At 47.8% G+C, this 57671-nt stretch carries 48 protein-coding genes and 1 CRISPR repeat array (1 of these 49 running past the window's edge); of the genes, 24 read left to right on the top strand and 24 right to left on the bottom strand.

Translation table 11 applies throughout. The features are described 5' to 3' along the window. Window positions 1–122: 122 nt before the first annotated feature. The 3 genes from ACQ4M5_RS30695 to ACQ4M5_RS30705 all read right to left on the bottom strand — a co-directional run bounded on the left by ACQ4M5_RS30695 (window position 123) and on the right by ACQ4M5_RS30705 (window position 2249). The gene (locus tag ACQ4M5_RS30695) at window positions 123–329 is read right to left on the bottom strand and encodes a hypothetical protein (RefSeq protein WP_430679606.1); all 207 of its coding nucleotides are present in this window, start codon (window positions 327–329) and stop codon (window positions 123–125) included. A gap of 61 nt (window positions 330–390) precedes the next feature. Then, window positions 391–1494 (bottom strand): hybrid sensor histidine kinase/response regulator, encoded by a 1104-nt coding sequence (locus ACQ4M5_RS30700; RefSeq protein WP_430679607.1) that lies wholly within the window; start codon window positions 1492–1494, stop codon window positions 391–393. A 350-nt stretch (window positions 1495–1844) separates the two neighbouring features. Next, window positions 1845–2249: a hypothetical protein gene (locus ACQ4M5_RS30705; RefSeq protein WP_430679608.1), complete on the bottom strand. Its 405-nt coding sequence runs from the start codon at window positions 2247–2249 to the stop codon at window positions 1845–1847. 520 nt (window positions 2250–2769) lie between these two features. Between ACQ4M5_RS30705 and ACQ4M5_RS30710 the strand changes: the two genes are divergently transcribed. Further along, complete coding sequence (locus tag ACQ4M5_RS30710; RefSeq protein ID WP_430679609.1) at window positions 2770–3420, top strand: response regulator; 651 nt, start codon at window positions 2770–2772, stop codon at window positions 3418–3420. Window positions 3421–3429: 9 nt separating this feature from the next. Here the strand turns inward: ACQ4M5_RS30710 and ACQ4M5_RS30715 are convergent, their stop codons facing one another. Continuing rightward, window positions 3430–5268, bottom strand: a complete 1839-nt coding sequence (locus tag ACQ4M5_RS30715; RefSeq protein WP_430679610.1) for a hypothetical protein — start codon at window positions 5266–5268, stop codon at window positions 3430–3432. 432 nt (window positions 5269–5700) lie between these two features. Here ACQ4M5_RS30715 and ACQ4M5_RS30720 point away from each other — a divergent pair, with 432 nt between their 5' ends. From ACQ4M5_RS30720 to ACQ4M5_RS30730, 3 genes are read left to right on the top strand one after another with little or no spacing between them, the layout of a single operon-like run. After that, complete coding sequence (locus tag ACQ4M5_RS30720) at window positions 5701–6132, top strand: GFA family protein (RefSeq protein ID WP_430679611.1); 432 nt, start codon at window positions 5701–5703, stop codon at window positions 6130–6132. Window positions 6133–6183: 51 nt separating this feature from the next. Further along, window positions 6184–6348: a hypothetical protein gene (locus ACQ4M5_RS30725; protein WP_430679612.1), complete on the top strand. Its 165-nt coding sequence runs from the start codon at window positions 6184–6186 to the stop codon at window positions 6346–6348. A 21-nt stretch (window positions 6349–6369) separates the two neighbouring features. Next, window positions 6370–7044, top strand: a complete 675-nt coding sequence (locus ACQ4M5_RS30730; RefSeq protein WP_430679613.1) for a type I restriction endonuclease subunit R — start codon at window positions 6370–6372, stop codon at window positions 7042–7044. Window position 7045: 1 nt separating this feature from the next. Here ACQ4M5_RS30730 and ACQ4M5_RS30735 read toward each other — a convergent pair whose 3' ends face one another. Genes ACQ4M5_RS30735 through ACQ4M5_RS30750 form a run of 4 tightly spaced genes read right to left on the bottom strand, consistent with a single transcriptional unit; the run spans window position 7046 to window position 11300 of the window. Then, a complete protein-coding gene (locus ACQ4M5_RS30735; RefSeq protein WP_430679614.1) occupies window positions 7046–8533 on the bottom strand; it encodes a helix-turn-helix domain-containing protein in 1488 nt (495 codons plus the stop codon). Window positions 8534–8555: 22 nt separating this feature from the next. Next, a complete protein-coding gene (locus ACQ4M5_RS30740) occupies window positions 8556–9005 on the bottom strand; it encodes a hypothetical protein (RefSeq protein WP_430679615.1) in 450 nt (149 codons plus the stop codon). A gap of 3 nt (window positions 9006–9008) precedes the next feature. Continuing rightward, entirely contained in the window at window positions 9009–10559 is a 1551-nt protein-coding gene (locus ACQ4M5_RS30745; RefSeq protein WP_430679616.1) for a hypothetical protein, read from the bottom strand. Window positions 10560–10562: 3 nt separating this feature from the next. Continuing rightward, complete coding sequence (locus ACQ4M5_RS30750; protein ID WP_430679617.1) at window positions 10563–11300, bottom strand: hypothetical protein; 738 nt, start codon at window positions 11298–11300, stop codon at window positions 10563–10565. Window positions 11301–11377: 77 nt separating this feature from the next. On the opposite strand from ACQ4M5_RS30750, the gene ACQ4M5_RS30755 reads away from it, so the two are divergent. The 7 genes from ACQ4M5_RS30755 to ACQ4M5_RS30785 are packed head-to-tail and all read left to right on the top strand — an operon-like array spanning window position 11378 to window position 21876. Then, window positions 11378–12046, top strand: coding sequence for a hypothetical protein (locus tag ACQ4M5_RS30755; RefSeq protein ID WP_430679618.1), 669 nt, complete (start codon window positions 11378–11380; stop codon window positions 12044–12046). Window positions 12047–12050: 4 nt separating this feature from the next. After that, window positions 12051–12383, top strand: a complete 333-nt coding sequence (locus ACQ4M5_RS30760; protein WP_430679619.1) for a hypothetical protein — start codon at window positions 12051–12053, stop codon at window positions 12381–12383. Then, window positions 12380–15166: a hypothetical protein gene (locus ACQ4M5_RS30765; RefSeq protein WP_430679620.1), complete on the top strand. Its 2787-nt coding sequence runs from the start codon at window positions 12380–12382 to the stop codon at window positions 15164–15166. The genes ACQ4M5_RS30760 and ACQ4M5_RS30765 overlap by 4 nt, the downstream gene beginning before the upstream one ends. A gap of 11 nt (window positions 15167–15177) precedes the next feature. After that, a complete protein-coding gene (locus ACQ4M5_RS30770) occupies window positions 15178–16044 on the top strand; it encodes a hypothetical protein (protein WP_430679621.1) in 867 nt (288 codons plus the stop codon). A 10-nt stretch (window positions 16045–16054) separates the two neighbouring features. After that, entirely contained in the window at window positions 16055–17164 is a 1110-nt protein-coding gene (locus ACQ4M5_RS30775) for a hypothetical protein (RefSeq protein WP_430679622.1), read from the top strand. A gap of 8 nt (window positions 17165–17172) precedes the next feature. After that, window positions 17173–18705: a hypothetical protein gene (locus ACQ4M5_RS30780; protein ID WP_430679623.1), complete on the top strand. Its 1533-nt coding sequence runs from the start codon at window positions 17173–17175 to the stop codon at window positions 18703–18705. 3 nt (window positions 18706–18708) lie between these two features. Next, complete coding sequence (locus ACQ4M5_RS30785; RefSeq protein WP_430679624.1) at window positions 18709–21876, top strand: hypothetical protein; 3168 nt, start codon at window positions 18709–18711, stop codon at window positions 21874–21876. A gap of 20 nt (window positions 21877–21896) precedes the next feature. Here ACQ4M5_RS30785 and ACQ4M5_RS30790 read toward each other — a convergent pair whose 3' ends face one another. The 12 genes from ACQ4M5_RS30790 to ACQ4M5_RS30845 form a co-directional block, all read right to left on the bottom strand. Beyond that, window positions 21897–22301 (bottom strand): type II toxin-antitoxin system VapC family toxin, encoded by a 405-nt coding sequence (locus ACQ4M5_RS30790; protein WP_430679625.1) that lies wholly within the window; start codon window positions 22299–22301, stop codon window positions 21897–21899. A 5-nt stretch (window positions 22302–22306) separates the two neighbouring features. After that, a complete protein-coding gene (locus tag ACQ4M5_RS30795) occupies window positions 22307–22540 on the bottom strand; it encodes a hypothetical protein (protein WP_430679626.1) in 234 nt (77 codons plus the stop codon). A gap of 23 nt (window positions 22541–22563) precedes the next feature. After that, window positions 22564–26604 carry an NACHT domain-containing protein gene (locus ACQ4M5_RS30800; protein ID WP_430679627.1) on the bottom strand — a complete coding sequence of 1347 codons (4041 nt, stop codon included), beginning with the start codon at window positions 26602–26604 and terminating at the stop codon, window positions 22564–22566. Window positions 26605–26694: 90 nt separating this feature from the next. Then, a complete protein-coding gene (locus tag ACQ4M5_RS30805; protein ID WP_430679628.1) occupies window positions 26695–27282 on the bottom strand; it encodes a siphovirus Gp157 family protein in 588 nt (195 codons plus the stop codon). 2 nt (window positions 27283–27284) lie between these two features. Next, window positions 27285–27473: a hypothetical protein gene (locus ACQ4M5_RS30810; RefSeq protein WP_430679629.1), complete on the bottom strand. Its 189-nt coding sequence runs from the start codon at window positions 27471–27473 to the stop codon at window positions 27285–27287. A gap of 51 nt (window positions 27474–27524) precedes the next feature. Further along, window positions 27525–29606 carry an ATP-dependent DNA helicase RecG gene (gene recG, locus ACQ4M5_RS30815; RefSeq protein WP_430679630.1) on the bottom strand — a complete coding sequence of 694 codons (2082 nt, stop codon included), beginning with the start codon at window positions 29604–29606 and terminating at the stop codon, window positions 27525–27527. 174 nt (window positions 29607–29780) lie between these two features. Next, the gene (locus tag ACQ4M5_RS30820) at window positions 29781–30206 is read right to left on the bottom strand and encodes an HNH endonuclease (RefSeq protein WP_430679631.1); all 426 of its coding nucleotides are present in this window, start codon (window positions 30204–30206) and stop codon (window positions 29781–29783) included. Continuing rightward, window positions 30206–30601 carry a hypothetical protein gene (locus tag ACQ4M5_RS30825; protein ID WP_430679632.1) on the bottom strand — a complete coding sequence of 132 codons (396 nt, stop codon included), beginning with the start codon at window positions 30599–30601 and terminating at the stop codon, window positions 30206–30208. Before ACQ4M5_RS30825 ends, ACQ4M5_RS30820 begins: the two co-directional genes overlap by 1 nt. 215 nt (window positions 30602–30816) lie before the next feature. Beyond that, window positions 30817–31341, bottom strand: a complete 525-nt coding sequence (locus ACQ4M5_RS30830; RefSeq protein WP_430679633.1) for a relaxase/mobilization nuclease domain-containing protein — start codon at window positions 31339–31341, stop codon at window positions 30817–30819. A 4-nt stretch (window positions 31342–31345) separates the two neighbouring features. Continuing rightward, window positions 31346–31663, bottom strand: a complete 318-nt coding sequence (locus ACQ4M5_RS30835; protein ID WP_430679634.1) for a plasmid mobilization protein — start codon at window positions 31661–31663, stop codon at window positions 31346–31348. Window positions 31664–32227: 564 nt separating this feature from the next. Then, a protein-coding gene (locus tag ACQ4M5_RS30840; RefSeq protein WP_430674732.1) for an IS5 family transposase occupies window positions 32228–33054 on the bottom strand; the annotation gives its coding sequence in 2 pieces (ribosomal slippage) (window positions 32228–32667 and window positions 32667–33054; 828 coding nt in all). A gap of 82 nt (window positions 33055–33136) precedes the next feature. Further along, a complete protein-coding gene (locus ACQ4M5_RS30845; RefSeq protein WP_430679635.1) occupies window positions 33137–33481 on the bottom strand; it encodes a hypothetical protein in 345 nt (114 codons plus the stop codon). A 605-nt stretch (window positions 33482–34086) separates the two neighbouring features. Here ACQ4M5_RS30845 and ACQ4M5_RS30850 point away from each other — a divergent pair. From ACQ4M5_RS30850 to ACQ4M5_RS30870, 5 genes are all read left to right on the top strand, one after another. Continuing rightward, window positions 34087–34332, top strand: a complete 246-nt coding sequence (locus ACQ4M5_RS30850) for a helix-turn-helix domain-containing protein (RefSeq protein ID WP_430679636.1) — start codon at window positions 34087–34089, stop codon at window positions 34330–34332. Between the two features lie 118 nt (window positions 34333–34450). Beyond that, window positions 34451–34939: a hypothetical protein gene (locus ACQ4M5_RS30855; RefSeq protein WP_430679637.1), complete on the top strand. Its 489-nt coding sequence runs from the start codon at window positions 34451–34453 to the stop codon at window positions 34937–34939. Further along, window positions 34926–36020, top strand: coding sequence for a ParM/StbA family protein (locus ACQ4M5_RS30860; protein ID WP_430679638.1), 1095 nt, complete (start codon window positions 34926–34928; stop codon window positions 36018–36020). Before ACQ4M5_RS30855 ends, ACQ4M5_RS30860 begins: the two co-directional genes overlap by 14 nt. A gap of 14 nt (window positions 36021–36034) precedes the next feature. Beyond that, complete coding sequence (locus ACQ4M5_RS30865; protein WP_430679639.1) at window positions 36035–36886, top strand: hypothetical protein; 852 nt, start codon at window positions 36035–36037, stop codon at window positions 36884–36886. Window positions 36887–36899: 13 nt separating this feature from the next. Then, complete coding sequence (locus ACQ4M5_RS30870; RefSeq protein WP_430679640.1) at window positions 36900–37685, top strand: DUF6753 family protein; 786 nt, start codon at window positions 36900–36902, stop codon at window positions 37683–37685. 46 nt (window positions 37686–37731) lie between these two features. On the opposite strand, the gene cas6 is transcribed toward ACQ4M5_RS30870, so the two are convergent. Then, entirely contained in the window at window positions 37732–38889 is a 1158-nt protein-coding gene (gene cas6 / locus ACQ4M5_RS30875) for a CRISPR system precrRNA processing endoribonuclease RAMP protein Cas6 (protein ID WP_430679641.1), read from the bottom strand. 216 nt (window positions 38890–39105) lie between these two features. Here cas6 and ACQ4M5_RS30880 point away from each other — a divergent pair, with 216 nt between their 5' ends. Together ACQ4M5_RS30880 and ACQ4M5_RS30885 are read left to right on the top strand one after the other, a co-directional pair. Continuing rightward, complete coding sequence (locus tag ACQ4M5_RS30880; protein WP_430679642.1) at window positions 39106–39381, top strand: hypothetical protein; 276 nt, start codon at window positions 39106–39108, stop codon at window positions 39379–39381. Further along, window positions 39378–39746 (top strand): clan AA aspartic protease, encoded by a 369-nt coding sequence (locus ACQ4M5_RS30885; protein ID WP_430679643.1) that lies wholly within the window; start codon window positions 39378–39380, stop codon window positions 39744–39746. The genes ACQ4M5_RS30880 and ACQ4M5_RS30885 overlap by 4 nt, the downstream gene beginning before the upstream one ends. A gap of 161 nt (window positions 39747–39907) precedes the next feature. Here ACQ4M5_RS30885 and ACQ4M5_RS30890 read toward each other — a convergent pair whose 3' ends face one another. From ACQ4M5_RS30890 to cas1, 3 genes are all read right to left on the bottom strand, one after another. Beyond that, window positions 39908–41188 (bottom strand): ISNCY family transposase, encoded by a 1281-nt coding sequence (locus ACQ4M5_RS30890; RefSeq protein ID WP_430679675.1) that lies wholly within the window; start codon window positions 41186–41188, stop codon window positions 39908–39910. A 177-nt stretch (window positions 41189–41365) separates the two neighbouring features. Continuing rightward, a CRISPR array of direct repeats spans window positions 41366–46008; the repeat unit is 35 nt; unit sequence GTTTCAGTCCCCTTGCGGGGAAGAGGTTTTGAAAG. 329 nt (window positions 46009–46337) lie between these two features. Beyond that, a complete protein-coding gene (gene cas2 / locus ACQ4M5_RS30895) occupies window positions 46338–46613 on the bottom strand; it encodes a CRISPR-associated endonuclease Cas2 (protein WP_430679644.1) in 276 nt (91 codons plus the stop codon). 2 nt (window positions 46614–46615) lie between these two features. Beyond that, window positions 46616–48787, bottom strand: a complete 2172-nt coding sequence (cas1, locus tag ACQ4M5_RS30900; RefSeq protein ID WP_430679645.1) for a CRISPR-associated endonuclease Cas1 — start codon at window positions 48785–48787, stop codon at window positions 46616–46618. Window positions 48788–49030: 243 nt separating this feature from the next. Here cas1 and ACQ4M5_RS30905 point away from each other — a divergent pair, with 243 nt between their 5' ends. The 6 genes in view from ACQ4M5_RS30905 to ACQ4M5_RS30930 are tightly spaced (at most 32 nt apart) and all read left to right on the top strand, a layout consistent with a single transcriptional unit that may run on beyond the window. After that, window positions 49031–49783 (top strand): hypothetical protein, encoded by a 753-nt coding sequence (locus tag ACQ4M5_RS30905; RefSeq protein ID WP_430679646.1) that lies wholly within the window; start codon window positions 49031–49033, stop codon window positions 49781–49783. A gap of 32 nt (window positions 49784–49815) precedes the next feature. Next, on the top strand, window positions 49816–51603 hold the full coding sequence (locus ACQ4M5_RS30910) for a hypothetical protein (RefSeq protein ID WP_430679647.1): 1788 nt from the start codon (window positions 49816–49818) through the stop codon (window positions 51601–51603). Further along, window positions 51604–54045 (top strand): RAMP superfamily CRISPR-associated protein, encoded by a 2442-nt coding sequence (locus tag ACQ4M5_RS30915; protein WP_430679648.1) that lies wholly within the window; start codon window positions 51604–51606, stop codon window positions 54043–54045. Beyond that, window positions 54035–55576 (top strand): RAMP superfamily CRISPR-associated protein, encoded by a 1542-nt coding sequence (locus ACQ4M5_RS30920; protein WP_430679649.1) that lies wholly within the window; start codon window positions 54035–54037, stop codon window positions 55574–55576. Before ACQ4M5_RS30915 ends, ACQ4M5_RS30920 begins: the two co-directional genes overlap by 11 nt. Further along, window positions 55563–56162: a type III-D CRISPR-associated protein Csx19 gene (gene csx19, locus ACQ4M5_RS30925; RefSeq protein WP_430679650.1), complete on the top strand. Its 600-nt coding sequence runs from the start codon at window positions 55563–55565 to the stop codon at window positions 56160–56162. The genes ACQ4M5_RS30920 and csx19 overlap by 14 nt, the downstream gene beginning before the upstream one ends. Next, window positions 56152–57671, top strand: partial view of a TIGR03986 family type III CRISPR-associated RAMP protein gene (locus ACQ4M5_RS30930; protein ID WP_430679651.1) — the 5' portion only. 646 nt of this gene lie beyond the right edge of the window; 1520 of the gene's 2166 nt are visible here — the first part of the coding sequence; its start codon is at window positions 56152–56154; its stop codon lies off the right edge, out of view. Before csx19 ends, ACQ4M5_RS30930 begins: the two co-directional genes overlap by 11 nt.

Raw genomic sequence — 57671 nt, forward strand, 5'->3', positions numbered from 1 at the left:
CCCGTCGCAGTCCACCAGCAGCTTGCGCTTCCGCCAGTAAGCGAGAGCGCTTAAATTGTCGGATTCAATTCTCCAAAGTCACCACATTCTCATCTTGAGACTGCAAAAAGTTTTCTACATCACTAAGCTTCGGGACCGAAAATTTCGATGATGCGACCTTGAGGCAATCCTCCACCCAAGATATCGTCGAGCTTCGGAATCCCCAGATCTAACGTCTTGATGTCCAATCGTTGAGTGTCGCCAAGGCGCATGAGTGTGCCATAGCCATATTGTCGATCGATGTTCTGAATCAGCTTTTGAACGGATGGATCGGTTGTGGAATGCGTCATAACTGCTGGAAGGTGAGTGATCAGCCCTGTCTAAGCGGTAGCTGACCTTCCAGCAAATAACTTACCTGATTGCCGGAATTTGGATGGTAAAGGTGGTTCCTTCAGAAAGGGTCGATTGCACCTCGATTCTGCCTTGGTGTGCGGTCGCGATCTGCTGACATAGATAGAGTCCTAACCCATTCCCCGATCGAGAACTCTGACCGGGTGTAAATCGCTGAAATAACTGTTCCTGCTGTGTTTCAGAGATGCCAATACCCGTATCGATTACTTCGATGATTGCCCAGTCAATCTGATCGATCAAAGCTCGTCGGAGCCGAACTTCCACAAAGCCTGTATCTGTGAATCGAATTGCATTACTGACTAGATTCGTGAGCAAGCGATGTAGCTCTAAGCGATCGCCCCTTGCTTCAACGAGTCCAGCATTGACGAATCGCAGTTCAATCCCTTTCTGAGTCGCAAGCGATCGCAATTCTGCTAACACCTCTCGACTTAGTTCCACCAAATCTACTGGGAAAAATGCGAGTGCTTTATCTTGGGTGTCATATTGATAAGTCTCTAGAGCAGTCTCGACAATGTTGAGCATTGTTTGGTTATTGCTGATCAACTGTGATAACGGCGGTTGCAATTCCAGCAGTGTGTTGCCAAAATCTCCAGCTTGGATTTGTTCCAGCGTTTGATTGGCAGCTATGATCGGTGTCCTCAAATCATGCGTGACTCCCACCATCATTAAAGCTTGTTCTTGCGAGGTTTGGATTTGGGCATCCCACATTTGCTTGAGAGCAAGCAAACTTTCAACTCGTGCCACTAATTCATCAAGCGAGTTTGATTTTTCAACAATGTCGATCGCGCCTGCTTCAAATACCTCCATCAATGAGTAGTCGTAAGCTGTGATCAGAACGATCGGAATGAAGGGCAAAGCTGTATTTCGGTGAATTTGTCGTGTGACCTCGTAGCCATCCATTTCAGGCATGACGACATCAAGCACAACTAGGTCGGGTGGCGCATGGGTGATGAAGGTGAGGGCTTCTTGCCCAGTCTGTGCGATCGCGACTTGATAGCCTTGCTGTTGCAACGCTTCTTGGAGCAATTGCAGACTGCTGGGAGCATCATCAACGAGAAGAATAGTTGGAACGGGAACAACTGAGGAAGCGGATCTTGAGTGCATAGATTCACAGATTATCTCGATCAGAATGACAAATCAGACTGCACCCTAACCCTGAATCGTGCTAATTTTGCAACTTCGGCTAATATCCCAATTGAGCGCAATCAATGTGTTCACCGAGGTCATCTATGTAAGAAAAAGAGATAGCCTTCAGGAATATTACTTAGTTTAGGTAGTGTAGCGAAATTGGCTGAATCTGTGAAGTCAACATTGAGTCATAAATTTCCTTAAAAGGTATAAAAACAGCTAATTTTGAGTAACAATGAGGGTCTGATTTTGCACAAGCAAGTGGTCACTTTTTAATGCGTCCATTCTGGTATTGATCAGAACGAATTCTAAACTTAGGGCAGAAATTATAGAACTGGGGAACTTCCAGTTGAGCCTTGCTGATAGGCTTGCAATCCGAGCAAGATGAGATGAATGACCATCTGATCTGGGTTTCGTTGGCTCGCGATCGCAAGTGAACGAATTTGCTCTGATGGAACCGCAGGATTGAACAAGATAAGATTGCGTTTCAATTCCTCAGCGAGGCTGTGTTGGCTTGCTATCGCTTGCGATCGTAGTTCTTGACCCAACTTAGAAGTCAACACAACTTGCAAAATTTCTGACACGAGTGGAGAGCGTTTCTTGTTGCCTTCAGTAGCGCACTGCTCATCGATCGCGGCAAGCAATTCAGCAGTTATGTAAAAGGTCGGACGACAGGCTTGGTCAGGGTCAGGAGGAGCGGTTGAAGCGGATTTGGATTTTATTGGGGGCATAAGACAACCATTGCGAAGGGGTGGTCGATTTTTATCCTATCGGTATCATTTCATCTGACGCAGTTATGACACTCCAGTTTCACAAAAAGACCATATTTGAGGAAATTACCTAAATCGTTTCCTTACTCAAGTTAAATTGAGATCGGTTCAGGGAGTGAGAGCAATTTCTGATCAAGATGTGCCAATTTGAAATTTGGAACAAGGCGAAGCCAGAAATCAAGACCCATTTTATAGAGTCCTACTTAATCAGTTTTTTACAAATTCTGTCGCAAGCTTCACACAAGCTTCAATCCGTTTCGTAATCTCTCGTAACGCAATCAGGGTTTCGGTCTGCTATACAGAAGGTTCATCGCTACGAAGAAATAAACCACTCAAGCGATCGAGACTAGATAATCCGAGTCTCATCTTCTAGCTTGAACCTCGAACGATTCAAACTTTGCGACTCAGCACAATGGCGAGAGAAGCAGGGTTGGAATGCGTGAAGCTGCGTTGCAAACCAAACGATGACAGGGTGATCAACATGAAGATGCGTGTTGCGATGATTGAGGATCACAGTCTACTTTGTACAGGAATTAAAAATGCGTTAGCCCACAAATCTGACATTCAGATTGTTGGAGAGGCGGCGACCGCGACTGATGGATTGATTTTATTGCAGGAGACTCAGCCCGATGTCGCGATCGTTGATGTCGGATTGCCTGATTTTACTGGCGTTGAACTAATTCAACGGTTCCGAGCTTCTAGGCACAATCGGGCAGAAACAAGGTTTTTGATTTTGACGGGCTACATTGATGAGGCAATGGTGTTCAAAGCACTCGCGGCAGGTGTTGATTCTTACTGCATCAAGACGATTAAGAACAGGCTACTTCTCGAAGCCCTAAAAACAACCTATGCAGGTGAGCCGTGGTTAGATCCTGCGATCGCACGAATTGTCTTGAAGCACACCCAGCAGTCGAACCTCAATGCAATGCTGGAAGATTCTCCCTTAACGGCGCAGGAAGTCGAGGTATTGGGATTGATTGTGCAGGGTCACACGAATAACTCGATCGCAGAAAAGCTCTTTCTTAGTTTGGGTACGGTCAAACATCATGTTCGCAGCATTTTGAGCAAGCTTCGAGCAAATGATCGAACTGAAGCCGCCGCGATTGCGATGAAAGCCAGAATCATCGAATAATTTGTTCCGTTAACTGGAATCTAGAAACCGCCCTTTCAAATCCGTGAGCAGGGTGTACAATGCAGCATGATCCAACTCGAACTCATTCAAGGGATCAAGATTGAGTTGATGAAGTAGATGCGCGATCGCTAATCGCAAATGATTTTCCCTGATCTCAGTCGAGCCATCAAACGCGATCGCCCACTGGCAGAAATCAAGGACATGAGGATGTACTTGTGCCCAGGTCATTGCTTCTGTCATGAGAATCGAATCACCAGAGTTCAGAAACTGCTGCATCCTTTCAATCTGCTGAGTTTGAGCGAGTTCATTTTTTTGCTTTTCCTGTTGTTGTTTGATAACTTCAGCCGCTTGCTGTCGTGCTGCTTGCTCCGCTTGTAAGCGCAGTCGCGTTGCTTGAAGTGAAGCATAGATTTGAGTCGGGTCGATCGTAGTAGATTCAGGAGCATTACGACCTGAATCTTCTGAATTGGACTCCCTTGAATTACTAGAATCGTTGCCCTGAGCAACATTACTGCCATCGCTGGGGAATAAGCTTGTTGGACAGTGCCCGTTAGATGCTCCTCCATTGCAATCTAACGGGCAGTTCGATTTGAAGCTAGAGGGGGTGTGGGGGAGATCGGTTAGATGAGCCGGATGCCATAAATCTCGATGACGATACAAAGTGCTGCCACCAATGCCGAATTGAAGCAATTGCTGAAATCGAGCAGTTGCTCCGGTTGCTAAAATTCCTTGTTCTAGTAGATCTGCGATCGCATCTCGAATCCGAATTCTGGCATCTTCCGACTGTTGCTGATTCCAGGTTGATGTGGTTTCGATGTTAGATTTCTTCGCTCGTTCGCCATAGTGAAAGTAGTGGCTGTTTTCGATACACCTTGCCCACTCTGCTGCACGATGTTCGATTTCATGCTGATGCCGACACCATTCGGAGTAACCAGGGAGCGATCGCGCCACTGCCACAATTTCATCAATCAAAGCTTGCCCTTCCAGTAGTTTGCCGCCGAATAGAACATGGTGGAAGATGTAGGTCCGCATCGCAATTCGACCCAGCAGACGGTTAGTTTGTCCGTAGTCTGTCCAGCCTGCTTCGATTTCAGCATTTAGGTCGCTCAGGAATTTATCAGCTTTGCCTGAGAACTGGAATGGCGGTCGCTTCTGTTGTTTGAGAATTCGGTTGAGAACGTTAGTATCCAAATTGTTGCGGGATTGAGCAAGTTTCCATTGTTCGATGAAGCGATCACGGCTACTCCAAATTGGTTGGAAGTCCTGATTCACGAGATACGATCCGATTTGCAACGGTAAGCGATGAGCATTGAATAGGCTTGGTTCAGCGCTGTAGGGCTTTGGATTGGGAAAGAGTTCGAGGTGTCCAGGATGCAGTTTGAAGCCAGCGTTTTCGAGCAGGGTAGTGACTGCGATCGCAATCTTCCAAGAATTCTGGATTTGCTGAAACGGAAAGTACAGATGCAAGCCACTGCTATAGCTCGATGTGCAACCGACGTAGCTGACCATTCCTAGCGGCTCCAGGGCAGCCACAATCGAAGAAATAGCGAATGAGTCTTGATTGGGATGGTACGGGCTAGGGGTGTCGATATCGAGCAGAAAATACTGGGTTTGGGAGCCGAAGCGCACACCGTACAGATTAGAGCCTTGTTGGAGGATACGATCGCTCAGTGGATAACGTGTTTCCGTTTGCCATTCGACTTTGGTGTTAGCTGCGGTATGTGCTGCCCAAATGAAGTCATAGCGATGCGGGAAGAGGCTCAGAAACTCGTTGCCCTCTTCCACAAATTGAAACGATCGCTGTGACGTTGCGTGAACGATAAGACCACCTCGACTGCATCGAATCACGTCATAGCCTAGCAGTGGTCACAAATTGGGCTTTGAACGAGGGTGCGATCAATCTGATCAAAAGAATCAGACTTGTGACCATTTTTTGAAACGCTGACAGAGAAAGGGATACAAGAATTTTTTTGTGACTTTATGATCGAGTGAGGAGTATTTTTGGATCGGGTGAGGGGTATTTTTGGATCGAGTGAGGGGTGTTTTTCAGGTTTCCAATATGCGCGATCTCTTTGATTAGCAATGGATTCAGCCCTTCAGAAAATTGTGACTCTATGATCGAGTGAGGGGTATTTTCGTCAAATCTTGTGACATCGGATTTGGCTGAAAAAACAGCAGCACAAGGATGAGCAGCGCTTTTACAGATGATTGTCCGTGAGCAGCGACGATCTAGGATGAGATCAATCAATTCAGTGCCAAATCTGGCAAGCGAGGATTGTGATGCACATCCCTTTCACAGGTGGTTGTCTTTGTGGAGCGATTCGCTACGAATGTTCAGCCGCGCCCCTATTTATGGGAAACTGCCACTGTCGAGATTGTCAACGCTCAACAGGTTCCGCCTTTGCAGCCGCAATGCTAGTTCCTCGAAGTGCAGTCACGATCACAGGCGAGGTCAAGTACTACGATGTGACGGGAGATAGCGGTGCGATTGTCGGTCGAGGATTTTGTCCAACCTGTGGATCTCGACTCTTCAGTCAGCCTCCCATTCCCGAATTGTTTGGAATTATGGCAGGCAGTTTAGATGAGCCGAGTGAGTTTCAACCAAGTATGAATTGCTACGCTGCGAGTGCCCAACCGTGGGATTATATGAATCCAGCATTACCTAAATTCGCAAAATTGCCGCCCTCTGCCTCTCCTGAGTCACTTGGCTGAATCAAATGCTGAGAAAATACGAACTGCACCCTAAACTGCACCCTAAAAATCATGCAGATTGTCAAAGTTGCCCAAACTGACTTCTATGAATGGCTCAATCTGGCAATGCAACTTGGGTCAGATAGTTTGCTTGAGAAGATGCACACAAGGTTGACTGCTATTCTCAACGCTCCTCATGACTGGCATTATGATGGAATTAACCGCCTTTCAATCTAAGCATTATCAGGGGACTTATCCATGACCCAAACCTATGCCATCAGCCAAGCCATTGAGAGTTTGAGCCAAGTTGAAGAAAAGTTCAATCTGGTGCAGAGCTTGGATGACGCTTTTTTTGTGGAGTGGTTTGAGAATCTCCCCATGCTGACGGACGCTGAGAAAGCAACACTGGATCATTACAAGCAACGATTTTTAGCCCATCGTCGCCGAGGAGAGTTATCTGAGGGAACGGTGGATCGTCTCCTGGTGTCGCCCTTGTTAGACCTTGCGGGACTTTACGAGCCTCGGTTTGTGATTGATTCAGAAGCCTCGGTAGAAGTGACGGCAGTGGACGATGATGAACTGTATCGGGGCAGGATCGATGTGCTGATCATCGAGCATCGATTTTGGGTGTTGGTGGTGGAAGAAAAAGCAACCCGGATTGATATGGAAACAGCGATTCCCCAAGCTCTAACCTATATGGCAGCTAGTCCGAATTTAGAGCGATCTGCTGGGGCAGATGCCGCTTCAAGACCGCTCTATGGAATGGTCACGAATGGCAACAACTTCGCCTTCTTGAAACTGCAACAGCGTCAGCAAAAGGAGTATGCGATTTCTGATACTTTCTCGCTGCGATCGCGTCAGAACAAGCTGTATGACATCTTGCAGGTGTTAAAGCAAATTCGGGATTGCTTGACGACTTTAACCTCGCTGTAAGCTAATCGGATTGACTCAGCTTGAGGAATTTTGATTGATCGATCGATTGAAGTCGTCGCTTTCCGTTTTCTACCATTTTGACCCAACTGACGCTGCGTTCAAGCTGGGCTGCGAGATCAGCCTGACTCCACCCTCTCGACAGTCGAAATTGCTTCATCTGTTCTCCGGACTCAATGATGGGCTTCACTGGCTTGGGGGCTGGTGCGATCGATGAACGAGGTTCTGGGCTGGATTGGGAAGATGGCGCGATCGACGAAAGTTTCTCAGCGATGATCGCAGGGGGTTGAATCCAGAGCCGCCCACCCAGTAACCGCTCAAATCCACCCCGAAATCGCTTCTGAACATCGATTAGCTGTTGACTGTCTGCCTCTTCTGTCCAAAATGCGATCGCCGCTTCTGGCTCGTCCGGAATTTGCGCGAGTAACTGTGACTCTGATGGCTCGACCCAGTAGTGTCGTGGATAGGTTTTCGCATCTGGCGTAATTTGCCAACTTTTAGAAAGGAGCGAGCGCACTGCACTCATCCACTTGCGGATCAATGCAGTGCGCTTTCTAGGATCAGATCGCGCTGCTTGCAACGCCTCCGCTCCAAAAGCAACTTTCATCAAAGTTTCAACTGTAACGGGACTGGCGCAATTCACTTTTGTCTTGAACAATAACCAAGCCATCAATCGAGCGGCTCCTTCCTGGTGATGCCAAGTTCCCATTAAATCCTGCAAAATCTGCTGAGAGAGAATGCCACACTCGTAATAGCCAGATTGATTCCGCCGCCGTTCCTCATTCAGAAAATACTCTGCCCAATGACCACAGCGAACTTTCAGCGTAAATCCAACCAGCGTTTCACTGCCCACTGAATTGCCGTGATCGTCGGTGAGGCAGTTTTGAAAATGCAAGATCGGTTCTGCAATCTCCCACAACCAAGTGCGACTGACGGAAAACATTGGCACTTTCCCTTGAGAGGGGTAGGAAATGTAGACCAATAAACGACACGGTTGCTTTGCCCATTCCAACATTTGCTCTAGTTTCTGCTGCTTGGTTAGTTTCTTATTGCGATCCAGCCCCAGATAGCGTTCCAGTTGCGTGTCGCTCAACGTGAAGGATTGCTCCCACGGACGCTCAAGTTGAGTGGCGTGGGCAGCGTAAATCAGGTGCATACAGGCTGCTCGAATATCGAATTGCTCGATTAGTGCCAATGCTGCTTCGCTTTCCAAGATCGCAGGGTGATCGGTATGGAGATCATCGGTCAACCAAAACGAGATGTAACCTTTGCCTTTGGAAACAACACTTTTGTAGTGGGGCAAGCCTTGCTCGTCTTGAAGCCAGCCCAAGCTTTCACCCTGCGTCAAGATGTTACAACTTTCCCAGATTAGGCGATTAGAAGCTAAACGATCGGTTGAGCCATCAGCAAACAAATCGGGACTGGTCGCTGGACGAGGAAAGACGGAGTACCGTCCGCGCTGCTTGGAATGTTTAGAAGAAGCTTGGGGCATCGGTTTGACTCACTCTATGTCGTTAGCGATGAATCCATCCCTGCGGTACTGTTCGAGAAGCTTCGACAATGCTGTATTCTGGCGTTCCAGTGGCGATCGCAATCTCAAACGAGTGAAGCTGCGATTTCCCCTGTGGATCGATCGTTTTGACCAGGAGATTAGTGTGCTTTGAAGACGTGACACCTGGAAACTTCAGCGGTTCAATTTGCCGCAGAAAGAGCGTCGAAGCTTGACCCGATGCAATTGGGGTATCCGGTGTGTAGACCAGCCTGGATGGGTCAGCGAGGACGACGCTCGTGATTTTTTGATTTGTGCGGCTAAAGTCGATCGCGGTGATTCGTCCTGCCCAGACTTTGATTGCGATCGCGCGGGATACTGGCGCAACTGTTCTGATTAGGCGAGGATGAGCTTGAGCAAGATTTGGAGCCAGCAGCACAATGCTGAGGGTGAACAATACTGAGAATGGCTTCATGGGTCATCGTTGGATTTCAAAGAAGGACGTGAAGACAATTGAAACTGGCTGATCCTTTGGAATCGCGAAAATTGGTGCTTGACGGGCTGTTAGAGTTTGCTCGGCTCGTTGTTTTAGTCGATCGACTGTCGTTCCCAGTACACCTCCGATCGCTGCCGCTAACAAATCCGGCTGACGAGTCGTGCGACGGGAGATTTGCGTACTGCCAAAACTATCGCTGCTGAATACGTTCTCTTCTTGAGGGCGATTGATCACCTCGCTAGCCTTGGCAACACCGCTCAATGTTGCAATCAAGAGATCCCGTCCCGCGCTGTTATCCGATTGCTGAGTCGCCTGCGCGATTAAAGGTGTGCCATCTTTGCCACGTACTGCTAAACTCCCTGCTGGCAATTGCTGCTGTTGGATCTGTCCGAAACGATTTTTGTAGACGATCGCGACCGGAGTTTGCTGAACTAGGTGGGTTTGAGGGTCAACTTTGACGATTTCAGTCGCGATTAATGTTCCTTTGGGTAGTGCGATTCGATTGTCGATCGCAGGAACGTCTTCTGTAATCTCAACTAGAGAACGCTCTCGATTGTTTGCGATCGCAATTGCGGGAACAACAACTTTCGCCGGAATTGTAGTTCCGATCGCAATTTGCATCGGCGGATTGGATAGCTCGGAAGGTGAAAATTCTGGTTGCCTCACTAAACTTGGAGATGCTACTTCAGAAGGGATTGATCTGGCTCTTGCGGCATCAGCTTGAACTGTATTCTCTGTGTTCACGGGGTTGACTACGACTTCTGGTCGTTCTGTTGCAACTTCGGTTGCTCCTTCCATGCCGACTTGAACCGTTGGAATTGTTGAATTAGAAGCGATCTCTGTCCGTTGGGGCGTAGCTGAATCTGTAATCTTCTCCGCTTGCTGCTGCCCTAGTTTTGCTAGCACATTCCACTGAGTATAGGGATCAGGTGTTTCAGGCGGTTTAACGGCTTGAGTTGGTGCGACCGAGCGAGTTACCACCGGAGTTGCAGCCGAAACAGAATAAACTCTGCGTGACGGTTCTGGTTCAGTGGCTGCGATACGTCGAATCGGAGTGGTTCGGGTTGGTTCAGTTGCTTTTTGGGTTAATGGTTTCGCAGGTGGCTTCTTGGGTTTCGCTTGTGACGTAGATTTCGTCTTCTCTAGAGAAGTCTGCTGGTCTTGAAACGCAAGTTGACTTTTTAGTCTTCCCTCCGCGTTTGGAACGAGACTGGGGGTTGGCGTAGCTGAAGTCACAGGTTCTGGGTCTGGATTGTTCTTGGGTGCGAAAATAAGGAACCAAATACCTAACGCACTGCCTCCTAATGCCCCCAGAGGCAAGGCAACACTGGCAAAGCGAATGATCGGATGCTCGTAACTGGGGCGAGTATCCCCACCTTCATTTTCCTGAATCAGTTTGTATTGATCATCAATCAGCTTCTCGGTTTCATTTGGGTTATAGCCGACCAATTGAGCCGCTTCTGTCGCATCAATCGAATCGGAGGCAGTTTCCGGTGCAGAAATGACTTGAATTTTATTCTGGGGAGAAGACATAGGCTAATTGGGGTTAAAAGGCTTGATATCGGTAATTTCGAGTCCAGCTTCTCGAATGCTGTAAACGACGCGCTCAGCTTCGGTTGCGGTTTTGCCAAGCGGCGATCGCGGAATGTCTACTGCTTCTAATGTGAACGTCCGATTGAAGGGAATTTCTTCGATTTTCCCGGACTGCTGAATGACGTTACGGCTGGCAATCATGTCTACTTCGTATTTGCCGAGAGCGATCGTTCTCGGTTCTGAGACATGGCGGATTAAGATTGTCGATCGCACATTGCCACTAAAAACACCCGCAGGTGTCAGTTCTGAAATGCTTCGCCTTGACTCCTCGCGAAAGCTTGAACCTTCAGGTCTGAGTTTGCCGCTCAGTAAGAAAGACGCTAGGTAAGCTGCTGTTGTTAATTTTTGGCTTCCCACCTTCTGCCCAGCATCTGGTTTATTCGTTCCAGGTAGCTTGCTTTCCCAACTCCAGGTCAGTGTTGACCATTGCCGCACTACATTCTTAATGGCTTCCGGCGTTCGATAAGTTCCTGCTTCTTCGCGCATTGCCACAACGCGCCCGTCCACCAATTGCACGAAGGTCGTCTTGCGCTCTGCCAGTGTATTGACTCGCCAACTCAGGAAGACAATCAGCAGCGTTTGAATTCCACCGAAGATGCTCAATACCGCAAAGCAAATCGGGAGTAAATTTTTGCTCTCGGATAGTAGGCTCGGCGGTTGGAAGCGTCGAATTTGCCTCATAGCCAGACACAGTAAGGTTCAGGCATATTGTGAGCGGTCGTATATGCGATTGTCCTCTGCAATTTGGGGACTGCCAGATGGGAGAGGCTAATACTAGAACTTTGGAAAAATGGCAGGGGCGACCGATTCAAAGCGTTGTGCAAGATAAGCCAACAGTATTGGTTGGTCTGTCTATGCGAATTCATGAAAGCATTCATTCTCATTCTTCTAAAGTCACTGTCAGTGTTTGCAGTCTGACTGTGCGAGACTATCCCTGGCTGACAACTTGGGTAGCAATGTTGGGTTACTTTCTCTGGAAAGCTCCCATTCTGATGGCGCTGTTCGCGATCGCACTGCTGCTAATCTATTCATTCCGTTGGATCTGTGATCGCTTGCCTTATCGCAAAGGTTGGCGACGGAAAACCTACTCTCGCAGTTTGCTGGTCGTGTTTGGCGCGATTGCACTCTCTGTCAGCATGATGCAACCTGCTCACGCGATCTTTCTATCGGGTATGGAAGAGTTCATCACACAACTTGCGTCTGAGAGTGCAGGCGGGGGAGAAGGAATTTCAGAGGAAGCGATCGCACTTGTATTTAACGTCATTCGGGCTGTATTTCTTCTCTTAGTTGCTGCTGCTGCTCTGTTTGCTTATAACCAGGCACAACAAGGTAATGACTGGCGACCGATTGCAACTCAAGTTGGATTAGCTTTTGGCATCGTTCTAGGACTGGACGTAATCACTGCCATCTTTGTCCCAGAAAGCTAACTGTATGAGAGATCCAGACAAGACGTTTATCAAGGTCAACAAAGCGCTGGGCAAAATTCCGAGTATTGGACCTGTTCCAGCAAATCAAATCCTGCCTTGGATTAGCATTCTGATTGCTTCCTGGGTTCTGACAATGGAACTGTTCAATCTTGGCTTAGCTGCCTTTTTCGCTGCCTCAATTTGGATGATTGCAACTTGGTGGCTTTTGACTGGAAAACGCGCTTATCAGTTTCTTGATCGCTTCAAATCTCCACCTGGTACAGATTGGATTACAGGCTATGCCCGCTATAGCTCTCTACTCGCTCGCAGCCGAAAACGCAATAAAGCAGGGAAATGAAACAGAAGCTTAAACTCACCGCAACTTCATCCCAGGACACTCAGCACCGTAAGTTCTACCCCTTTGAGAATTGCTTAGATCTGTGCTGCATGGTGCGACTGTTGAAAGATAATCGCGACATCGGTGCTTATCTCCTCAATCGTGGAGATTTGTGGCAATTGGTGTTCGGATTCAGACTTCAAGGCTTGCACCCTGAACTCACACGAGAAGAAGTCATGGCGATCGCATCGCAACTCGAAGAGGCGATGAAAGAATGCGCGATCGGAGAATCGCTCCGGTTTTACTTCAGTTGCTTTGCCGATGATGTTCAGCGCCAGCAGTCTTTAGAACAATTGATTAGCAGAACGACCGTGCCTCTGGCGATCGTGCTAGGACGCTCCGAGCAAAAGCGAATTCAACAACTCACGCATGAAGGAACGCGACGGCAGTGGACTTCACTAATTTTCTGCACGTATACGATCAATGCTACGGGTCAAGCCCGATGGAGTGATTGGATTAGTAAGCTCTCGCAGCGCCTAACAAATTTTCTAGATGCGATGCGAGGTGGGAAGCACGAACAATCACAACAGTTCTTGCACAGGCTGATAGATGATGGACATGATGCTTTCTTGAACTGGGAAAGGTTACTGAACACCAAAGCTGGACTCGAAATTACGCCGCTCAATGCTGAGTATTTATGGAATTGGCTTTGGCAGCAATTCAATCGCATGACTGCGCCGCCTATTCCTCAATTGTTAGTTTGGCAACCTGCCATTGTTGGAACAGAATTTGTCGAAATTGCTCACTCAGAGCGGCATTCCACCACGATTCTGATTCAAGGCTCTCAGGGACAATCTGCCTGTCCCGAACATCGTCAAAACCGCGAATGTGTTTGGGTCAATCGCCGCGTCGGTGGACTGCTCGTGATGCAAGATGCTGTGGAAGGGTGGCTCAACACTCGGACGCAACTCGCAGCGATATGGAAAGCAATGTCTCAGCCTTATGTCCGTGATACCGAAGTTTGGGTTGAGATTGTGCCTGCATCTCGATTCCTGATCAATGACAACTTAGCTAGAACTGCGCGTCAATCCAGAACTGCATCGACTCGCGCACTGACACAAGGACAAGGGCGAGATATTGGGGCAGAAGTCAAAGCTGAAGAGAGTTTTGAGGCGCAACGCAAGCTGTATCAGGGTGCGATCGCGCTTCACGTCGCGGTTGTATTCAACGTCTGGCGCAATACAACCGAGGAACTTGATCAAGCGTGTGAACTATTGGCGCATAGTTTTGGGTCAGCGAATGTAGTGCGATCGCGCCATGTTTGCTGGCAAGTCTGGCTACAAACCCTGCCCATTACCCTCCAACGGCTCCTAGAGTTTAACGGGATTCTCGATACCGAGGATCGCCGATTAACACTCGATAACGAAACCGTAGCCGGGGTGCTGCCACTGACTGTGCCACGAGATTTAGATTTGCATGGTGTTGAGTTCATCACAGCAGGCGGCAAGCCGATTTATGTGGATCTGTTTGAGGATCAAACCGTTCATGCTTTGCTAACCGGACAAAGCGGTTCAGGAAAATCGGTTTTGTTATCCCAATTCATATTTCGAGCCTTGCTCTGCAACATCCCGATCGTCGGCATGGATATGCCAACTGCGGCAGGAGAATCGACATTTAAGACCTTGGTAGAAGCGTTAGGATCTGAGCGTGGGGCGTATATCGACATCCGCAGCGCTCACGACAACTTATTGCAACCTCCAGACCTACGAGCGTTTCGAGGTGACGAATTTGATTCTCGGCTCAAATCTTGGCGAGAGTTTGTCAGGCAAGCGCTCAATACGATCGTCATGGGTAAACTGCATCATCCGCATCTCGCTCAACGAGTGGATGATTTGCTGCTGCAAACTCTAGATGTGTTTCTGGAAGACGCTGACATCGTTGAGCGATACAATCAAGCATTCCACTATGGCTGGCAATCTTCGGAATGGCAGCAAATGCCAACGCTGCATGATTTTGTGCGATTTGTGTCGAAAGAACGGCTCAACCTCAATTCCTTTGAAGCGATCGATGCTCAAGCCATTAATCAAATTCGCGCTCGACTTCAGGCGATTCTCGTTTCTCCATTGGGCGACGCGATCGGGCGACCGAGCAACGTTTCTCCAGAGCCGTTGATGAAGTTCTTCGCGCTAACCGGACTGAGTAATGATTTTGATTCTCTCGTGTTGTCGATCGTCGCGCACGGCGCTTGTATTCGGAATGCGCTCGCTCATCCTAAAAGTCTCTTTGTGGGAGATGAGCTATCGACGCTATTGAAAAAAGACGGGTTTGCGAATGTCTTGGGCGAACTTTGTGCGACGGCTCGAAAAGACGGAATTTCAATTTTGCTGTCATCACAAGATCCCGATACGATCGCAACCTGTTCTGCTGGAGCGATGATTCTACAAAACTTGACCTATCGCATTACTGGGCGACTGGTTCAGACTGCTTGCACTTCATTCCAGCAGCATTTAGGCTATCCCCTCGAAACGATTGTTCGTAATGCTTCCGAAGCCTACTTGCCCCGTCGTTCGAGTTTGTATTCTTGCTGGTTAATCGAGCGGAGTGGGCGATTTTGGGATAGTCGCTACTACCCAGCAGAAATGCTACTGGCAACGGTAGCAAGTGGAGAAGACGAACGGGCAGCCCGCGATCGCGCCCTCACTCAATTTCCTAGCACAGAAAGCGGCAAAATTCGAGGTTTAGCAGCTTTCACCCCTATCTATGTTGTTGCTCTGAAGGAAGGAAACGGTTTTACTCAAATTTGAAGGAGATCAAAATGCGTTCATTCAATCGAAAAGTACTCATCACAGTTCTGATTGCAGCAGCATTTAGCATGATTCAAATTCAACGTGCGAGCGCTCAATTAACCGATGCGAGTGGACTACCCATCAGTACTGATGGCTTTGCAGGTCCGCTTCAGAATCGTTTCAAGATTAGTAGTGAGATTCCGAATCGTTGGTTGAGCATTGCCAAGCTGTTTGGCATTGAGCAAGGGACGATCAACCAATTGCTAGATTCTGCGATCGCATCCTTGGGCATTCCCGATTTAGCTCAACTCACTGCCAATATTACCCAAGGCAATCAAGACCAAGCGCCACCGACACAACTCGCCGCTGCTCTGGAAAATCGAAGCAATGAACCGAGCTTCAGCATCAGAAGTGATTTGTCTCGCACATTAGAATGGGATGCGAGTCGAGGCACAGCTTACGGCTCAACGCTGAGTGAACAGGCTCAAATCCGGGGACAGCAGAAACGGGATGGGGTGAGCCAAGCCGTTCAATCTAATCGTTTTCTCGCAGATGAATCCCAAAATTTGGATGTGACTCAGCAGATTCTTCAAAATGTCTCGGCTCAGTTGGGACAGCAAACTGAGGTTGATGCGGCTTTGTTTGATGAGGCTGAACAATCGCGGATTGATCGCGCCCATGATTTGCTATTGCAGTCACAAATTGCAGAGTCTACATTAGGGCGGAATGTGAGCGATCGCAGAACGGAGAAAGCCACGGCGCGATCTGCTACGCGAGGAATGGCATGGCTTAATCTTCCAGGTGGCAAATCTCTAACTGCCGAAACAACCTCGCAGCGTCGTTCTCGTGCAGAATCGAATCCGCCTTCTGCATTGAGTTCTACTTTAGAGCGGTAGGAGTCGGGATGTGATTCTAACGATTGTTCTATTTGCACAACTTCCGGGTAATAACCAAGCTGGAACTGCCGAAAATACAATCATCAATACGCTGGAACTGAGTCGTGCCACTTCTGTTGCTTGGGATCAGGCGTGGCAAACGATTTTTAGAACCAGTGCGGCATCTGGAGAAGTTGGGTTGTGGCTGGCATTAGTCCGATTTGCTTTGACCTTGGGTGCGGTGTCGATTCTCTTTTTAGCACTAAAAGAAGGCAAAGAGATTCTCGCTCGTCAATCTTGGTCAGATCTGGTCACGATGTTTGTGTATCCGCTAGTTGTCATGTTTTTCTTATCTGGAAACGGTCAGCTACTGGCAAACACCGTTCTTCTGATGCGTCAAGTAGCGACCGTGCAGATTCGGGAGGTGCTAGAAATTCAAGTAGGCGGATTGTCATTTAATCAAGCGATTTCTAATGTAGCGCTGTCACAGGCGGGTCGAACTCAAATTGAAGCCATTTACTTGGAATGTCGCGATAAGACGGGAGATGCGCTGATTGCTTGTTGGAATGATCCTGCGAAGCGAGAGGCGGTAGAGCGAATTGTGAGTGTAGCGGAACAAGCAAATCAAGGCACATTGAATTCACTCCAGAGATTTGCTCAAGCCATCTTGAACGGAGGCGAGGGCATCAACGTGGCTGAGTTTATTACGGTTCCCTTGCTCAAGCTCGTTGAAACACTCCTTTGGGCACTGACTTGGGCGTTTCTGAATGCGCTGGAAGCTGCATTGCTACTCACGGCTCTATTTGCTCCGATCGCAATGGCATTGAGTGTCCTTCCACTCGGCAGCAAACCGATCTGGGCATGGGGCATTGGCTTTATGTCCTTGTTTGGGATGCAACTCGGTTGGAATCTGCTGGTTGGGCTAGTCGCATCGATTTTAGTGATTGCGGAGGCGCAAGCGATCTCAGATCTTGCTTTCCCAGTTTTCATTGCCATTTTTGCCCCTGTCTTGGTCACGTTCGTTTCCGGTGGTGGAGGGATTGCGCTCTACAACGCCTTGAATAGTTCAGGAGGTGCAGTGTTTAACGGACTCTCTAATCTCACGGGTGCAGTGACATCCCTCGTCATTCGACGGATGTAGGAGGACTCATGGTTGCTACCACACGAAAAAGCCGAACTCGCAACGCCTATGCTCATCTCACCGATCCAGCGCGATTGAAACACGTTTACAATACGCTGGCAAAGGCGATTTCTGCCGCTCCGGTCGGTGAGTTGTCGTCGTGGGAAGACGTGAAGGCTCATGTTGAGCAGTTTTCGCAGGCGACCGGAAAAGCCCCGATTGGCATGGAACTGTGTGAGCGAGATGGCGAAGTGTGCGGTTTCCGGTTCTACTTGCAGCAATATCCCGATGAGCGCACCAGTGGCTCTTATCTTGTGAAAAATCTCAAAGCTGCTGGAATTGATTTACCTGTTGAGGATCACTATTTCACGCCCTCTTCCCTCTCTGCTGTGCTGGGTTTAGAGCAATCCGATACGTTAGATGAGGACATTGGTTTAGAGGACGATGAGCTATCAGGGATCGATGAGACTTTAAGTTCAGTGGGATTGATTGATGAAGCCATTACTCCCCAACGGACTCAAACTGGCAATCAATCTCGTTCTCAGCAAGGTTCCGCGGTTCAGCCGAGAATGCGATCGCCTGATTCTGTCACTGCAAATGTGTTAGATACGGCTAATTATGCAAGTCAAGAATTAGCAAGAAGTAATGGTGCTGGCATTGATGGCATCAATTTAACTGGAGGAACGAGTCAGTTTGCCACAAGTGCAGCAGCGGTCGCCTTCGCTTTGATGAAAACGTTGGAGAATCCAGACGGGCGATATCGATCGCGCCTCAAGCGGCTTGCCAATTTCGCAACTCAACAGGCGAATCGGCTAGATCAGCTATTCGATCGTGCCGAGGATTTAGAAGTCACGACTGAACCTGCCGAAGTACCCGAAAACCCACCTGAAATTGCTGAACCATTCACAGAAGCAACGAATGTTCTCGCTTGTCAGACCAACAAGCTCTCTAAAAACCTCGATTCGTCCCTCGAAGCATTACAACCGCTAAAGCTCAATCGACAAGCTAAGATCGACCAGCAACTGAATCAGATTGAAGAATACTTGCAACAGCTTTCACAACGCTTAGATCAACTCGAAGCCATGATGACACGGTTAGAGCAGCAGGTTACAGAGCAATCTGAAGTGATAGCGGCATTCCAAAAGGAACAAAATTCAGGATTAGACGTACTGGATGCGCTTGTGGACGAGCAACCGACTGTTGATCATACGATCGCACTGCGGATGATCGAAAGTTTTCAGCAACAAGTTCAGTTTGGCGATCGCGCCCTCACAGTTGCTTGGACAGACGGGGAAGGACAACCGAAGTATGAGTTTGATGTAACAGAGCGCCAAGCCGATGGCACACAATCCATGATTGGTTATAGCGCGAGGAGTAGAGAGCTAGTCTTTGCGGCAGTGTTGTCTGAAAACACGTCACCTCAAATTAATCACTGTTCCATTCCAGCGTCAGAAATAGAATCTTTAGCTCAGGATTTGGCTCCTGAAGCACCTGAGCAGCCTGAGCCGATTCGACCTCAGCGGCAACGACAGCTTAACCGCCAACGTCTCCCGGAGTTGTAACAGATGGAGACAAAACAGCTAGAAGGGGGTGGATTATCGGTTCCTGTGTGCTATGTGACGCAATCAGGGGAGCGTCAATGGCTGGAGCCTCAAATTTTGCGTCACACTCTACTAGAGCAGCTTTTCTCGCCTCAAGACCTCAAATCATTGGCGCTGGTCAAACTAGACCGCGCTTCCTTGAATCCAGATCATCTCAAAGCCGCTCGATTCGAGGATGGTATGATTCGCAAACTGACCTTTAGTTCCGATCGTAATTTCTATTTTGCTGATCCCACCCTTGCCGAGCAAATTACGAAATTCTTTGCAACAGAACGAGATGCAGCGTGTCGGTACGGCTCGCTGTTGGTCAGCGATTGTTACAAAGGCACGACGACGATCGAAACGCTGAAGCTGAAGTTGGTTGATTACACTGTTCCTGAATTTGCAGCTTACAAAACGCACGATTGTCATGGCAAAATCTCGCCTCAGTTACTGCGATCGCTAGCCTTCGATGGAACCACACCAGATCGCCCTTTCCAATTCCGTATGGCGCACACAGCATCATCTGATTTAGACTTCAGTTTTTTAGCAAAGGGCACAGTTTTGGTCGATCCGACATTACCAAGCAACGTTGATTTCGTATTGGATCGCTCCTCAATCAAAGGCATTCACAAAGACCAGTTAGAAGCATTGCCGTGCGGAGAGTACGAACTTTCACAGGTCGTTCTAGGCAATCGTGCAAATGCTGAGGTGGCACGATACAGCAATTCCTGGCAATTCTCGATGTGGTATTCCAAGTCCGCAGTACTCGCTGATTTACTAGAGCCAACCCTGAAGAAAGCACAGGAGTTAGCCGAAAAGCAACGTGACCCAAAGCAGCTTGCTCAATATGTTGTTCAACGCTACGACCAGGAGCAAAGTAATACAGAAGGTGAGGAGCAGGAACCTCAAGAATCTCGCATGATTTCGATTCTGAGGCACGATCGCTATGGACTGCTGCTGTACGCGCCGAAGGTGGTAGATTTCTTAGAATCACAAACTGCGAGTCGCTGGCGTGAGTTGGCGGTCAATTCTGGGTTTCAGCATAGTTCTGGCATGGCACAACCTGGACGAGAACTGCCTCGCGGAATGATTTGTGCGCCTCACTTACCGAAAGGCGATGTCGTTGTGACTCGTTACCCGATTGTTTCTTCCGACAACATTCGCATTTATCGGAATATTCATGATCCAACGCTTTGCAATACTGAGGGCGTGGTTTGGATCAATCCCAGTGATGCGGCTGAATATCATCAATGTGATTTTGATGGCGATCAACTGATTGCTACGCCTGCGGAGTGGATACCCAACATTGCTAAGGAGACGCTTCGAGCCGGAGAGCCAAATCGCTTTCCGTCGATCGTTAAACGCCCCAAAGTCCCTTACACCGAAGTCCAAACTGAGCAGGGACAGTTCGTGTACAATACCTTGCCCAAAGTAGCAGCAGCCGTTTGTCAAAATGGAATTGGGCGAGTGGCAATGCTGATCGGGCGAGTCCATACGGCTGTGCCAACAGAGGAGGAATCGGCTTCACCGCATAATCAACGGCAGTTTGAGAAATCACGGCATCAACTTCTGAATCGATTGATGGCAGCACTTCAGGTCGAGGTTGATTCTCCCAAAAGTGCAGAGCGCATCGAAACGATTGACCCGCAGTTACTCGACGACGCAAAGCAATGGTGTGAAAAGCATCCTTCACCGTTCTTTGACTTTCAGAAAGACCCCAGGCTCTACCGTCAATTCGCACTACCGACTCAAGCGCCTGGACAAACCGGGATTTCAGTCGTGTGTGCGATCGCAGCCGAAATCAATCCACTCTGGGAAGCGACTCAACTTCAGTCGATGCCGCGTGAGCATTTCCGTTATTTGTTCGATCGCGCTGAACTCGATACCGATGCTTTGGACTGGGCAGAAAATCTGAAGAACCGCGCACAGCAGGCGACTGCTCAGATTCGGCAACTGGTTGGGGATGACGCGGAAGGATTTAGGGCAGCGATCTCCACTCTGAACGAATCTTTTCGCGCTGAAATCAACGAGACGTTCTCCACTCCTGAAGAACAGCGATCGATTGCCGCAGCGATTTGGTACACTCAGCACACTCGCCCAGAACTGGATCGCCCTCGTAAACAGTCGATGAGTGTTGCAGCAAAATTACCGATTACTTTTAGCCAAGACAAGTACAGCTTACCCAATAGCCCCTATGAAGTGGAAGCCCACGAATTGAGTGTTCCATTTGATCGGGCGCAGACGTGGATGCAACTGCTTGAAGCCCGTCACGTTGAGTATGAAGCGATCGTCAATCCTGCTTTGCCTGTAGTCGATTTCTACTTACCGAGCTTATCTGAACGCAATGCTAGTGCCTTGCAACAACAGTTTGGGCATCAGGTGATTGATGTCGATCGCATTCCCAACAATTTACGAGTGGTTCCGCCTGCTGATTTTACTTGGGCGCATTCAGTTGGCGATACCGGAAAAGCGTCGCTGGCGTACACGCTGATGACCGAACAAGTAACGGAGCAGCTCCAGAATTTTGAGGTGAGTCAGATCAAAGCGATCGGCATTGCCCACAACGACTATGCGGCTGAAGATTTCTCAAGCTGGCAGCACCGCGTCGAAATTGAGGTTGTACCTTATGACCTCGAACCAGATCACCCTAAGTACCATGCCATGAATGGAGTCCCTGTATTAAAAGTCGTGCATGGGGGAGTGTTGGGCACATTTGCGCCAGAGACGGCAAAACTGCCAATTGGGACACGATTTGAGGCAAGGGTTGAAGATTTTACGCGATCAATGGTGCAGTTGCGGATCGAGGGACAGTCTGTACTTGCCCCAGAAGTTCCGGTCGAAGCAGCAATATCTGACGAGCAGAATGAGACTCAGAATCGTTTGGCACAGGCGATTGCTCAGACGTTCCGATCGCTTGCGTCGCCGACTGAAGCGGTGGAGTTGCCGATTGGGAATCGGTGGACTGCGATCGCAGCAGAGAATGGTGATTATACGATCGAAGACAATCAAGGTCGGCTGATCTGTCAAGGTAATTTTCAGACCGGATCTGTAGTTCAGCCAATGCAGCGAGCAAGCATGGATGAATTTCAGCAGATGACTCAAAAACAAGACAAGGTATCCCGCAAGCGACAATCGATCGTTGAGCAGTAGAAAATTCGGCATTGAATTTTCTAAAGTTGCCGCCAGTTTGCGGTTTGTAAGCCAGGAACTCGATCAAACTCCCGCTGATTTGCAGTAACCATCAGAAGATTGTGTTGCAGGGCAGTTGCCGCAATTAAAACATCGTAAGCACCAATAGGCTGCCCCTGAGTTTTGAGAACGGCACGAATTTGAGAAGCTTGTTCAGCCTCTGCTGAACTGAAAGCAAGAACTGTCACAGAAGCTAGAAAACTGGTGATCGTGGGTTCAATTTTCCGAGCGCGTTGAGGATTATTTAACAAGCCATAGCGGAGTTCCATCACAGTAATCGATGAAACTGCAATGTCGCTTGGCGGAGTTTGTTTGAGGCGAGTTTGAGTCCCAGGTTCGCCTTTGATGAAATCGCTAATCACACAGGTATCGAGAAGGTACTGCATCAGAATCACTCCGATTCATCTGGAGGAAGCAGTTCACTCCGGTAGGACTCAAATTCAGGAAAGTCAGGTTCTGCTTCATAAGATAAAACGATATCTGACCACTGGTCAGTCATGGGTGCAGACTGAGCAAGTTGGTGTAAAGCCTGAATAATCAGGGTCTGAAGTGGAACATTAGATTGTTCTGCCTGACGGATAAGGTTTTGCTCAAGCTCTTGAGGAATGTCGATCGTAATTTGCATAATCTAAACCCCTGAATTGTTTCTTAGTTGATCTTCTTCTCTAGTTTTTGCTCGGTTTGAGGGGATGACTTTGTTGAGTTAAACAACCTCTTAATTTCATCGTTAAACACTCCACTAGCAGCTACGGAAACTAGTGCCACTGCAACGGTTATGCCAACCGAGAGCCAGTACTTCCAGTCAAATCCTCCCTCAGTTTTAGAATCTGTTTTACCAAGGTTATTGTTATTACCCGTATTAATATCCCCACGAATTTTAGATCCTGTAACATGCACACTCTGATCAATCTTAGGTTCGTCTGCCATTTGCTTTGTTCTCCGGTTTATGGTTTCAATTTGATTGGATAACTCTAAATTAGAAGGATCTTGAATTAGAATCTGTTGAAGAATCTCTTCTGGCTTAGGTGGCTTCCAAGTGTTGCGGCGTGCTAAATTCTCAGCTTCCAATAGTCTTGGTTGTAGTTGTTCTCGACACTCTGGAAGTTCACGGATGATTCTTCGTAGCGCGTCACAGGCTTCTGAAGTGCCTCGTGCTTGAAGACGTTGGGGAATGTAATTTTTCCACATCCTAACATCATCAAACTTTCCTAGTATTTGAGCTTCTACACCTCTGAGGGGCTGAGTTTCAAGCTCAGTTCGCTCAACTTCTGGATATTGATGGGTAAGGAAAATATACAAGCTGGCTAGATAGTCTTCTCTGATCTTCTGTTCGATTTGACCGTGACGAGCAGCTTGAAATGCAATGGACTCCAATACTTCGCGCCCAAATTTATGATCTTGTTGCAAGGCAGACCAAAAAACTGACCAACTAGGGTTATCAGGATAGGTTGTAAGCAGACGAGCAGCAACGATTGCTTTATTTCTTGATTCCCCAGATTCAGGTACTTTCTCGGAAAGAAAAGACTTGGCAATTTCTTTGGCTCTGTCAACATCATGTTTGAAAAGATCCGTTAGCAAAATCTCCAACATGCCAGCATTCAAGCTTTCATCTGGAACTCTACCAATAATTAAACTAGCTAAACACTGATCTAACAACTCATTAGTTAACTGATAAATATCATCAGGGTAAAATGTACGAGGCTCATAGTTTTTGTGAACCATTAAACTGATCACTATTTCAATTAATTCATCTGGAGCGTTTCGATAGGCAGTTCTCATTATCCCTCGACAAACTTCATCCTCTTTATTCTTTCTATGCCTATGAGTGAAATTTATAGATTTCAGAATAGCGGGTATCCATGTTGTCCAAATATCAGTAGAAATCTTTGAGATGAACTCTGGTTCTTGTTTTACTAGAAGGTATAGTGCTTGATATCCAGCAAACGGAGGATGAGAAAAATTATCTGTACCAAGCCATTTTTTAGTTTCTGGATCTCCAGCGTCCAAATATTTTCTTGCGGTTTTGACAATTCTTGCCTTGGTATTTGTTTCTGCTTCTTTCCACCCAACTAGTCTTGTTATGTCTGATTCAAAAACATAGTCGTGGATATATTCTTTACTGGTTGGCATCAGTGTCATTTCAACAACTATCTGCCACCACAGTTGAGGTTGCCCTGCTTCAACTTTTTCTAAAGCCGCAAGTACTCTTTGCTTGGGTGGCGGATCAAGTGTAGGTTCCGGCTCAGACGGATTCAACGGGGTTTGATACTTTAGATAGGTAGCTTGAGCTTGCTTTGCCTTTTCAGAACCTAGTTCAATCTCAATTTCAAATTCTATCTGCATGGCTGGACTGACACTGCGTGCCTCCAGAATCGCATCAATGTGATTTGTGTTTTTCCAATACAAGTTATGCCAACTGAGAACTTGGCGCAAAAGCTTAACCCAGACATCAGCCATTCTGGGGAATTCTGTTGACGTGATTCTTTCGATGATCCACAACACATCCTCAGAACAAATAATGTCTATGAGCCATAAGAAATCACTTTCTGATTCTGAAATTAGTAAGACTATTGTTTCTATCAGTTGCCGACGTTTTCCATCAGAATTCCTTAATAAAGGCTCCACATCATCATCACGAGTAATATCAAAACTTTCACGAGTATACTCTCGATGTGGTCGATCACCTAAAATTCCGCCATGCTGTTTCAATCTGAGAATAGCTACGCTGGCAAACGCTTCAAGTACACCAGGCTCATGTAGATTTTGCCAAGCTTTCAGCATCACTGAATCGGCGAGTTCTCTAAACGGATAATGTAAATCGTATCTCTGAGGTAATTGCTCAAGCCATTTGAGTGTAACTGGTAAGTCAGGCAATCGAAGACGTTCTGCAAATTCTGTCGCTATGAAATCTTGATATACTCCACCAATAATTGGGAATGCTCCCTTTTGTTTGGGTTGCGAAAGATGATCTAATAAGTCTTTAACAGAAATGTGTTTTGACCAAACAGCCTGAAGAGCATAGCCTTTGAGATCATCATCTGAATCGCCCCCAGCTTCACCAACTGCAAGAGGCTTGAGCCGTGCCTTTGTTTTCTCATCACCTATTACACAAACAACATGGGCTGCATGTTTCCGAACTATGTACAGTTGAACTGGAGCAAGTGCAATATCAGCCAGACTATCTTGTACAGCTTTCACGTTACAGTCTTGAGCAATGTCGATCGCAACCAGTCTTGACCATTGCCCTCTAGTGGAGTCACAAATATATGATTTTAGTTGCTCTGCAATGCCCGGATGTTGCAAGTTGTTGTAGTGTCGTAAAACAGAATATTCAAGCTTTTCTTCGTGATGCAAAATCAGCAGTGATTCAACTAATTTCGCTTTGATCTCATCATCAATATTCGTTATGTCACTTTGTAACAGTACATCTGGATCGGTTTTCATAACCTCCTGAAATACATCAGATCTCATGCTGGCTAACCAGGCAACAGTCTCTTGCAATTGAGGAATCACTCTGCCGTCAGGGTGAAGAATCAAACTCAAAATTTGAGAGAGGCTGAGGTTATGTTGCTTCAGATACCATGCAGCTAGAAACTCCGCATAAGTTTGGTGCGCCCATCCCATTCGATTTGACCCACGCGAGGAAAATAATCCAGTGTTCAGAACCTCGATAATGGCAGCTTCGTTCGCTTCAAATTGCCGTTCGTTTGCTCTCTCGTATCCTCTTGATAATTCTTGACGCAACACATCATCTGCTGGAGTTTGCCCTCGATCGCGCCCTGTCCAAATCGCATCACGGTTCGCAAAAACTGTGACAGCTGCAATTCGAGCAGCAATCATCAAACGCTGGTCTAGCTCTATATTTCCCCTACGCCCTGGAAGGCGAAGATCAGAACTATCTTCTTCATCACACAAAATGCGGCAGCCTTCGAGATACAACCCGACTAAAGTCTGATCACCGGAGAATTTCCCATCGCGACGATAAATATTCAAAAGGAATCCTAGCGTGACAGGCTTTATTGCTAGAGGAGTTACCTTTTTCTCAAGAATTTCTTGCATGAGCAGATCAGGTTCTTTGATGTCTTCACATTCTGCTGCGTGTCTGACATCAACTTGGCGTAACGGAGCTAATTCATAAATTTTGACTTCATTCTCTCCCCAAATTTGCTTCAGTTGCTCTTCAAAGGTAGATTGCCAAACTGCTGTCCGGCAGGCAATGCGTAGAAACAAGCGCTCAGATTTATCTTGATACCGCTTAAATTCCTCAGCCAATAATGCAGTCACATTATCCAACCGGAGTAAGCATTCATCTAAGCTGTCTAGAAAAACAGACAGAGCATAATCACCATCAACCCAAGCTCTGAATTCTGAACTTTCAAATAGATTTCTAATGAGTCTATCTTCACTGCCATATGAATGAAGGTCTAAAATCAAATGCCTTTTAGCATCAATTTGAGAGGATATGACTGCACTTAGTTCTGACTCCATTGCTCGACTCTTACCAATACCTGGCTCACCCAACAAAATTAAGCAACGGGTATCAGCGATGGCATCTAACCCAACTAGTTCAGGATTACTGTAATGTCCCCAGTTGGATTCTGGATCGACTAAATACCCACGATCGCCCAAATCGATCTGAGCGTTGCGAGGACACCAAAATCGCTTCCAGTCGTAGATTTTCTTCGACATCCTAAACCGTTCTGAGGCAGTGACACTTTTTCAAGGATAGCTTTATTTACGAGATCTTGGCAGCAGAAGCAATGACCGCACGATCAGCAACTACGAGGACGCTTTCATCCGATCCAAGCTGGTCGGTGCAATTTCATAAACGACTTTCCGTTTCCGTTCAACCAGAGTGCCGGGGACTGGAATTCCTTGCTTCCAAGCATTCTTGACGGCAGTTTTGTCTACCTTGCGTTCCACAATCTCTTTGATGGTGATGTAATCCTCTGGAACCTGTCCGAAGTCGATCACTTCGCAAGAAGGCGGATTGAGTTTGATCCGAATGCGGCGGTGTTGCCCGATCGCTTCTTGTGCCATCAAGTCAGCACTATTGAGCGTCAGAATGGTTTCATCGAGTCGCTCTCGCCAGCGGGTAAGCCGTTCAATCTCTGCGGTGTGGATTTTGACAAGATGTTCCATTCGCCCCTTGAGTCCCGTGATTTCGGCATCAATCTGGTCTGCCAACTCAGCATGGGCATCGATCGCGGCTTCTTCGCTTTCTTGGAGTTGCCAAAGCTGTTGAACAATTTCGGCTTCTTGCTCTGGGGTTTCGGCGGCATCTAGTTCTTGCCAAGTTTGAGAAGCCAGAATGCTGATGCTTTTGAGCGATCGCACTGCTACTGATTGAGGAATTGAGTTTGCCATCGTCACCATCTCCCGCAAATTTGATAGTAATCCTGCCGAGTTGTAATCTCTACTTCAAGCTGAGTCAGCATCTGAGAATCAGCGTTCAACGCTTCAGGACGGGTTATGCGTAGCCCCATTTTGCCATCAGAACTAGGATTCTGAAGCAATTTCAAAATCTGAGCAATTCGACGAACAAGGGAAGGTTTCATAACATTCTGCTTGAGCCAAGGTCAACATTGCTGACGCGGTAGCGGTTAGTATTAGTTGAGTGCAGCATCTGGATTGAGCTTTTGATGATTTCGCCGCGCTGCTTCCTCAAGTAGTAGATCCCAATGTCGTAAGCGTTCACCTTTCTGGACAACTTGTGCTGCTGCTGCGCGGGCTTGTTCTAGAATCGCAGCATCTTTCACTAAATCCGCGATCGCAAACTTCGGAGCGCCTGCTTGAGAAGTTCCTAGAATTTCACCTGCACCCCGAAGCTGGAGATCCATTTCTGCGATCGTAAACCCATCCGTCGATCGTTCTAAAACTTCAAGACGTTCCCTAGCAGTCGTCGAATCTGAAGTATTCATCAGTAAGCAGTACGATTGTGTGTGCCCGCGTCCGACTCGTCCCCGTAGCTGGTGTAGTTGAGACAAGCCAAATCGTTCAGCATGTTCAATTACGATTACAGTTGCGTTTGGAACGTCAATACCAACTTCAATCACAGTTGTTGAGATGAGAATTTGGGTTTGGTGATTGCGGAATTGTGCGATCGCACTCTGCTTCTCTTCACCATTCATTCGACCATGCAAAAGTCCAACCACATGATCCGGAAATTTGGCTTGATAGCGATCGTAAGCCTCCATCACAGATTCCAGTTCCAAAGTTTCAGATGATTCTACCAAGGGCAGAATCACAAACACTTGATGATCGAGGGCGAGATTGAGCCGAATCACCTCGTCTACCTTGTGACGATTTTTCTCGCTCATGACTTTCGTAACGATGGGTTTCCGTCCAGTCGGCAGTTCATCAATTTGGCTGACATCCAGATCTCCGTGCAGAGTCAGCGATAAGGTGCGCGGAATCGGTGTTGCCGTCATGCTTAATAAATGCGGGTGAAAGCCTTTTTGCTGCAATTTGAGGCGCTGCTGAACGCCAAATCGATGTTGCTCGTCAATCACAATCAAGGCCAGATGATAGAACTGTACAGACTTTTGAATCAGAGTATGAGTCCCAATGACTACTGATAGCTGACCGGAACTCAGGCGATCGTGAATATCTCGGCGCTGAGCAGCAGGGGTTGAACCTGTCAGCAATGAGATCGATACTCCCAGCGAGTCAAACCACTGCGATAGTTTCTGAAAATGCTGTTCTGCCAGCACTTCCGTTGGAGCCATCAACGCGACTTGGCATCCTGATTGAACTACACAAATGATTGCTGCGGCTGCTACCACTGTTTTTCCTGAACCGACATCACCCTGTACTAATCGATTCATCGATCGCGGTTTTGCCAAGTCTTCCAAGATCTCCATGATCACCCGTTTTTGAGCTTGTGTTAATTCAAACGGTAGAACCTGGTAGAAACATTTGAGGAGAGTAGCTTCAGATTGGAATACAGGTCTTTGGGATTGCTGCCTGATCTTTCGCTGTTGTAGCAAACGTAGCTGGAGGTAGAAAAACTCATCGAAGACTAAGCGATCGTGGGCTGCTTTCAGACGTTTTGGCTCAGTCGGGAAATGAATGGTGAAAAGTGCCTCGCCAAGTGCCATTAGACCATAGCGTTGTTGAATCGGTTGTGGCAATGGGTCGATAATGTCAGTTGTAGCAAGCGCCTCTTGAATGCAATCCCGTAGAACGTCAGCACTCAATCCTTTTACTAGGGCATAGGTCGGTTGAATGATCAGGTGATATGAGGTTGTGTCAGCGATTTCTACCTTCGCTGCAATGATGGTTAATGCTTGGCTAAACTCGTCGAATTTAACTTGTCCGATGACTGCGATCGCGGTTCCAACTCGATAGGGTTGCTGCTGTTCATACCGCCAGCGAATCGATTGGAACCTGGAGCCGTAGTGGAATTTAGTCACTTGAATCGCGTTCTCTAATTCATCCACGATCGTCCAGGTTTGTACAGTTAATCCTCGTTGCCTGCCACCGAAGACTCGGTGCTGCTGAATTCTACCTGTCACGATGACATGAGTTTCAGGTTTCAGGGATGCGATCGCACATTGGCGGTAAATGGTGTGTTCGCGTGGATAGTAATGTAGCAGGTCGAGTGAAGTCTGAATTCCTAATCTACGGAGTTTGGTCAGAAGTCGTTGGTCTAAAGTAGAAAGTGTAGAAATTGCAGCAGTCATACGCATAGAAGCTAGGGTTTCGCTTCGGATGCGGCGGTAGCGGTTTAGGGTGCAAAAATCTCTGAAACTTTGTGGCTAGGGCGAATTCGCTGCACCCTAAAACTTGCAGGGCAAATTCGCGATCGCTCCGCAAGTTACTGAAGAAATCGCGACATTCAAAGATGATTTCAATGGGCTGGATTACTGAGGTGGATGCAAACCAGCATTTGCTAATACAAGTCGGAGATTCATCACGCCCGCTCGATTGAGATGCAACGCCTCAACGGTTGCTCGACCACAAGGCGTTTTGCCGATTACTCGCGTAAAAGTTTCGTTCCAGCCAAAATGCTCGTCCCAAATCTGCTGGCGTGGATGAAACAATGAAACGGTTTCACCTGTTTCAGGATCAGTTGCTTGAGTTTTAGCGTGTTTGTGCCCATTACAGCCCATGCAACTCCAAGCTAGGTTTTCTAGCACAGAAGCACCCTCTGCACTTTGAGGCTGGATATGTTCAACGGAGAAACTTTCGGTCGCGAACCGCTCTGAGCAGCGGCAATATTCGCAATAATTACGGGCACGGGCTGCTACCACTCGACGGATTGAAGCTGGAATTCTGGCGCTAGACATCAGGCAACGCGATCTGCCGGAAGGAATTCGTCCAACACTCGTTCTAACGGCACTTGGCGGAGTTGTGCTAACTCAATCAAGGCAGCAGCACGTTCAGCATCTTGTAATTCGATGCGTTCTATATACTTCAGCAGTTCTTGATGTTCCAACTCTGAAAGGGTTTCAGTTTCGTTCCGCTGACGCAAATCATTGAGTCGCGCTTGCTCGTTCGGAGGAAGTCGTCGCTGAATCACGGCTAGCAGTTCAGTTTCACGAGTCTGAGGATTCATTTCTGAGGGTTGAGAACTTTCTTGAGCAAGAACTTCCAGAAATTCGATCGCTTTGGGCAACGACTGACTTGGAAGTTGCTCAAGAAGTTGCTGGGCACGCTGGCGAATATGAATTGGAGACATCATCGAATTTTCCTCGAAGGTACGCGAAGCGTGAAGGACGACTGAATCAGAATTGCCCTCATTTTAACCTGACACCGCAGGTCTGGTTCGCTTCTTAAATTTTCCTCAAGACGCTAATACTTGGGTTTGGTGTCAGGTTCGCGGTTTAGGGTGCAAACGATGATGAAACTGTTCAACTTTGCTCAATCTGCTGCACCCTAAACTTTAGAAAGTTGCTGCTATAGCTGAATTTGCTTCTTTGGCAGTCGGTGAATTCTCTCCTCTTGGTTCTGAAGCACTGAGTCTAGTTGTTTTTCCCAACAGGCTGGCACTGGGGTTAGCTCGAACAGTTGCTCTAGTTGTCGGGTCACTGCTTGCAGGCGATAGTGATCCCATCGATCAGAAACGCAAGATCCATCGAAGCGAATCCGGCTCGTGATGATGTGAATGTGGTCATGAGCGCGATCGCAATGCCGCACAACCACATAAGGATTATCATCAAAGCCCATTTGGTTCAGAAATGATAGTGCTGCTTCACACCAGGATCGATCTTCCAGTCGTTCACCCATAGGTAGACTAAGCGAAGCATGATACATACACCGTTCAACTCTGGGATTCAAACGTCTGAGACAGTTCAATTCCTGTGCTAAATCAGCGGGTGCAGAATTCACCAGATTGGTTTCGAGCAATTGTGCGCCGGGTTTACTCAGTGCGTAATTGAGAATCGGATAGAACGCTTTGCCTTTGAAGTGCTTACCAATCATCAGATTATTGAATGGATTGAACAATCAGTTTTCTTGCTTCGTTAATCAATTCCACCACTTCATCGAATGGTGTCAAGCTTGACTTGCTTGAATGGGTAGCGCTCAGTTGATTGAGATTTTTGGCAATGTTACCCAGTCTTTGATAAAGCTGGATCAATTGCTGCGTTCGGGTTGGGTTAGGGGGTTCAGCTTGCTGTAGGAGAACTCTGAGTAAATCGCTAACAGTTAGATCCGATTGGCTTGCGAGTTGCTCTGCTCGTTGATATTCCTCTGCGGTTGCGCGGAATTCAATACGATGAGGGTATTTTGACGTTTTCGCCATAATCGAAGTACGAACGCTACAAAATGCTTGATGGGTTGATGCGGGGGAAGAAGTGCTGCAACGATCGCGTCAACGATTTCAGTTTCATCTTGTGTAGTTGATTGATTAGATCAAGCTTTACTAGCCAGTGTACAAATCATAGCGATTTTTGCGGCAGATCGCATTCAACTATTCTTCCTTAGCTATTTGTACGGATGTTGACATAGCTTGCCATGATTTTTGACAGGATTGTGTCTTTAAAGTCGAGTGCTGCCCGATTAGCTCTAGCCACAGAACGCGGCTGAATTCACGATTGATATGACTTCCATGTAGAATCTGGCGAATAGAATGAGGCATTTTGCGACAACGCTAGCATTGTCGTTCTCGTTGCCGCAAAATGCTACTCTGAAAAAGCTCCATTCTGATCGAACTGAGGCGTTATGAGGGGGTAATCTATAAGCACATGCAACATATTGGAATAAGCTGTGGTATTTCGCCGCAGAGTGCCATGTCGAAGGCGATGAAGTTGGGTTAACTTTGCCTCACCAATGGCGTGATGAGGCAAAATTAGACCTCCTGCACGAATCAAATTGGATGAGCAAGCTCATAGTTCAGCAAGCCTGCGATCAAGTTGAACCGTAGCCCAAATCGCCTGCGACGGTTACGGTAGCGCTCCGATAAGATGCGAAAAATCTTCAACTTGCGAAAGGTATGCTCCACCGTGATACGAACTTGCGCTAATTGTCGATTAAACTGACGTTCTTGCTTGGAGAGCGGACGCTTGCGCGATTTTTTGTAGGGCGTACAACTGTAAGCATGAAGTCTGGCGATGCCTTGATAGCCTCGGTCTGCCACCCAGAGTTGCTCAAGTTGGGTCGGCAACTGCGAGTCCTTGAACAAGCGGAAATCATGCTTGCGCCCTTTGCCAAATGCGGTGCAGACAATTTGACCGCTGAAATAGTCTACGACGACTTGCGCTTTTAGTGTGTGCCATTTTTGCTTACCACTGTAGTAAGGTCGCTGTTTTTTTTTGGACGTTCAATCGGACTTTCGCTGACATCAACTAACAGGAGGTTCCACCCTGCATCAGGCGAGTGCAGCGCCTTCTTGCCCGGAAGCCGAAATTCGCCCGACCGAATCAAACTGTTCTCAACTTTCCGCACAATGCGCCCCACGGTCGTTTCATGAATCCCCCAACTTTGTCCGATGTGGAACTGAGTCCGATACTCGCGCCAATATTCCATCGCAATCAAGAGTTGATCTTCGACTCCAAACTTGCCTTGTCCGCCTCGTTTGCCTTTTCGGATCAGCTTGGGTTTGAGAATTTCAACCATTTTCTCGAAGGTTTCACGCTTCACTCCGCACTTGCGTTTGAACGATTTTGGTGGCAGGTGTTGAATGCGATCGTACATTTGATCAGTCTCCTGAGTGGCATCTAGTCCTCTTTTCAGGAGTTCAAATCTGTGATCAGGATTCGTGCAGGAGGTCTATTGCTTAGGCAATCAGTGTATCGCGATCGTTTGCTCGATTGAATGCTCGCTGACGCTTGTAGAACGTAGCAAGTTGCCGTTGACGCTGAGCGCGAACTGCCCCAATTGAGGTCAATCCAAACTTCGTTGCTTCCGTCATTAATTCATCCAAGCTCAGTTTGCCGTATTGCTTTTCAAATGCAGTCTTAAATGCCTTCCAATCAAAGTCTTTACCGTGTTTCGCCGCTTTAATTTCGAGTACTCGTCCGGTCATTTCTCGTAAGGTGTTGAAGACCATCCGAACTTGAACTTCGCCATTCAAATGAGCCGTCGCGGTATCAATTAGAGGTTGATGTGAATTGCGAGCCATCGTGTTTCTCCTTGTAATTCAGAAATAATTGTTGAGTGATGAACTCGCTTCGATCGCGACCTGTGGTCGTTGATTTATTTCGATCGCAGGAACTTTGCTTTTGCTGAAGGTGATCGCTGTTGTGCAATGTAAAAAATATGACAGCTAATAACCGTTCAGATTGAGTTGCTTAATTTGCATTCATCTATAGCTCAAAAGCTACGAACATTAGATGTGATAGGGCGAGTAGCATCTATTCTGCACAAACTCGATTTGTCTAGGGCTAAGTGATATCGAACTCATGAAGATGTTGAGTCAAGCCTTCAAACACTCATTTGGTCTAGGATATGACGATTTGAACCAAGCGAACGTCCAGATTTACGAAGAAATCAGGAGGTCAGAAATCTTGTCGCCTTGTAAAAATAACAACAACATAAACGGTAAGGATGCAAATTATCGACGAGTTTGAAGCATGGCTCGCACTCAAACCGCATCCCAGTATTGCAAGACAGTGATTCATAATTTCAGGGTGCTGAACCAACTTTTCTCAATGAGCAGTTCGTTGAAAGGGCTGCATTCTCTATCGGTCATCTAGCAAAACGGCACTACCGTGAGTAGGAGGAAACATGGCAAAAGCAGGACAATCCCTCAAACAAGTTCTAACAGAACACGAAATTAGTCAAAATCGATTAGCGATCGCAATGGGAATTAACCGCTCTACTGTGCATCAATGGGTAAATGAGATTAGCGATCCGTTAGCTGAAGCAGTGACGAACGTCATCAAAGCCTTACGAGTGATCGAACCCACAGCGGCGGAACAGCTCATCGCGCTTTATCTAGAGCAAGACCAGACACCTTCAACCCCAGATTAAATTCAACTTGGGGCGTTTAGCAGGGCAATCTGAACAGGTTGCCTCTGCCATTTGGCAGGAATAGCAAAGCGGTAGAAGAGCATCGCCGTTTCTTTTCCTGCCATTTTTCAGAGGCGAAATGCCGCGCTCTTCCTTTAAGGTCAGAGTGTTGTTTGCCCTGGTATTCATCATGAGCAACACGATCGAGCAAGTCGAACTGTCGTGCCGATTGCGAGTTCCTGCAACCTCACAGTATGCGTACTTGATCCGCTATCTCAAAGAGCATCCGTACAAAAGCATTCATACTTTTTTACTAGATGCGGCAACTGCATTTTACTTGCCTCAAGCCTTCATTGGGGGTTCTACCTCAACCGAAGCATTGCAAAATGCTGGAAGACTGTCTATCTCTGCTTTGTTAGCTCAAGTCACGCTAATTGCAGTACAAGTCAATGCTTGTTTACCCGATGGGCAGCAGCTACAGATTCCGCTTTACGACCGGGAGACAGGTCAATCAACGGTTGACCAGACTGCGATCGATGTCGCTGAATCCCGCACTGCTACCTCTCTTTTCAATCCGTTTGACTTCGCAGATTTCAACGCATCGGAACAAGCTTATGAGCATCGTTAATCAGCCTCATCGATTAGTTGCTGCGATCGATTTCGGTGGCTCTGCAACAAAGGTCATCTATGCCCTACCTGAACAATTGCAAACGCCAGCCAGCCTAGTGATGGCTCCTGAAGCGATCCAAGTGTCTTCTACCAGGTTGGATTGCAGTCAGGCTCAAATTGTTGCGGTTCGCCCAGAGAACCGCGCCTGGGTGAAGTTGGGTCAGGATTGCTGGGCAGTCGGACACTTTGCCAAGCGGTTTCATGCCCATGCGGGTTTGAATCAACCTAAGTTCGAGCGGGCGATTTTTAAGACTTTGGCAGCAATTTGGATCATTCAGCAGCGATTGCAGTTACCTCAGCAATTTGAGCTTTCGTTATCTTGTGTATTGCCGCCGAATGAGTATGCGGATCGCGATCGCGTTGAACGTCAACTTCAGATTGCACTGAATCAATTCGAGACGGCGACGGGTGTTATGGAGGTCAAACTCATCCAATTTGACTGTCAGCCGGAAGGAGCCGGAATTGCGATTCATTATGCGAATGCTGTGAATGGTGATTTTGCCATGCGACAAATTGCGATCGCAATGATTGGACACCGAAACGCAAGCGTCATCACCTTCAATCAAGGCATGGTATCAGTCTTCAAATCCTCGAACCTTGGTTTCATTCGATGTTTAGAGCAAATTGAGCAACAAACGAGCGGGCAGACATCAGAGCGATTATTGCCTGCTGTTGTGCAGTGGATTGCCTCGAAGGATGAAAGGGCATCTAACGCGATCGCACGATCGACTCATTATCGAGACGAAGAGATCCAACAATTGTTAGAAGCGACCCAGCAAGCTAAAGCCGATTACATTCAGGCACTTCTGTCGTGGTTACAGGAAGCTGTTCCAGACCCAATTGATGAATGGATCTTCGCGGGTGGAACCACGAATTTAATTGCACCCGATTTAGTCGATTTCTTTGGCGACCACATTTCATTTCATGCTGGCATCGAAGTGCCTGAAACTGTGGACAGCGGCAATTATGGGCATCGACTTTCGGACGTATGGGCATTGTTTCAATATGCTTGCTCACGTCATCTTCAACACACCGCTTGATTGAGGACAGGACTATGCAACCCACAATTCATCTCGTCGATGGCTCAGGGGGTGGACGAGGCAAATCACTGTTTACTTGTGCAATGGCACACTACAGCCAAGTCCATCAGTATCCAGTTCAGCTATTTGATGCGGATGAAGCGCATCACTACAATGTCAAGAAGTTTTATGCGGATGCGATCGCGCTCATCCTCAGCGAAATTGAGTATCAGGATCTCGATCGAATCTGGAATGCTGTTGAACAGAGTTTGATCCCCGTTGTGAATTTACCAGCAGGTTCCCATCGTTTTGTTTCAGACTGGTTTAAGAGAACTGGATTGCTAGAGCTAACACAAGAGAGTGAAGCGATTCGATTAGTCAAATGGTTTTTGTGTAATCCAAGCCCACAAACTTTAACACTGTTTGAGCAATCCCTAGATGATTACTCACGCTACGCTGATCGGGTGACACATGTGTTTGTTCGCAACCTGCATCTTGCGACCGATCGGCAATGGCGAGAATTTACCAGTACGCTCGAAACAGCAAAATCAGCAGCAGGTAAACCCTGGCAATCAGTCTTTGAATCGCCTCAAGTCAAGGTAATCGATTTTCCAAAGTTTCCACCATATGAGCGCGATCGTTGGGAAAGTTTAGGCTGGACATTGGCGAAAGCCATTGCACCTTCGGATCAATTTCATCTTCTGGAGCGGCAGCGGATTGCGACCTTTCTGAAGCACTTTGCTCAGGCAATTGATTCGACTCAGACTTGGGACAACACCCCGACTCAATCAGAAACACAGAAGCGACTGCAAGCAGTTCAACTTCAGGAGAAAGCACAGTCGAAAAAACCTGCTACAAAAGGCTTTGCACCAAGTAAATTTAAGTAATCAGAAACTAGCTATGGTTCGCCAACCGTCACCGAATGAAGAATTGCTGCTCGATGACGAGATTATTGCAACTCCACCTCGCGCCAATCCATCTAAATTATCTATAAGTACTCATTCCGCTTTGGATCATTTGCTGATGGGTGAGCCGGATTATGTCAAAGCGAAAGTGTTGGAAGTACTGATGCAGTACAATCTTGATTCAGATGATCCGGCATTCATTTTGATGGCAGCAACGGGACGACTGCAAGCATTACTGGAAGAGAAACCGAAAGACTTGAATGCTCTGTTTGAGCAATGGCGGGATGAGACTTATCGACAGGTGGCAAATTATCGCGAGGGGCTGAAAGAGTACGAACGAACAGCGCTAGAGGCACAGAAAACTGCGATCGCGCAAACTGTCCAGGCGTTGATTCGTAAAACCGCGATCAATCAATTTATGCACCAGTTGAGCGCAGCTTCGACGATCGTTGCCGCAGTGATTCTTACTGTTGCCGCAGGAGTCGGAGGGGGTGCTGGGTGGATGTACGCGCAGTGGCAGCGATCGCAGGTCGAAGCTGACCCTTCGGGGAAACGCCAACTGACCCTGGAAGAAGCGAACACACTGAAGTGGGCAATGAGCCGAGAGGGGCAATTTGCTAAAAATCTGATGACTTGGAATCAAGCGTTTCTGACTCGGAACTGGCAAGGGCGATTTGCCTGTGAAGATCAAGCTAAGAAGCTCGGTGTTGTGCTGAAAGTTGGGGAGCAGAAAGTAAAGTCTGGATTCTGTACCTTGTGGGTGCGTCCGAATCAGCAGTAGGATTTAGCAGATTGAGCAAGCTAATCTTTGTATCTGCTAGAGCTTGTCAAGCATCATTGAGTTCTCGACGGGCGCGGTTAGCATAGTGTTTTACGGTGTCATACGACATCTCAAGGTGAGAGGCGATGTCTTTGAGACTGGCTCCAAATTCTTGATAAGCGATGATGGTTGCCCAAAGGTCAGCAGCTTTTTCCGCTCGATCGCCGCCTTTGCGCTTCTTACGGTTGAAGAAGAAGTGTTTGAGTTCTTGTTGTCGTTGGTGGCGCAGATGTTCAGAATTCTCCTGGAGTTGTTCAGAAAGGTCTGGGCGATCGCGGGTGATTGGGTTCTCTGGAGCTTGAGCCGTTGGGGAGGTCTGCCAACCGAGTTGCGTTTGCCCTAAGCCAAAGGTGACTTTGTGTCCGGTGGCAAAGTAGGGGGCGCAGGCAATTAACGCATGAACCAGTTGCACGTATTCTGGTTCGGTTTTGGCTTTGGAGGTTAGCCCAAATTGAACGGCTCCTGTAAAGCCTGTGACGGAGCCTTGTTTGCCTGCTTGGGTTTTCTGAGATCGAATATCGTGTCGCAAAATGACTACACAATCGTTGACCCAGTTCAGAAAGTCGCTTTGCTCAAATTCGAGGTGGGCGAAGTCGTTCCAGCGACGGAAATAGCTCTGAAAGACATTTTCAGGAATGGGGAGGGGCATGTGGTTGCTGCGTTTGCGGAAGCTGGTGGGCGTGGTGAAGGTTAAGCACAATTGGCTGGAGGTTGAGTTGGCGGTTTCCCAAAGGGTTTCGTAGGTGGTGGCGGGTAAGCTGATTTGCCATTGCTCGATCGAGAACTCGCCGCTTCGTAACTGCATGAGTTTGGGGGGATTGATTAGCCATTTTTGTAAGCCCTGACAGACGGCTTTGGAGAGGGCAGCGATCGACCATTGATAGGTGCGATCGGGGTGGAAGTGTAGAGAACGAGCTTGGGGGGTGATGTCGCCGCTCAAGCCTGACAGGGTAAAGGCTTTTTCGGATTGTCCATCGTGGAGATAGGCGGAGAGAGTGGGGTCGATGTGGCGGATTTGGTTGAGGAACCAGGAATGGAGTTCGGTGGTGTAGTGGGTGGGGGCTTGGAAGTTTGAGGTGGGGCGCAGGGTGAGGGTAATGCCGATGAGTTCGGTGTTGGTTGACCAAGTGAGAAGCGGTTTTTGGGTAGTGGGGCGGCGGGGCATAGGTCAAACGCGAAGAGTGTGAGTGAAAGGTCGGGAGCGTTAAGCTGACGCATAGCCTGCGTGTTGGCGGATGTGGGGCGGTTTTACCGAAGCCGACTTCAGCCGTGCTTCTCTGCGAGGTGCGGGTTTGGAAACACAAACTCTGATGACCGGAGCTAATCCCGATTAACTCTCCAGGCTAGAATGGGAGAAAAGGTCAAAATGTGGATAAATTATATGACAGTTCGCCAACGACGGTACAGCAAGGAGGAGTTAGCTCAACGTGGGCAAGAACTCTATGAGTCTGGCATTCGGCAGCAAGTCGAAGCCGGAAATGAAGGAAAAATAGTGGCGATCGACATTGAAACTGGAGAGTTTGAAGTCGATGAAAACGTTGTGCCTGCAACGAATCGACTCTTTGAACGTCACCCCGATGCCCAACCTTGGATCATTCGCATTGGACATCGCGCCGTTTATCATTTCGGGGCACGGAGTCTGAAGAAAAATCCATGATGGAAGGGGTTGTAAATTTGCGGCGTGAAGCCACTCTAACGATTGTAGTTGGTAACTCAAATCGGCAACTGCAAGCGATCGATGCGGTGATTGATACTGGGTTCAATGGATTTTTATCTTTGCCCTCTACAATCATCACTGCATTGAATTTACCTTGGAGTGGTTCTGATTTTGTCACGCTGGGTGATGGCAGTGAAACTTATTTTGATTTGTACACTGGGACTGTGATTTGGGATGGGCAGTACCAAGAGATTGATATTGCAGAATCAGAAACGGAGCCTCTACTAGGAATGGCGCTGCTTTACAGATATCGGTTACAGGTCGATAACATTGAGGGCGGTAAGGTCAAGATTGAAGCCTTGTGAGCCAACGCTAGAAGTGTTCGGTAAGGCACGGTCTGATTGGGTCGAGGAGAGCGTTTAACTCCCCACTCTCACCTAACCCCGTAAGAAGATGGGGAGGCAAGCACACTTCATCGTTTCAGTCCCCTTGCGGGGAAGAGGTCAGCAATTCTCATTATGAAAAATCAACTGGAGTTGGGCGGGACTTCTAACTCCAGTCCTTCAATCATAAAGGTCAGCAAATGATCCCAATTCTCGAACAATAAGTAGCGAGTTAAGGCACGCAGATCGTCGAAGAACGTTTTGCGCGTGGGCAAATGTTGCCGTAACAAGCGGTACTTGTCATCGAGTAAGTCCAGCAGCGTATGAAACAGCAGCGACAAGAGATTGAAAGTCGCCAGCAGTGAGGCAAGATGCTGTTTGCCATGCCCAAAATTGTGTTCTAGGTTGTAGCCCTTGGTTTTAAGGGTGTTGTTATTTTCGTTTTCTACTTTCCAACGAGTGCGACCCGATTCAACGATTGCTTCGACTGTTTCGTCAGTGATGAGATGATCCGTGGCAAAGGCATTTTTGTAGAGTTGCTTGCCGTCAGCACGAGTGATCGTCAGTTCGCACCAGTTGACCAACAGCGCCTCATCGTCGTCGCGCAACGGCACTTGATTGAGATAGCGATAGGTATAAGTTTCCTCGGTTTTTCCAGTCCAGCGGTTGCGCTCGACCGTAGGCAAGGCAATGCCCTCCAAATGCTCATACAGGGTTTTGTGCGAGTCGGGACGGCAGACCAGAATGAAATGAAACGACTCGCGCAACAGATCCTGAGCGAACGGTTCGTGACAGTAGAGGTCATCGCCCAAGACCGTGATTCGATGCGAACGATACGTCTCGGCATATTGGGTCAACCAGCGTTTTGCCGCTGCGATCTCACAATCCTGCTTGTGGTGTCCATCTTGCGGCACGATGAACTCCGGCGCTAACGGCAGCACCGTCGAATGTCCTGGACTAACGACGACGGGCGTGACCGCAGCGTGGAAGTACCGCACTGTCCCATCTTTCGCCGTTTGCGTCGAACACTGAGGACACGCAATCGTGTGGGAACTGAAGTACTCCACCCCATCCATTGCGACCAACAGGGTGTCCTGAACCGCCCGCAACTCGTTCAAGTGTTCGGTTTCGTCCAGCACCCGCAGAATTTCCTCAAACACTGGAAAAACGCATTGCGGTTCCACCCCATCCAGCAACTCCCGAATTTGGTTGTCGCACGGGATTTGATGTACCCCAAACAAGCTCTGGGCGTTGCTTTTTCCTTTTGTGTCTGCCATCGTCCGCTGATACGACAAGAACGACGGGCTTTGCGTAAAGAACACGCTGAACGCGCTTAATGCTGCGTCTTCCATGCTGTACCACGTGTTCTTTCCCGTGCGCTTGTCCGGTAACGTTTGCAGCACGTCGCGAAAGAACCCAATGATGCCGTCAAACTTGCGGGTCGGGGTCAACGTTTTCGACTCACTGAAGGGGCTTTTGACTCTTTTACCCTACCGCGTTCTCATGGCTTTGGATAGTCAAAAGTCATAATGAGAATTGCTGGGAAGAGGTTTTGAAAGAAGCCCTTTTGGCATATGCGGTTCACTGTCTGGGAAATTCAGGTTTCAGTCCCCTTGCGGGGAAGAGGTTTTGAAAGAAGCCCTTTTGGCATATGCGGTTCACTGTCTGGGAAATTCAGGTTTCAGTCCCCTTGCGGGGAAGAGGTTTTGAAAGCCTTGGGAATGGATACGGATGAGATGCATCGGATTATGTTTCAGTCCCCTTGCGGGGAAGAGGTTTTGAAAGTCCGGTTCAGGCGCGGCTGCTACGGCGGTTGTTCAGTTGGAGTTTCAGTCCCCTTGCGGGGAAGAGGTTTTGAAAGCGTGGTTCGGTTGCCTCATCACTCAAATGAGCGTTTCAGTCCCCTTGCGGGGAAGAGGTTTTGAAAGCCAATATTGGTGCGCAGTGGGACGGAAAAGCGGTAAACGTGTTTCAGTCCCCTTGCGGGGAAGAGGTTTTGAAAGGTGTTTAGGATCAGTAGTCGCGATTGTTGCAGATACGGGAAGTTTCAGTCCCCTTGCGGGGAAGAGGTTTTGAAAGGTTGATTGTCCCGTTGGAAGTGAAATTCAGCAGCTGGCTAAGTTTCAGTCCCCTTGCGGGGAAGAGGTTTTGAAAGGGCATTTACTGCGGGGAAAATCATTTCATCCTTTCCCACCGAGGAAGTTTCAGTCCCCTTGCGGGGAAGAGGTTTTGAAAGCCGCAGGATGGGTATCCCAGAGGACAAAATCCGTCCGAGTTTCAGTCCCCTTGCGGGGAAGAGGTTTTGAAAGGCGGGAAGTTTTCCAACGTGAGCGCGAGGGTAAACTGAGGTTTCAGTCCCCTTGCGGGGAAGAGGTTTTGAAAGAATGTTAACACGGGCGACACAGAGTACGCCATTTGGGACGTTTCAGTCCCCTTGCGGGGAAGAGGTTTTGAAAGTGGCGATGACTACCTTGTGGATACGGAATTTGACCAAGTTTCAGTCCCCTTGCGGGGAAGAGGTTTTGAAAGGCTTTGCTAACGCTGAAGTTATTGCGAATTTTGACCCTTCAATGTTTCAGTCCCCTTGCGGGGAAGAGGTTTTGAAAGTCATACTCAGACCTCGCAGGTCTGTGTCTTCGGGAAAACGTTTCAGTCCCCTTGCGGGGAAGAGGTTTTGAAAGAAGCTTGGATGGCTGGTACTCTTTCAGAAGAAATCACTTTGTTTCAGTCCCCTTGCGGGGAAGAGGTTTTGAAAGAGTAAATTGCTTCAACAACTTCAACTCAGAACGGGAAACGTTTCAGTCCCCTTGCGGGGAAGAGGTTTTGAAAGCTTACGGCGATTCGGGTTTGTGGCAGCGAATCGAGGTTTCAGTCCCCTTGCGGGGAAGAGGTTTTGAAAGATTGAGAAGTATGGCTCGATCGAGGACATCTATCTCAAGTTTCAGTCCCCTTGCGGGGAAGAGGTTTTGAAAGCATTAATCCTATCCAACATCAGACCCAAAGGTAGCTCGGTTAGGTTTCAGTCCCCTTGCGGGGAAGAGGTTTTGAAAGGTTACCGTTTCAAATCGTTCGCCCTGTACGCATCGTTGTTGTTTCAGTCCCCTTGCGGGGAAGAGGTTTTGAAAGGTTTACCAAAAATCGACATCACTATAGTCCTCTCCTCGATGTTTCAGTCCCCTTGCGGGGAAGAGGTTTTGAAAGACGACATTGTGCAAATCAACATTGATGGAGAGTGGATGGACTATGTTTCAGTCCCCTTGCGGGGAAGAGGTTTTGAAAGACGACAGACCAGCCGTGCGCCAGTCAAAGAGCAAAATTTGTTTCAGTCCCCTTGCGGGGAAGAGGTTTTGAAAGCGCAACTCGTTCAAATTCTCACCGATATCTATAAAAGTTTCAGTCCCCTTGCGGGGAAGAGGTTTTGAAAGATGTTGCAGCAGTCTCAGGCGCAAATTGCAGCACTCGAAGTTTCAGTCCCCTTGCGGGGAAGAGGTTTTGAAAGGAAGGATTCAACCAAGTCAAGGCTGATACTTTGGCAGACAAGGTTTCAGTCCCCTTGCGGGGAAGAGGTTTTGAAAGCAAAGACCGCTGAGTTAATTGCTCAAATGACCGGATGTTTCAGTCCCCTTGCGGGGAAGAGGTTTTGAAAGACTGTGACGAAAGCTCTCGTGCGAGTTCCATTAATCGAGTTTCAGTCCCCTTGCGGGGAAGAGGTTTTGAAAGATCTGCTGTTCGATCCAGTCGGCAAGCTAAACGTGGAGGTTTCAGTCCCCTTGCGGGGAAGAGGTTTTGAAAGAGTCTCGATCGAGTGAACGGTGAACTCGCTCCAATACTGTTTCAGTCCCCTTGCGGGGAAGAGGTTTTGAAAGAAGATAAACGCTAGTGGCTCCCGCTGGAGGATTGGTGAGGTTTCAGTCCCCTTGCGGGGAAGAGGTTTTGAAAGAATATACTAAGTCCGGATCTTTGAGTAGCGAATCGGTGTTTCAGTCCCCTTGCGGGGAAGAGGTTTTGAAAGCTTGTGGCGATGACGTGCGATGCGGTTGAACGTAAACGTGTTTCAGTCCCCTTGCGGGGAAGAGGTTTTGAAAGGGGCAATATTAGGCTTCAACACTACTCGGATTGGGTTTCAGTCCCCTTGCGGGGAAGAGGTTTTGAAAGCTATTGGGTATAATCTATGTGTAGTTTATAGTAAATTGTTTCAGTCCCCTTGCGGGGAAGAGGTTTTGAAAGATCTGCTTTACCTCAAAGCTCAGGCGGGATTAGAGGGTTTCAGTCCCCTTGCGGGGAAGAGGTTTTGAAAGAATCCATCACTAAACTTTTCTGGCAACGGTTAATGTTTCAGTCCCCTTGCGGGGAAGAGGTTTTGAAAGCGAGGTGATAATAACTCTGGGGTTTACGGTATCTGTTTCAGTCCCCTTGCGGGGAAGAGGTTTTGAAAGATGATTGATGAAGTTCGACACGTTAGATCAGCCAGATGTTTCAGTCCCCTTGCGGGGAAGAGGTTTTGAAAGTTTGCAATCATTAGTATCTTACAAATGCAGGTGACGTTGGTTTCAGTCCCCTTGCGGGGAAGAGGTTTTGAAAGGATTGGAAAAACCGGGATAGTTAAACAGTTACTAGTTTCAGTCCCCTTGCGGGGAAGAGGTTTTGAAAGTCCAACGCCATCAGGTTTGTTTGAAACACGATCGATTAACAGTTTCAGTCCCCTTGCGGGGAAGAGGTTTTGAAAGGTTAGTCAAATCTCGCAAAGAGTTCGATGCTCAAGAGTTTCAGTCCCCTTGCGGGGAAGAGGTTTTGAAAGCCCTACCCATCCCTTGAACTAATCCAACAGCCATCCCGTTTCAGTCCCCTTGCGGGGAAGAGGTTTTGAAAGAACGTTCTGATTGCTGATTTGAATTTGGCGTATCAGTGTTTCAGTCCCCTTGCGGGGAAGAGGTTTTGAAAGCGGGTAGTAATCAAGTTGATATGACTCCCTACACGTTTCAGTCCCCTTGCGGGGAAGAGGTTTTGAAAGAAGCAGAAGTACGAATCTCTGGAACAAATACTCAACTGTTTCAGTCCCCTTGCGGGGAAGAGGTTTTGAAAGCCGTTTATCCTCATGACTTCGGATACGATCGAGGAAGGTTTCAGTCCCCTTGCGGGGAAGAGGTTTTGAAAGGCGATGAGAAAACCGGAGGCGCAACGGTTCACTGGCAGTTTCAGTCCCCTTGCGGGGAAGAGGTTTTGAAAGAATCTCATCGGCTTTCTGGTCTAGATTGGCGGCTCCTAACTGTTTCAGTCCCCTTGCGGGGAAGAGGTTTTGAAAGGAGTTGGAGGAGTCGGTAAAGGATTCAACGGAGGAGCAGTTTCAGTCCCCTTGCGGGGAAGAGGTTTTGAAAGACCAGTAAACCAACCTCAAGCCCTAGGAAACAACCATATTAGTTTCAGTCCCCTTGCGGGGAAGAGGTTTTGAAAGCGGTTTGCGACAGTGTTTGCATAATACTTCTCCGTGTTGTGCGGTTTCAGTCCCCTTGCGGGGAAGAGGTTTTGAAAGCTCTAACGATACCGGATTCACTTCAAATTCAACTCCGTTTCAGTCCCCTTGCGGGGAAGAGGTTTTGAAAGTTGGCAGTATAAATTCCTACAGGTAATTTAATAGTGTTTCAGTCCCCTTGCGGGGAAGAGGTTTTGAAAGCAGAGTAAGCAAATCACATTGAGACGCTACTGAATCGTTTCAGTCCCCTTGCGGGGAAGAGGTTTTGAAAGAATGATGACAGCGTTTTATTGGGATGATGAGTTTGAGGTTTCAGTCCCCTTGCGGGGAAGAGGTTTTGAAAGAACGATTTGCAGTTCGAGCATTGAAGCGTTCTGCGATTTCGTTTCAGTCCCCTTGCGGGGAAGAGGTTTTGAAAGCCACTAAAGGAAACAAAGAGATTGCGGCAGCGGCGATTGTTTCAGTCCCCTTGCGGGGAAGAGGTTTTGAAAGGCGGGTATCTTGAGCTCATACACAAATACATCGGTTTCAGTCCCCTTGCGGGGAAGAGGTTTTGAAAGCTGCTAAGAGATGAGTTTCCGCATCTTAAAACGGTTTCAGTCCCCTTGCGGGGAAGAGGTTTTGAAAGTGTGTCGAACCACACGCCAAAAATTAACTACCGTTCGCGTTTCAGTCCCCTTGCGGGGAAGAGGTTTTGAAAGATGCAGTTCAAGCAATGGACGTGCTGCACTACTTTATCGTTTCAGTCCCCTTGCGGGGAAGAGGTTTTGAAAGAGCGCCGTCCGAAACATAAGCTAGGCATGGTTTCCTAGACAAAAATCGACGCTGGTTATTTTTCAAGTGAAAATCAGATTTTCTGACAAACAAAAAATAGATTTTCAGCGTCCGAAATGCCCACTGAACCAGGCATCGACGCAGGTCAACGAAATTATGCGGTTTTCAAGGTTCGATCGAGATAGGACATTCCCCATCTCCAGTTCTAATTGATACCGATTTTCCCAGAAAAGTCAATTCCCATTTCATAGAAAAACAAACAGGCAGCGCATCAAGTTGAGAGCAATCCTGCCGATGCCCCGTCACTCGCTCCGCTACCCCTACGATCGCTAAACAATATAAACCGAAGGAGTCGGCTCCGGTGGATCGCTCCCGATCGTCAGCGTTTTCGGCAAACAATCCGCCGCAATCCAGTAAAACCGCACGTTATCCTCCGCAGGCTTCACCCGTCGCTTCACTCGATCGTGCAACTGCTTCATCTCAGACAACGAAATAAAACACTCAAACACACTTAATTGCACCCGCCTGCCATACCCCTCCAAAAAAGTGGCTAACTTCTGGCGGCGTTTGTCATCCGGAACATCATAAACAACCAAAACCAGCATCGCTAAGTCGCTCGAATAAAAGGTTGATAAGGCTGAGAGTCCTGCAAGCACCGTTTGTACTGCTGAATTTGCAATTGAATCGATCGACGATACGACACAGGTTGCTGCACCGCAGGATGAGCAGTCTCCTCAGAAATCCGATCCTCAAAATATTTCAGAAACACCCTCCGAGCCGTGTCGTTCAGATAAACTCCCCCTTCCGCAGTCGGAAACGTAAAATCCGTCGGTCGCAGAATCTTCTTATTCACCAACGTCATCACCAAACTGTCAACGATCGGCGATCGCCACTCTTCCATCAGATCAAACACCAGATGCGGTTCCTTCCGCTCCGATCGATGTAAATTTCCCAGATACGGATTCAGTCCTTCCGCCAAAATCAAACTCAGCACATTATTAAACAGCAGCGTATAACCAAAACTCAACAAACTATTCACGGGATCTTTCGGAGGGCGACGATTCCGCCCCGTAAAGCTAAACCCCGGATTCGTCATCAACTGCCCCAACGCCTCAAAATACAGCCGAGCCGCCGCCCCCTCATGTCCACGCATCACATCCAGATCAGTCGCTTGACGCAGCGCCGCGATATGCTGATCAATCCGGTGAATCTTTGCCGTCAACCCATCTATCTTCCGCTTACGATTGAGTCTCATCAACAGATGTCGCGAGTTGGTCAGCTTCCCATGCAGCACATCCCGCGCCATCGCCTGCTGAAATGCTCGATCGTGCCGTCGCCCAAACTGAGCCGCCTCCGTTGGCAAGTCGCAAAACTCACTGCTCCACAAATGCCCCTTATACTCACCCCCCTGAGTCATAAACACCACTGGGATTTGCTGTTCCAAACAAACCGACAGGGCACTCGTGCTAATCTGCACATTCCCAAACACCAGAACGCGCCCCACTTCTTGAATCGGAATCTCCAACAGCGTGGATCGGGCTTGGGTTTCTGAGTCCTTCAGCTTCCCTTTGCCCTGTTTCGAGCTTTCTTCTTCAAATCGTCCGCCTTCGACGACAAACCGCCCATGATCCTTCCGTAACACAGTTCCTTGGCGTACCAGATATAACGTAGACATCCCGTTCTTCCAACTCCACTCTTTTGATTCGATCGACACCGCCTGTTCATCGCGCACCCGATAGCCCATCACCACATAGAGCGGTGGTGGAATCGGCTTCTTTGAAGCCCGAATTGCCTCCAGTAATGCCTGTTGTATTTGCGTTGTCTGTGCAGGTGGATCGCTGTAGCTCAAAAGCGGGGATTCTTCCTTAATCCGCTCTGCCTGTTGAACCGTTGCCCTTTCGCGCTCATCCTCGATCGTCAGCGACCGCACAAAGGTATGCCCTAGAAAGTGAAAGCCCTGCTGAAAATTGGTAATTCGGGTCTTGTCTGGATGCAGTTCTAATCCCATACGATCGAGTAGGCAGTCCACTACCGTTTGCGCCTGTTCAATTTGCGATCTGCTTTGCGCCAATACCAAAAAATCATCCGCAAACCGGACTAGCTTCAATCCAGCCGCCGAAATCGCTTCATTAAAATCATCCAAGTACACATTTGCCAGAATCGGACTGACTACCGATCCCTGCGGAATCCCTTTTGACGGCAAAATCACGCCCGCTTCAGTCGTCACCCCGCTTTTAATCCATCGCTCCACCAGCTTCCCGATCGCGGGATCATGAACTCGCTCTTGCAGTTCAGCCCTCAATCGAGAATGCTGAATATTATCGAAATACTTCACCACATCCGCATCAAGTACCCAGTCATACCCCTGCTGCCGCCATTGTTCTACCTGCCGCACCGCACTTTTATGAGATCGCCCAGGTCGATAGGCAAAGCTGCTGTCCTCAAATTGAGGTTCCAGAATCGGATGTAACAGATTTAGCAATGCCTGTTGCACAATCCTGTCCCGTACCGTCGGCACGGCTAACTCACGCCATTCGATTCTGAGCAGTTCCCCCAGTTTTGGACGCGGCTTCTTGGGAATTTTCAGCGATCGCAGCGGCATAGGCTGATACGTTCCGTTTTCAAGTTGGCGGCGTAGCGTCGTCAAATTGCGATCGGCATTTCGCTCAAACGCTTCCACTGTTTCGCCATCCACTCCAGCACAGCCATGATTCGCTCTCACCTTGTCCCAGGCGCACCAGAAGTTTTCCAATGATAAAAACGCTTGCCGATCGATCATGGCTTTCAACTCCTACATGGAAAGAAAATCTGAAGAATTGCCGTAAAATGATCCGGTACGTGGTTATAAGGAGAGTATTTGGTAGCAAAAGGCAATAAGTAAAGCAATTTGTTGGTGCGAGATTACACCTCTTCGCTCCGGTTTCTTGCTTAAGGTTTGCTGTCAAATCAAATCTGCGCTCTGCTTGGAAGCCCCCTTTTCCAAGCGCGTTGTAAAACAGTAGGTGTTGAAATTCGGAGCGTCATGCGAAACACCCTCACTCAAGCCATCAAGATTGTGTTCAGCCCCGAAACGATCTTGCCGTTCCTAGTCGGATCGCTCTCTCTGTCCATCTTTGGGAATGCGATTTACGACATTTGCAAAAACGAATTCGGCACGACTACTCCTGAGTTAGCAAGAATTTCAGCGATCGCGTTCCTCATTCTGGTAGCGGCGGTGCTTGTCGTCGGATGGGGAATTCGGCGCGTTTCTCGTCTTGCAATCGACATTCCCTTTGAAGTGCGGCAGCGACAACTCGATCGCAAATATCCCGGACTAATCTTGCTCGTCAGCAACCCGGAAGCTTGCGAGACTGCGATTCGCTTCCATCTACCCACGCTCAAATGCTGCTGGCTGATCTGCTCCAGCAAAACGTTAGAGCAAGCGCAGAAGTTGCGTCAACAATTCTATGAAATTTGCCCAGATGAACCGATCGTGATTAATGACATCTACAATCCGCTCATCTTCCGGGACTGCATCGACGGAATTTATCGCGATCGATTGCCCAAAGGCTGGCAAGAATCGGATGTGATTGCTGATTACACAGGCATGACCGCTCACGCTTCGGTAGGAACCGTGTTAGCGTGCATCACAACAGTTCGCCCACTGCAATATACTCCAGCAAAAGCTGATCCAAGTGGCAAAATCGTGGGATCGCTCAACCCGATCAAAGTCATCTTAGGTTCTCCGTCGATCGCTCCAATTAAGCCAGCAAAACGGATTGTGAATCAAGGCTAACTCTGCCTAACTTACCTTAACCCTCATCTATCATGTTTCTCGTTTTAATCGAAACATCAGGCAACCAAGACTATATTTTTTCCACCAACAAGCTCCGGGAGAATGTTGGCGCATCTGAGTTAACGTTTCAAGCAGGTACAAGCTGGATACTTGAAGCGGTTGCTGAAAATGGCGGCAGTCCACTACTAAGAGTTTGGCAAGCAGAACTGCAAGAGAGTGAACTACGCCGAAAATTAATAGATCAAAACCAGAATCCAGCGATCGATAGCCCTCAGCATGGTCGAACAGCAGAAATCATTGTGGCAGCTTCAGGCAAAGCATTGATCATTACTAAAGATGAGCAAACCGCGAAAGCGATTATTCAATCGGTATCTCTACGCGCACTGAAAGAAGCACCAGGACTTGACCTTTTCGGTGTGTTTCACAAATTTGACTGGGAGCATGACCCTCTATATGAGGTTGTCGAAATCGTGCATCAAAAATTTGTGAAAGCTCGATCGCGCAAACCTTCCCAAAATCTTCGTTTCCTGCGGCTACCTGTAGTAGCGGAGTGTGCAACCAGCGGACTGCCTGCAGCGATCGTTGATCCTAACGCTCCAGGAGGATCAGTACTGCGATCAATGGTTGCTCATAAAAAGCGTAACCAATACGATAGCAACATTCACCGCATCCAAAGACTCTTGGATCGCAATGAAATCAAAAAGAATTTTGCTCGTAGTATCAAGGTTTTAGACCAAGAGCTAAACGATGAGAGTGACACGTCTGAACGATTAAGCCAGTGGCGCTCTGTGATTCATGCGGATGGCAATGGTTTAGGTGAAATTTTTCTCAAGTTTGGTCAGCATCTAGAGACACTTGGCAAGGTAACTGGCGATTTACGGCAAGATAATCGCACTTATGTTGACTGCTTGCGTCGCTTCTCTCTGGCACTCGATGTCTGTACAGAACGGGCATTTATTACTGCAATACGATCGCTCAAACTGAACAATGAATCGCTTTTGCCGATCGTTCCACTCGTACTCGGTGGGGATGACCTTACCATTGTTTGCGATGGTCAATTTGCCTTGCCCTTCACTGAGCAATTTCTAAGAGCGTTTGAAGCAGAAACGACAAAACGAGATTCAGAACATTACGATGGCACTGTTGCAGAAGTCGCAAAAGTCGCATTAGGGGTCGATCGAATGTCAGCCTGTGCAGGAGTTGCCATCATCAAACCGCACTTCCCCTTCTCAGTCGCCTACGAGCTATCTGAAGACTTGATGCAATCCGCTAAGACTGTTAAACAGAACTTGACTCATGAAGTTGGGTCACGTCGCATTCCCTACCCTTGTTCTGCCCTAGATTTCCATGTGCTGTATGATTCGAGCGGCGTAGAACTATCCCGTATTCGCAAGCGCCTAGAGCCAGAAACATCGACTTATCTCTACATTGCGCCCTATGTTGTTACTCCACTAGAGCAATTGAATGTTGCTAACGCGATGAAAACTTGGGCGAACCAACACCATTGGAGCCATCTGAAGCGACGAATTCAGGCACTACTGGCTACCGATGAGAATGGACGACGTAAGCTTCCGAATAGTCAAATGCACGACCTCCGCAATGCTCTGTTACTTGGTGCAAATCTTGCTGATGCCCGCTTTCGGCTGATGCGATCGCGCTATATCGATCCAGAATCTCCGATCGATATTCGCGCTCTAGAAGGCGATCCAGAATCTCTGTTCACCCAAAACACCAGTTACCGTAACACAGGACTGTTAGATGCCCTAGATGCGGCTGATTTTGTAGCCACTGCAAACCCTAACCAAGATGAGGATTGCTAGATGAAATTTCAATTAACGGTCGCGATGTTGAGTGATTGGCACGTGGGAAGTGGAGCAGGACGACGCGGTGAAATTGATCGTTTGATTCAGCGTGATCCAGATGAACTCCCCTACATTCCTGCCAAAACACTCACTGGCATTTGGCGGGATGCTTGCGAACTGATTGTAGCCGGATTAGATGAAGAATCAAGCGATCGTTCTTCTATCACTTGGAGCCAGTGGGTTGACTATTTATTTGGTGAACAGCCTGCACTCGCGCAGTCTCCTTTAACGATCGCTCCTCGTCATGCTGCGCTTTCAATTCGTCCAGCTTTTCTGCCTGAATCATTAAAAACGTTGCTAAAACAGCGTCATGCTGCTCTAAAGAATGCACTTACCTTCATTAAACCTGGAATTAGTACCGACGCAAACAATGGTTGTGCTGTAGAGGACTTTCTACGGTTTGAAGAAGTTGTCCGAATGGGAACCGTACTTGAATCCGAATGTGAACTCAACCTACCGTTCGATCGTTCAGAACAACAGGTCGCTTGCGTTCTTTTAGCAGCTGGAGCGAAGTTAGTAGAGCGACTCGGTGGTAAACGTCGTCGTGGTGCGGGCAAATGCCAGTTTCAGCTAACTTGGTTGAACGATGCGCCTAATATCGATTGGGATGTTCTCAACACTGCTATCCCTCCTAAACCGCTAATTGAGAACGAATCAGACCCACAATCCTCAAACTCGCCCAGTACAACAAGCGACAACTGGAAGAGAATTCACCTAACGCTTGAAGCTTTAACACCGATCGTAATTCCTGCTCGTACAATTGGCAACGTCGTCGAAACCTTAGATTACATTCCCGGTACGCATCTATTGAGATTGATCCTGAAGCAATTACGATCGCTAAATGTAGACTTAGGCGAAGCCGTTGGGCAAGGTGATTTTCTGGTGACGAATGCCACGATCGACATTACAGGTCAAGCTGGAAAACCTGTCCCTGCTTGCTTGTTCTATGAAAAGCTTAGCAGCGGTTTTACAAAGGGTGGAAAAGTGTACAACCGTCTTCAGGAAGCAGAGCCATCAGCACAACTAAAGGGATATCGAAAAGGTTACATTGTTCCAGATCTTGCTTCTCAATCGCCCTATCAAACTGTAGAGACATTAGTTGGGACTCATAATACGATTCAAGATGATGTGCAACGACCGACCAGCGATGTGGGCGGAGTTTATAGCTATGAAGCGATCGCGGCAAAAACGGTACTTCATGCAGAGCTTAGAATGCGACAACCGATCTACGATGCTCTAAATGAACAGCAAGTCGATTGGTGGAAGAAACTAACCGGGAACTATCGTGTCGGTCAATCTAAGAAAGATGATTATGGTGCAATAGCATTGACGGCAACCGCGATCGATCAATCCGTCGAAAGTCCATCAGTTGATCAGGAACTAACCGTCTGGCTTCTTTCTGATGTTCTCATTCGAGATGCAAGATTGCGTCCTACAACATCATTAGAGGACTTTAAGAAAAAGCTTCAAGAGGAACTGAATTCGGGAAATCCACCCACTAATAATTCAATCAAGCTAGAACTTCGTCCATGCGAGGAATACCTTTCAGCGATGCTACGATCGAATCGGGTCGAATCTTGGCAGGTGCGTTGGAGCTTACCCCGTCCGTCCCTAGTGGGTCTGGCTGCTGGAAGCTGTGTTGTATTTACAGTAGAAGGAAAAATTGATGAAGAACGACTTAAGCAACTTGAGCTATCTGGCATCGGAGAAAGACGAGCAGAAGGATACGGGCAACTCTGCTTTAATCCTCCACTACTCACTCAGAAGATAGAAGTGCCTGAGAAGAAGGAAAATCAGGAATCAAAAGAGGTTGTTCCCGCGAAATTGATGGACAAACTATCTGAGCATGATTCAGTTTTTGATTATGCTCACCTGCTTGAAACGGTTGCATGGCGTGAAGCAATTCGCAGAGCAGCATTGTTCTTAGCATCAACTCGCGATTCTCGTGAAAAGATTTTAGGCATTCGGATGGTGAACGACGAAACAAGCCAACCGCAAGGAGCGCCAAGCATGAGTCAACTTGGAGGACTGCGATCGAGACTTGCTCAACTGCGATCGCCTAGTGATGAAAATGCGGTAGTACGCTGGATTGTGAAGATTCGAGAGAAGAAAAGCGACAAATGGAGCAAAACTAGCGACGGACTGAACAAGATCGAGCAATTAGTAACAAATTCACAAATCGTGTGGCAACACATCAGTCAAGCCCTCGCAGCCTTAAATATGCCAATGCTCCAAGAGCTTATCCTAACCCAGAATGGTGAACCCGACCTGAAGGGAGAACTTTGGTCAGAAGCAGTACAGGTATTAGTTGATGCTTGTATTCGTGCCCATAAGCGAGATTTGGAAGAGACTCCGAACAAATTAACCGCCGTCACCGCAGGAGCAAGCCATGTCCCGTAAGATTCATACTCGCTATAAAATCAATGGCACTCTGGTGGCACAGAGTCCGATACATATTGGCAGCGTAGGGAATGACCCTTTAATTGATTTGACCTTAGCCGTTAATGGCGTAGGTCAACACTATGTTCCTGGAACCAGCTTAACAGGGGCACTGAGAGCCTGGATGGAAGAAATTGACGAAACGAATACAGCATTGCTTTGGGGTGCGCGTTTGGGTCGTAGTAAGACATCCAAAGATGACGATGGATATGCAAGTTGGGTGATTGTTGAGGATGCAGCCATTCAAGGCGAGGTTCAGGCAGAATTGCGCGATGGTGTAGGAATCGATCGACTGTATGGCAGTGCGGCAGAGTGTATTAAGTTCGATCGCGCTATCCTCCCGAAAGGTACAACCATTCAACTCAATATTACGATCGAGCGAAATCCTGTCATTGATTGGGAACCGATACGCCTACTGTGGGCGGAACTATTACAAGCTCTAACCGAGGGAGAACTGCGACTAGGAGCCGCTAAAACACGAGGACTAGGAGCCGTCACGCTGCAAAATCTGTCTGTCCAAGAAACAAACCTTCAGTCCCGTGAGGGAATTTTGAGTCTGTTGAAAGGAGAAACGAAACATTCATCTGTTTTCTCGTGGAATGACAGTCTGAAACGGCGACACGATCAACCCCTCGAAATTGAGATTGATTGGTACCCGACTGCTCCACTGATGGTCAAAGCAGAGCAGGAGGGAATTGCGGTGGATGTTTTACCCTTGATGAGTGCGGTTGACAATCACATTGCCTTTGTGTTGCCTGGAAGTTCGATTAAGGGAGCATTCCGCACTCAAGCGGAACGCATTGTTCGCACTGTTTGTTCGATTCAACTCCCAGAACCAGCCGACTCGAAAAAAGCCTTTCTTCACCAGCTTGATCTCCCACTCATTAATAATCTATTTGGCGCAGCAGCAAAAACAGAAAACAAGCAGCAATGTGGACAAATCGGCGCATTAGCAGTTGATGATTGTTATGCGGATCACGAATTGTTGATGCCGCAATGGGAAGAAGTACAAACCGCGAAAGAGTCAAAAGAACTGATTGCTTCATTAACTAGCGCTGGACTTCCGCACACTCAGCAAGCTTTTCATGTTGCGATCGATCGCTGGACAGGGGGTGCAGCCAAGAACTTCCTCTACAGCACATTAGAACCGATGCAGGTGAAGTGGCATCCAATTCGTTTACAGGTTCATCTCCAGCGGATAAAAAGCAAGAATCTACAGAAATCCTGTATTGCTCTACTCCTACTGGTATTGCGCGATTTGAGTCAGAACCGTATCCCATTGGGGTATGGCGTGAATCGAGGGATGGGCGCGATCGGGGTCAACAGCATCACTCTGAGAGGTCTAGACATACTCAATTCTGACCTGCAAAGCTCTCTAACCCTCCAGCAAGGAAATCTGCAAGACTTAGAGCCTATGTTAACAGAGCTAAATCGCGCGTGGCGAGATTGGACAACATCATATCGAACAGGAAACAGCAATGAGCGAGCTTGAGCCTAGAATAACTTTATGCAGTTTCACCTATCCAGAGGTGAAATTACGCGATGCCTTGGTGCAATGCTCACAGCATTTGACTGAGGCTACAGCACTGCTCTACTCCCTAGAGAGTTGTAGGTTTGCTCGGTTGAGCGATGGCAAGTTAAGCGATTCTTCCGGTGAAATTACGTTAGAGCAGTCCGATCGTATTTTTGAAGCTCGGTTTTTTAATCAGCACTACGAACTGCGCTGGCTGAATCAAACCATGGGGATAGGAACTGGCGTACTGCTTTGGGAGTGTAGTACGCCCGATATTTCAAATGCTGAGAAACTTAAGGCGATCGATGTTCTTGAGCAAACCTACGTTCTGTGGGGAGAAGGAACTGATACGTCACACTCTGAAGGTTGGAGTAGTCTAGCCGCTGCCCGCATCGGAAAATTTGATGTTCCTTTAGCGGGAATTGTCGCGCATCAGCAAGTGCAACTCACAGTGAAGGAATATCTTGCGGTTTGCGATGAATATGGCAACGTTGCTGTTTCTGAAGAACGTTTACTCGCATTAGAACCCATGCCATTGAAGCAGGAGAAAAAGAATGGTAGATAGACCGATACTTAGACGCGATCGTGCTAATGCTTCTCAGCGCACAAGCGATGTAAGAAATCAGAACTCATCCCGTCATCCCAATCGATCACAACCGCAGCGTGAACGAAACGATCGCAACTCAGAAACAGGCTATTTTCATAATCCATACAACTTTGTTCCAGTTCTACCCCGCCAATCTGTTGAAGGCGAGTTGGGCGATCGCCGCCCCTTCGGGCACGGCAGCTATTTAAGCAACCATTGGAGCGGTCGGATTTGCGTTAATTTAACCACAAGCACCCCGCTACTCATTCCTGACGCATCTCAAGCTCAGAAATGGCAAGAAAGTGATCATAAAACTTATCCTATTCGCTTAAGTAAGGGACAACCTTATCTGCCTCCGACTTCAATCAAGGGTTCGCTGCGTGCAGCCTACGAAGCAATCACTAATTCGCGATTCTCTGTATTCAGTAGTCATGACGAAGAGTTGGTTTATCGGATGGAACCAACACCTAGAATTGTTCCAGCAATAGTGACGCAGAGAAGATCAGATGGAACACTATTTTTACGAGTGATGCGAATGGCAAAACTTCCCTGTTACAAGAAGTATAACGAGAATGAAATTGCACCAATTGATAAGGGGGCATCAGAAATTGCAAGAGAGAATAGATACCCAGAAAATCGGTTGCCAAGACACAGTGAAAAAATCTGGATTCGTCTGAATGGAAACCGCTCTAAAGTGGTTGCATTTCGGCTCAATGAGCCAGAAGACAAACAAAACTGGTACAAAGGATGGGCTTGTATTACAGGACCAAACTGCAATGAGAAGTGCTACGAACGTATCTTTTTTGAGCGAAATGAGGAAGAAACTTATCCAATCACTCAAGCGGATTTAGACACCTGGGAAAAGCTCATCACTAACTATCAAGAGATACATACGAATGAACTCGCAGAACGTCAGCAAGAACAACCTCCTCGCAATGCTTATAATGCTTATCTGGGGCATGAACCTGGACAAACAGGTTGGTCGCGACATATCTACACTCAAGGTACACACCATTTGAGGCACGGCACGTTTTGCTACGCCCAGATTCAACAGGGCAAAATTATGGCATTGTTACCTGTAATGGTGTCCCGTCAGTTTTTTAAGTCAACGCCCGAATCGCTCTTGGCTGATTCACTTAAACCTAGTAAAAAAATCGATGAACTCTCTCCTGCCGATCGCGTTTTCGGTTGGGTCAATCAAAACGGCAAGGGATCATATCGAGGTCAATTGAGAATTCACTCTGTACAATGTTGCACAAAGAATGCAGTCGAGTCTTTCACAAGTAATCCCAAAGAAAATCCTGGTTTACCTTTAACCATTCTGGGAGAGCCAAAACCTCAGCAGTCCCGCTTCTATGTTTCTAGCAATGCTAACGGAGAACCTTTACCGGATGGCACAGCTAAGCAAGAAGGCTATCAATCCCAGAATCAGGGGTTACGAGGGCGGAAAATCTACCCGCACCACAAAGCGATCGCTCACAATCAGGA

The organism is Leptolyngbya sp. AN10, assembly GCF_050565645.1.
Classification (GTDB): Bacteria; Cyanobacteriota; Cyanobacteriia; order Leptolyngbyales; family Leptolyngbyaceae; genus Leptolyngbya.

Coding starts and splice junctions, on each gene's coding strand:
- ACQ4M5_RS30695 (WP_430679606.1), bottom strand. CDS start 329: ATGACGCATTCCACAACCGATCCATCCGTTCAAAAGCTGATTCAGAAC.
- ACQ4M5_RS30700 (WP_430679607.1), bottom strand. CDS start 1,494: ATGCACTCAAGATCCGCTTCCTCAGTTGTTCCCGTTCCAACTATTCTT.
- ACQ4M5_RS30705 (WP_430679608.1), bottom strand. CDS start 2,249: ATGCCCCCAATAAAATCCAAATCCGCTTCAACCGCTCCTCCTGACCCT.
- ACQ4M5_RS30710 (WP_430679609.1), top strand. CDS start 2,770: ATGAAGATGCGTGTTGCGATGATTGAGGATCACAGTCTACTTTGTACA.
- ACQ4M5_RS30720 (WP_430679611.1), top strand. CDS start 5,701: ATGCACATCCCTTTCACAGGTGGTTGTCTTTGTGGAGCGATTCGCTAC.
- ACQ4M5_RS30725 (WP_430679612.1), top strand. CDS start 6,184: ATGCAGATTGTCAAAGTTGCCCAAACTGACTTCTATGAATGGCTCAAT.
- ACQ4M5_RS30730 (WP_430679613.1), top strand. CDS start 6,370: ATGACCCAAACCTATGCCATCAGCCAAGCCATTGAGAGTTTGAGCCAA.
- ACQ4M5_RS30735 (WP_430679614.1), bottom strand. CDS start 8,533: ATGCCCCAAGCTTCTTCTAAACATTCCAAGCAGCGCGGACGGTACTCC.
- ACQ4M5_RS30740 (WP_430679615.1), bottom strand. CDS start 9,005: ATGAAGCCATTCTCAGTATTGTTCACCCTCAGCATTGTGCTGCTGGCT.
- ACQ4M5_RS30745 (WP_430679616.1), bottom strand. CDS start 10,559: ATGTCTTCTCCCCAGAATAAAATTCAAGTCATTTCTGCACCGGAAACT.
- ACQ4M5_RS30750 (WP_430679617.1), bottom strand. CDS start 11,300: ATGAGGCAAATTCGACGCTTCCAACCGCCGAGCCTACTATCCGAGAGC.
- ACQ4M5_RS30755 (WP_430679618.1), top strand. CDS start 11,378: ATGGGAGAGGCTAATACTAGAACTTTGGAAAAATGGCAGGGGCGACCG.
- ACQ4M5_RS30760 (WP_430679619.1), top strand. CDS start 12,051: ATGAGAGATCCAGACAAGACGTTTATCAAGGTCAACAAAGCGCTGGGC.
- ACQ4M5_RS30765 (WP_430679620.1), top strand. CDS start 12,380: ATGAAACAGAAGCTTAAACTCACCGCAACTTCATCCCAGGACACTCAG.
- ACQ4M5_RS30770 (WP_430679621.1), top strand. CDS start 15,178: ATGCGTTCATTCAATCGAAAAGTACTCATCACAGTTCTGATTGCAGCA.
- ACQ4M5_RS30780 (WP_430679623.1), top strand. CDS start 17,173: ATGGTTGCTACCACACGAAAAAGCCGAACTCGCAACGCCTATGCTCAT.
- ACQ4M5_RS30785 (WP_430679624.1), top strand. CDS start 18,709: ATGGAGACAAAACAGCTAGAAGGGGGTGGATTATCGGTTCCTGTGTGC.
- ACQ4M5_RS30790 (WP_430679625.1), bottom strand. CDS start 22,301: ATGCAGTACCTTCTCGATACCTGTGTGATTAGCGATTTCATCAAAGGC.
- ACQ4M5_RS30795 (WP_430679626.1), bottom strand. CDS start 22,540: ATGCAAATTACGATCGACATTCCTCAAGAGCTTGAGCAAAACCTTATC.
- ACQ4M5_RS30800 (WP_430679627.1), bottom strand. CDS start 26,604: ATGTCGAAGAAAATCTACGACTGGAAGCGATTTTGGTGTCCTCGCAAC.
- ACQ4M5_RS30805 (WP_430679628.1), bottom strand. CDS start 27,282: ATGGCAAACTCAATTCCTCAATCAGTAGCAGTGCGATCGCTCAAAAGC.
- ACQ4M5_RS30810 (WP_430679629.1), bottom strand. CDS start 27,473: ATGAAACCTTCCCTTGTTCGTCGAATTGCTCAGATTTTGAAATTGCTT.
- recG (WP_430679630.1), bottom strand. CDS start 29,606: ATGCGTATGACTGCTGCAATTTCTACACTTTCTACTTTAGACCAACGA.
- ACQ4M5_RS30820 (WP_430679631.1), bottom strand. CDS start 30,206: ATGTCTAGCGCCAGAATTCCAGCTTCAATCCGTCGAGTGGTAGCAGCC.
- ACQ4M5_RS30825 (WP_430679632.1), bottom strand. CDS start 30,601: ATGATGTCTCCAATTCATATTCGCCAGCGTGCCCAGCAACTTCTTGAG.
- ACQ4M5_RS30830 (WP_430679633.1), bottom strand. CDS start 31,341: ATGATTGGTAAGCACTTCAAAGGCAAAGCGTTCTATCCGATTCTCAAT.
- ACQ4M5_RS30835 (WP_430679634.1), bottom strand. CDS start 31,663: ATGGCGAAAACGTCAAAATACCCTCATCGTATTGAATTCCGCGCAACC.
- ACQ4M5_RS30845 (WP_430679635.1), bottom strand. CDS start 33,481: ATGGCTCGCAATTCACATCAACCTCTAATTGATACCGCGACGGCTCAT.
- ACQ4M5_RS30850 (WP_430679636.1), top strand. CDS start 34,087: ATGGCAAAAGCAGGACAATCCCTCAAACAAGTTCTAACAGAACACGAA.
- ACQ4M5_RS30855 (WP_430679637.1), top strand. CDS start 34,451: ATGCCGCGCTCTTCCTTTAAGGTCAGAGTGTTGTTTGCCCTGGTATTC.
- ACQ4M5_RS30860 (WP_430679638.1), top strand. CDS start 34,926: ATGAGCATCGTTAATCAGCCTCATCGATTAGTTGCTGCGATCGATTTC.
- ACQ4M5_RS30865 (WP_430679639.1), top strand. CDS start 36,035: ATGCAACCCACAATTCATCTCGTCGATGGCTCAGGGGGTGGACGAGGC.
- ACQ4M5_RS30870 (WP_430679640.1), top strand. CDS start 36,900: ATGGTTCGCCAACCGTCACCGAATGAAGAATTGCTGCTCGATGACGAG.
- cas6 (WP_430679641.1), bottom strand. CDS start 38,889: ATGCCCCGCCGCCCCACTACCCAAAAACCGCTTCTCACTTGGTCAACC.
- ACQ4M5_RS30880 (WP_430679642.1), top strand. CDS start 39,106: ATGACAGTTCGCCAACGACGGTACAGCAAGGAGGAGTTAGCTCAACGT.
- ACQ4M5_RS30885 (WP_430679643.1), top strand. CDS start 39,378: ATGATGGAAGGGGTTGTAAATTTGCGGCGTGAAGCCACTCTAACGATT.
- cas2 (WP_430679644.1), bottom strand. CDS start 46,613: ATGCTGGTTTTGGTTGTTTATGATGTTCCGGATGACAAACGCCGCCAG.
- cas1 (WP_430679645.1), bottom strand. CDS start 48,787: ATGATCGATCGGCAAGCGTTTTTATCATTGGAAAACTTCTGGTGCGCC.
- ACQ4M5_RS30905 (WP_430679646.1), top strand. CDS start 49,031: ATGCGAAACACCCTCACTCAAGCCATCAAGATTGTGTTCAGCCCCGAA.
- ACQ4M5_RS30910 (WP_430679647.1), top strand. CDS start 49,816: ATGTTTCTCGTTTTAATCGAAACATCAGGCAACCAAGACTATATTTTT.
- ACQ4M5_RS30915 (WP_430679648.1), top strand. CDS start 51,604: ATGAAATTTCAATTAACGGTCGCGATGTTGAGTGATTGGCACGTGGGA.
- ACQ4M5_RS30920 (WP_430679649.1), top strand. CDS start 54,035: ATGTCCCGTAAGATTCATACTCGCTATAAAATCAATGGCACTCTGGTG.
- csx19 (WP_430679650.1), top strand. CDS start 55,563: ATGAGCGAGCTTGAGCCTAGAATAACTTTATGCAGTTTCACCTATCCA.